Raw genomic sequence first — 56288 nt, 5'->3', positions numbered from 1 at the left:
GACGCAATTGAATTAGGAGACACCCTCCGAAGTACGAAACCGTTATGACCTCTAGAGGGCGTAACGGTTTTTTTAGTCATCATTAATCAAAAAGCCCCACGACAACTTGGCCGTGGGGCTTTTTGACTATTCTACTGATTAGTTCTTAATCTGTTGCAGTAAGTGTTGCATGGCTTGGGCTTGGTAAGCGGCCGTGGCCTGCTTAATCACCTTTTGCCGTTGAGCGGCACTCATCGTCGGGTCCTTGGTCATGGCTGCCATGACCTGCTTTTGGACGTACGCTTTAGCGGCCGTCTTTTGCTGAGCCTGGTAGCTCTTGGACTGCACTAGTTTCTGCAGCTTCTTAGCTTGTGATGCGCTCAGGACAGTCCAGTTCTTATTAATGTAAATTGTGTTGGTTTCCTTCACGTACTGGTGGCCGTTGTCAGCCAATCCGAACCAGAACTTAAAGGTGCCGTTCCGGTATTCACGGTAGGTCTTCTTGGTGACGATCCGGTTCTTACCGGACGTGCGCTTGACCACGTTTTTCGTGGTGACCTTGGCCGTGGTGTGCGCCGTCTTTTTGGCGTTGGCACTGGTCTTATAGACGTAGACCCGGTGCTTGTCGGCCGTGCCGACGGATTGATACAACATCAGTGGCATCTGTTTGGAAGGAGAAGCGGAGTAAATCTTGGTGCTCGTGGTTTCCGTCACGTTGTGCATCCCGTAGTGGTCGTGGTCGTTTTTCACGATGAACAGGGTGCTGACCATGACTCCAATGATCATCAGGAGGGGCAGCCCGTTTGCTAGCCAGCGGTTGGTGATGTAGACGTAACAAACGAAGGCGAGAATCGCCGATAAAACTAAGGTTACCAGAATCATTAGGCGGCACCTCCTTGTTGTGCGTCTTCATCCGCTAAGTGGGTTGAGTGATTGCGGTTGCCCTTTAAGAACATGGCCACAATCAAGGCGACCACACTGAAACCAATGGCAATCCAGAAGGCTGCGTGGTAACCGGATAAGGTGGCGTTAATGGCTTGGTTAGCGTAACTCAGGGGATTAGTGGTTAAGACGTGCTTAGCCGGCATCCCGTTTTTGGTAACGTTAGTCAACACGCTGACCATGATGGCGGTCCCTACAGAACTGGCCACTTGCCGTTGGGTGTTGTTCACGGCGGTCCCGTGACTAATCATATTCATTGGAAGAGCGTTCATCCCGGCAGTGGTTGCGGGCATCATGACCATGGCAATCCCGAACATCCGGACGGCGTAGAGGATCACGATGTAGATGGTGGCACTGTCCTTGGTAATCCAGGCAAACGGAATCGTCCCGACCGTTAACAGGAACATCCCCATTAAGGCCAGCCGCTTAGCGCCGAACCGGTCGAAGGCCCGCCCGGTGATCGGACTCATAACCCCCATCATCAAGGCCCCGGCTAACAGGGTTAACCCGGAATGAAAGGCGGACATGTCTTTGACCATTTGCAGATACAGTGGGATCACCATTTCGACCCCGACCATGGCCATCATGACCACGGAACTTAAGATGGCCGAAACCGTGAATTCCTTAGACTTGTAAACCCGGAAGTTCAAGAACGGATCGTCCATGACTAATTGCCGCCAGATGAACAGGGCGACGAAGATGACCCCGACAATCAGGGTGGTCAGCACGATGGTACTGCCCCAACCGTCGTCCCCCACGGAGGAGAAGCCGTATAACATGCTCCCAAACCCGATGGTCGAGAGAATCACCGACCACACGTCTAACGGTTCGCGCTTAGTTTCCAAGACACTGCGCATCACCCAGAAGCTGGCGATTAAGACCACGGCCACAATCGGAATGATCATGCCGAAGAGGTCCCGCCAAGTCCAGTTGTCGATGACCCACCCGGACAGGGTCGGGCCAATTGCGGGGGCTAGGCCGATTACGATGCCGGCTAACCCCATGGCCGTTCCCCGTTTGTTAGCGGGGAAGATGGTCAGCATCATGGTTTGCAGTAACGGCATCGACACCCCGACCCCGACGGCTTGGACCAGCCGTCCGATCAAAAGCATCGGAAAGTTAAGCGCCGTCCAGCACAGGATGGTCCCGGCTAAGAAGATGGACATCGCGCCAATGTAGAGCCACTTGGAACTGATGGTGTTAATCAGCCAAGCGCTGATGGGGATCATAATCCCGTTAACCAGCAAGAATCCCGTTGTCAACCATTGGACGGTTGACGTGGATACGTCGAATGCCTTCATTAAGGTCGGAAAGGCGGTCGATAAAATCGTTTGATTTAAGACCGTACAGAATGAACCGACCAATAGGAGAACGACAAGTAACGTCCGATTATAGGACTTGCCGTTGGTATCAAGTGCATTTCCCAAAATTAATTCCCTCTTTTATCTCTAAAATTATTTCTGGAACAAATATACTCAGATTGCGGTTAATTGTCAACTAGCTTGACACGTGTTTTATAAAATATATACTGTTGAGAGAAAAGCCGACATAGTTATTAAATCGACTAACAATATTCACAACCGCTTTCATTGGCGACTTAACGGTAAAACTAGATTAAAGGAGGTGGGGCAACAATGCTCACCAATAAAATGACCAATCTGATAAAAAAGATTCCGATTGATGGGGTAACTCTGGGGATTGGCGATGTTTCTCGGGCCACGGGCGTTGCCCAAAGTAAGCTAAGGTATTGGGAAAGTAAGGGGTACATTCAAAGTCGGACGGTGACGGATAATAGTAATCGCAAGTTTACGTACAAAACGATGCTACAGGTCCAATTGATTAAAAGTTATTTGGCCGATGGCTATACGTTAACCAGTGCGGTAAAACAGGCCCGCCAACGGGACGTTTACCTAGACGCACTCCGGTCGTTTTTTGAGGACCGGTTTATCAATCTAGAGGTGACGGATCACACGGCGATGGTGGACTTAGGTCAGTTTGATCCGGACCCCACGAAGCACCTGGTTGCCAAACGCGAAGCAACGGGCTGGCACTTTCAACTCGTCGACGCGGAAAATTAGGCTTTTTGATTGTACCGGGTACCTAAGAATGGTAGTCTAAAGATGCGGAGGACTCACAAACTAGGGCAGTCAAAACCTTCGATGCTAATCGATCTTCTGGCTGGGTTAGCAGACATTCATGTTGTTAACGTGTTGTGAAACCAGGCGAATAACCAAGAGTAATAGCGCGTTTATCTTTGCGCTGGACTACGCTAGCACAAGCTAACGTAAGCGATCGTAATTAATACGACGTGTTTTTGAAAATTAACGTGTTTTGATTTTCACTCGCCTCGCTTGCCTCTGCAGGCCCCCATCGGAGTTTAGAAGGTTCTTCGATGGGGGCTTTCTGCTGGTGGGAGTTCCTTTAAATGATAAAACGATGAGAAGGCGAAAGCTTGGTTTATCAAGCTTTCACCTTCTTATGACTTTTTTAGCCCAAAAAAGTGAGCTTAGATTGTTGTTTTTTGAAACGAACGTGTTACTATAACAAAATCAATTTTAAATTGAATTTATAAAGGATGGTGTGACACATGCTGTTACGACAAGCTACTATGGCTGATTTACCAGAAATCGAAGCAATTATTCGGGACGGACGCGACCTTTTGGCGGCGCAATCCATTGACCAATGGCAGGGAATTTACCCGAACACGGCGGTCTTAGTTGACGACATTCACCAGGGGTGGACGGTTGTCTTGGAGGAAAATCATGAAATTTTAGGGACGGCGGCCATTATTCCTGGCGTTGACCCAACGTATCGTGAAATTGACGGTCAGTGGCTGACGCATGATGCGTCCTACTTGGCAATTCACCGGGTAGCCGTTTCAGCCCACCATCACGGCCGCGGGTTAGCCGGGGAACTATTCCAACGGTTATTTACGCAGATCGATCAGGCGGCTAATATCGAAAGTATTCGGATCGATACGCACCCGCACAACCTGGCAATGCAACACATTATTAAGAAAAATGGCTTTAGTGAAACGGGGAAAATCGACTTGGATAGCGTGGGGTTAACGGGCGTGCAAGACTTTGCCTACGAACGCTTGACGGCCCACATCAAGCCGGAACACTTGGTCCAAACGACGCTGGCTTAAGGACCTGTGGCTGAACGTTGACTTTGATGAAAAGCATGTTGATCAAAATACATGCTATATAATAGTAAAGAAAGTGGTTTCACGTGGTGGTGGGGCCACTTTTTATTTGGATTAATCAGGTTCCCCTAAAACCGGCTTTTCTTTCCACCAAAACTCTGCCATAATAGAGACAGTTTGGTAACGGGGGCGGTTTTGATGGAGAAGAGTGGATTGACGGGTGGTCGGTTTTTACTCGTCACCGTCTTGAATGTGGTAATCACCGTATTTGAATTATTGGGAGGAATCCTTTCGGGGAGTCTGTCATTACTTTCGGATGCCTTTCATAATTTAGGGGATGCCCTATCCGTCATTTTGAGCTACGTGGCCCACCGAATTGGTGGTCGCCGGCAGACTCGGCAGAACACCTTCGGCTACCGACGCGTAGAGATTTTGACCGCCTTGCTAAACTCGGGGTTGCTGATCTTGGTGTCCGTTGGACTGGGTGTTGAAGCCGTCCGTCGATTGTTGCATCCGCAACCGGTCAAGGGCGATGTGATGCTCCTGGTGGCGGTGATTAGCTTCGCGGCCAACTTGTTGTCTACGTTGCTCTTGAATCAAGGGGCGAAACACAACCTCAATATTCGGGCGACCTACCTGCATTTGCTCAGCGATGCCTTGGCATCGATTGGCGTGATTGTGGGGGCCGTCTTGATCACCTTTTGGCAGATCAGCTGGGTGGATCCGCTGATTAGTTTACTGGTGGCGGTGTACATCATTTATGAGTCCTGGCCGATTGTCAAACAGACCTTCGATATCCTGATGGAAGGCGCCCCACGGCTCGATTATGAGGCGATTGCCCACGATATTTGCGCATTACCTCAGATTGAAGGGGTGCATCATCTGCATGCCTGGCAGATTGACGAAAATAACGTGGTATTCTCCGTGCACGTCAACATGGCGGACCTACCGCTAAGTCAGGTTGAGCCGGTTTACCGGCAGATCGAAGCGTTACTGTGTCACAAGTACAACGTGAATCACGTTACGATTCAGGCGGAGTGCCACCGTGGTAAGGATGAATCGTTGTTTTTACAAACAAAATGATTGGCGGCATGAGTGACCTTGCGAACGTGCCGCTAACGTCATGATGACTATTGAGTGTCGATTTAGATGAGGTGAACAAAGTATGACTCCGATGAAGGAGGACTATTTAAAGATTATTTTCGAACTGGGCGGGAAGCAAAAGAAGGTTTCTAACAAGCAAATCGCCATTAGTTTGAACATTGCAGCCGGTTCAGTGACCGAAATGGTCAATAAGATGGCCGCCGAAGGGTTAGCGGAACATACCCCGTATGCGGGAATTTCGTTAACCAGCAAGGGGATTCGGTTGGCCGAGGATTTAGTGCGGAAGCACCGAATCTGGGAAGACTTCTTAGTGGAAAAGCTGGGTTATGAACTGCCCGACGTTCACGATGAAGCCGAAGTCTTAGAACACGTGACGAGTCCGAAGTTGGTTAATGCCTTGGATGACATGTTGGGGCATCCAACCCATTGTCCGCACGGTGGGGTCATCCCCGACCGTTTCGGGCACTATCACGAGGATAGTCACACCGTCTTAAACGACGCGAAGGATGGAAGTGTGGTGACCGTGGATCGGTTTATTGACAACCATGACCTCCTAACGTATTTGGGTGACCTGAAGTTGGACATCGGGGATCAACTGAAGATTGAGAAACACGATCCGTTTGAGGGTCCCGTCACGGTGCGCAACCTGACCGACGATGCGGAATTAATCGTCAGTTACAAGGCGGCCCACTATATTTTTGTGAAGTAAATTAATGAAAATCGGGCACCGGTGCGGCTGAACGCACCGGTGTCCGGTTTTTATTTGGCCAGATTAAAGTGTCGTTTTAGAAATAGCTGACGTATAATAATTAAAAAAGTTATGAACGACATCGGCGACGGTTTCGTTTGAACAAGGGAGGCGGCACCGTGTCAACGACGAAAGAACACGACCAATTAATTTTACATACCGCGCTAACGGCGGGCCGGATCATGATTGAAAATGGCTCAGAAATCGAGCGGGTGGAGGATACCATGACCCGAATCGCCACCAACGCTGGGGCCCGAACCAGCCAATTGTTCGTGATGATTACCGGGATTTTGATGGCCATCAACGGCGAAGTAGGGGCGCAGATTCAACCCGTCAAGCGCCGGACCTTTGATCTGGAAAAAATTGCGGTCGTCAACCAGTTATCCCGGGAGTTTGCCGTGAAGGAGATTACCTTACAGCAGTTTGCGGATCGGTTAGATCATTTAGATAGCGTCAGTAAGTATTTTCCGTTTTGGCTGCAACTCTTGGCGGCTGCGATGGTCAGTGGGCCGTTGGAAGTGGTCTTTCGTCACAACCTGCACGATTTCTGGATAACCTGTTTGGTGGGGATGCTGGGCTGGGTCGTCTACTATCTGATTAGTAAGTACGTTGAAATTCGGTTCTTAGCGGAGTTTGCGGGGGCCGCGGTTATTGGCTTGCTCGCGGTCTGGAGCCATCATTTGGGACTGGGCAACAGTGTTGACGACATCATCATTGGGAGCGTCATGCCCCTAGTCCCGGGAGTCCCCATTACCAACTCGGTGCGCGATATTCTAGCGGGTAACCTGGTTAGTGGCCCGGTCCGGGGCGTCGAGGCGTTAGTGAGTGCGGCGGCCATTGGCTTTGGAATTGCCATGGTTCTACAATTTCTTTAGGAGGAAGCTGACATGACCATTATGGAAGTCGTTATTGCCATGGTAGGAAACTACGTCGCCACTATTGCGTTTGGGATCCTGCTGAACATTCCTCGGCGGGCGTTGAACCTGAGCGGCTGGATTGGCGTTTTGGGGTACTTGTTATATCAGGTCACCATTGTCTTTGGTGGCGGGTACGTGGTGGGAAACCTTTTGGGGGCCGTGGCAATTGGGGTGGCGTCACTTCAAGCCGCCCGGTGGAAAAAGATGCCGATGATCCTGTTTAACATTCCCGCGCTGGTCCCCCTGGTTCCTGGGGGGCAAGCCTACGAGATGATTAAGAACTTTGCGTTGGGGCAAAATGATACGGCCCTGACCTTCTTGCTGCAGGTCGTGATGATCTCCGGCGCGATTGCCTTTGGGTTCTTGTTATCCGAACTAGTTAATCGCTTGCGCCAGCGCGCTTGGCGGCATCATCGGTAAAGTCTTAGGAAATTGTTAAGCGCCGCGTCCCTAGAATTTTAGCGGTGGGGTGGTATACTCAAATGCGAGGAGTTTTTTCAATCAGGTATGACGAAAGGAATCTAATCTCATGATGCTATTTAACCGGGATCGGGACCGACCATGGAAGTTCGGCTTGACCACGATCCTCTTTTTAACGCTGGCGTTTTTCGTAAAGGCCCAAAACGCTTACGTGGCCTTCTTGGACTCGTCAATCGTGGACATCGTCCAGAAGACCCAACCAGGGTGGAAGACCCTGATGTACCGGGGAATCACCAGTCTAGTTGAGCCTAAGTTCTTGATTGTTTGGACCGTGGTGTTGGCGTTCTTGTTGTGGGGCTTTAAATTTAAGATCCCCGCACTCTGGTGCCTAGCCACGTTGATTGGGGGCGACGTGTTAGCCGCCGTCGTCAAGAATGTGGTCCAACGAGCCCGACCGGCCGGGCATCTGGCCATCGATAACGGCTATAGCTTCCCCAGTGGTCACGTCTTCGGAACGTTCCTATTATTGGCCATGATTTGGCTGATTTTGATTCCGATGATCGCCACACCTTGGCGGGCCTGGGTGGTCCGAATTATCGTCATTATTTGGCTGATCTTAGTCATGATTTCACGGGTCTACCTCAATGCACATTTTCCCACCGATACCTTCGGGGCGGCGTTACTCGCCTACTTGTGGCTGCAAGTGGCGGAAGGCTTATACATCCGGTTAGCGCCGATGATGAAACGTTGGCCGTTACTGAAAAAGTCTGAAATTTAAAGCAAAAAAAGGCCTGTCAACGGGGACGTTGGCAGGCCTTTTTTGACCGCTGATTGCGTTAAGCTAAGTCGGCCAGCCATTCCGTGGCGAGCGTGACCCAGTGAGCGACGTGGGGTAAGTTCGTTCCCGGCTTCCAGGCGGTCACTTGGTTGGCAAGAGCCAGGCCATGGGGACCATGGTGGAAGACGTGCAGCTCGGTGTCCACCCCATGGGCAATGGAGGCCTGCGCGTAAGCCAAGGCATTCTGGACGGGAACCAGGGGATCGCTAGCCGTGACCCAGATAAACGTGGGCACGTTCTGGTCGGTCACTAACTGATCGGCGGCAATTGAGGCGGGATCGTTGGTCCACTGCGCTAGCGTAGCGGGATCGGACGGGAACCCCGCCGTTGGGGTGATGACGGGGTAGCCGAGGATGATGGCTTGTGGTCGGATTTCCGCGGGGGTCGTGTGCGCCTGCTGGTTCAACTCGGCACTGGCCCAGTGATCGTTAAATAGCGCGACGATGTGACCTCCCACGGAGAACCCGGCAATCACTAGGCGTTCTGGTTGGAGTTGCCACTCGTGAGCGTGCCGCCGTAACGTGGCGACACTTTGCGCCAGTTCGATCACCGGTGCGGGGAGCAGTGGCTGTTTTTCGGCAACGAAGCTATACCGTAAAAAGAAGGCCTGGTAGCCCTTAGCCGACCAAGCCAAGGCCAGGTCCTCAGCCTGTTGTTCGGGGATGTGGGTGTAGGAGCCGCCGGGAACGATGATGATGGCCGGGTAGGTGGCCGTGGGATCATCCTGACGTAGGTAGCCTTGTAGGTAGGCCTGAGAATTTTCAGCGAGGGCTTGCTTCACAATTTGCATTTGAAAAAACCTCCAAGTTAAGTCATGATAGAAATCAAGGTGGCGTGATGTCACCACTAGCTAATCTACGTTTATTGTACCGCAAATTAAGGTTAGACCAAGAAAGAAGGTCAGGGGATGGTTCCTGAAATAACAACGGCGCGGCTCCACTTACGCCCCCTCAAAATGAGTGATTTGGAAGCCTATCAGGCCATTGTGACCGACCCCAGAGTGGCGTTACCGGCAGGGTTACAGTTGCCACTTTCCGATCAGCACGTAGCTAACGGGTTGCGAGCCGATCTGCAGCAGCCCTTAGCTTACGCCATCACGCGGTCGCTGCAAGGGCCGTTAGTCGGCATGGTCATTGGCTATGAGCACGCGGATGCGTTGGGGGACTTAGACGTGACGGCTGTCGATCTGGGCTACTTTTTGACGCCAACTCTCTGGGGGCACGGCTATATGCCAGAAGCGTTACGGGGACTGTTGGCCGTTTTGGTACAAGCGCACAGTCCCATTAAAACTTTGTGGGCCACCAGCTTGGCCACGAATCAACGCTCGCAGAACGTTTTAAGTCACTTATCATTCGAACTAATTGATGACCAGTTGGTCGTACCTAATCCCGCTACAATGGCGTTAGAGCGTCACCTCCTCTACCGCTATGATTTATGATCATCATGATGGTTAATTTTTAGTCTTGCAATGCAATCTTAAGATGTCTATACTACGAAGTGTCGAAAAGAAGAGGTGCGATCAACATGAGTCATCTTCCAGAGATGGGCGACATTGATGAAGGAAGGTAAAAGGGGCAATCGCCGAAATCTGAATCGTCGACCACGGTTTAGGTTGGGTCCTGATCTAATAGATCAGGGACTGTCGCAGTTGTAACCAGATTGCGGGGTGCTTTCAACGATACAGACTTGGGCGCTAATGACCATGATTCTTGGGAGTTTGAATTGAAGGGAATTTTGGGTTTCCTAGGTCGCTTCGAGAAGGTCCTTCTATGAACCAGAAGGAGGAATTATATGGAACAGAGTATGACAAACGCAACAACGAGTAAGTCTTCGGATTCGGTAAAGCGGGGACTCAAGACGCGACACGTGTCAATGATTGCGTTGGGTGGATGTATTGGAACAGGGCTCTTTGTTGCCAGCGGGTCTGCCATCTCGACAGCCGGTCCTGGTGGCGCATTAGTTGCCTACATTGCAATGGGATTAATGGTGTACTTTTTAATGACCAGTCTAGGAGAAATGGCCACGAACATGCCAATCTCCGGTTCGTTTGCTGCTTATTCTGCTAAGTATGTTGATCCAGCTCTGGGGTTCGCCATGGGGTGGAACTACTGGTTCAACTGGGCCATTACCGTAGCGGTAGATATTTCAACCGCGGCGTTAGTCATGAAGTTCTGGTTACCCAATATTCCCGGGTGGACCTGGAGCTTGGTGGCGTTAGTCATTATCTTTGTCATTAACGCGTTATCCGTGCAAGCCTTCGGGGAAACCGAATTTTGGATGTCGTTAATTAAGGTGGTTACCATCTTCGTCTTCTTAGCCGTTGGGTTACTAACCATCGTGGGCATCATGGGTGGTCACGGACCTGGTCTGAGCAACTTCACTTACAAGCAGGCACCGTTCGTTGGTGGTTTTCCCGCCATTCTAAGTGTCTTCGTGGTCGCCGGGTTCTCGTTCCAAGGAACGGAATTGGTTGGGATCACTGCCGGGGAATCGGAAGATCCTTCGCACAGTGTGCCTAAGGCGATTAATCAAGTGTTCTGGCGGATTATTTTATTCTACGTTTTAGCTATCTTTGTGATTGCCGCTGTCTTACCTTACACGAGTCATGATTTACTGGGCTCTTCTGCGAGTGACGTGGCCATCAGTCCCTTTACGTTAGTCTTTCGTCGGGCTGGTTTGGCTGCCGCTGCGAGTGTCATGAACGCTGTGATCTTGACGTCCGTTATTTCCGCTGCTAACTCCGGAATGTACGCGTCAACGCGAATGTTGTACTCCTTGTCCAAGGAAGGTTATGCACCACAATTCTTGGGACGGACCGGTAAGAATGGGATTCCTTATCCGGCCTTACTGATGACGACGTTGGTCGCTGCCTTGACCTTCATCAGTAGTATTGCGGGGCCAAAGATTTATATGTGGCTGGTCGCCGCTAGTGGGTTGACCGGGTTCATCGCTTGGTTCGGAATTGCGTTATCGCACTTCCGCTTCCGGCGCGCCTTTATCAAGCAGGGACATCAGCTGTCTGAATTGAAGTATCACGCTAAGTGGTTCCCAATTGGGCCGCTGCTGGCATTAATTCTCTGTGTCGCCGTCATCGTGGGTCAAGATCCACAATCCTTCTTCTCGGGTAACTGGGAACAAGTATTGGTCACCTACATTGGGGTGCCACTGGTCTTAATCCTCTACATTGGTTACAAGATTAAGAATCATACCAAGTTGATTCCGTTAGACGAAGTTGACGTGGCACCAGTCCACAAGGATGGGACGTTAAAGAATAACGCCGCTGCCGAAAAGGACTAATTCAATTAAATTAAAATCGGGTGACCGTATTAGCCGTAAGGCCGATACGGTCACCTTTTTATGGGGGCCTTTAGCCAAAGTGATGGAATTGGCCCTAAAAAATTACCACGATATATTGTCTTTTCAAAATCAGGTTGGTACAATATGTAGTGTTGTTTTTGCGCCCGGAAGATTCCGGGGGGAATGGTTACGGAAATAAAGGAGAGATATTGCATGCTTGTATTATCGGGAACTATTGGGGCTGGCAAAACGAGCCTAGCGAACTTATTGGCTAAACATTTAAACAAACCAGCGTTTTATGAATCGGTAGATGACAACAAAATTTTACCGCTATTCTATAAGGATCCCCAGAAGTATGCCTTCTTACTGCAGATTTACTTCTTGAACAAGCGGCTAGACAGCATTAAGGCCGCCAACGCGGACCAGGAAAGCGTGATGGATCGTTCAATCTTTGAGGATTCGCTGCTGTTTCATTTGAACGCCGACTTGGGTCGGGCGACGAACACGGAAGTTGACATCTACGATTCGCTGTTGCAGAACATGATGCAAGAGCTGCCGGAAGCCACTTACCAGAAGAACCCGGACCTGTTAATTCACATTAACATTTCCTTTGATACGATGCTGCAACGGATCAAGAAACGGGGACGGTCTTACGAACAAATTGATACCGACCCGAGCCTATACAATTACTACAAGGAACTTGACCAACGGTACACGGCTTGGTACGCCAATTACGATAAATCACCGAAGATGCAAATTAACGGGGATGACTTGGACTTCGTGGAAGATCCAGTGGCCCGGCAAAAGGTTTTAGCCCTCATTGATGAAAAGATCGCGTCCCTCTAGGACTTGTTTCTAGGCGTAAAGTAGGGTATGATAAGCATAATTTCAAACACGTCAGTGCCTAATAAGTAGACGGCCAGAGAAGCGGGGTTAGCTGTGAACCGCTACGTCGAATGATTCCAGCACGAAAGAAGTGGGCAGGTAATGCTGCACGGTGCAAACCGTTATCATGTTCAAGGGTATCGCTAGGCACACTAGCGATGAACTTGGGTGGTACCGCGAAGGTCTTCGTCCCATGTGACGGAGGCCTTTTTTGCGGTTAGGGACTAGTTGAAGGGAGTAATGACAATGTTAGATTTAAAGTTGATTCGGCAAGAAACTGATTTTGTAAAGGAAAAGTTGGCCACTCGGGGGGTGGATCCAGCCGATATTGATGCCCTTTCAGCCATGGATGCTAAGCGACGGGAACTCATTACCAAGACGGAAACCATGAAGGCCCAACGTAACACGGTGTCGGATGAAATCTCGAAGATGAAACGGCAAAAACAAAACGCCGATGATCAGATTACCGAAATGCGGCAAGTTAGCGCCGCAATCAAGGCGGCCGATGCGGAACTCGATACCTTAAAGGCCCAGGTCCAAGATGCAGCGGCACACCTGCCGAACATTCCTAACGATAACGTTCCGGTGGGCTTAGATGAAACCGGCAGTGTTGAGATCCGCAAATGGGGCGAGAAACCTAATATGGACTTTACCCCCAAGGCCCACTATGAAATCGGGGAAAATCTCGATATTTTGGACTTTGAACGTGGTGCGAAGGTCTCTGGTAGCCGGTACCTGTACTACCTGGGGGCGGGTGCCCACTTGGAACGGGCCGTCTACAACTTCTTTTTAGACGAAAATACGAAGGCGGGCTTCAAGGAAGTCTTGCCACCGTACATCGTCAACGATGCGTCCATGTACGGAACGGGCCAGTTCCCGAAGTTTAAAGAAGATGTCTACTCCTTAGAGGGTCAGCACATGACGTTAATCCCTACGGCCGAAGTGCCCTTAGTCAACTATTACCGTAATGAAGTCATCCCGGCTGAGAAATTACCGGTATGGTTTACGGCCTTAACGCCAGCCTTTCGCTCTGAAGCAGGGAGTGCGGGGCGCGATACTCGGGGCTTAATTCGGTTACACCAGTTTAATAAGGTGGAAATGGTTAAGTTCTGTGAGCCAGAAGATTCTTGGAACGAATTAGAGGCGCTGACGAAGCACGCTGAGATGCTGTTACAGAAGCTGGGCTTGGCCTACCACGTGATTACCCTGACGACGGGTGACATGAGCTTTACGGCGGCGATGACGCATGATTTGGAGGTCTGGTTCCCAGAACAAGGAACTTACCGTGAAATTTCAAGCTGCTCGAACACGACGGACTTCCAGGCGCGGCGGGCGCACATTCAGTACCGTGACGACAATGGTAAGTTGCAGTACGTCCATGCGTTGAACGGTTCCGGTTTGGCTGTTGGCCGAACGGTTGCCGCTATTTTGGAAAACTACCAAAATGAAGATGGTACGGTCACGATTCCGGACGTGCTGGTCCCTTACATGGGTGGCATGACCAAGATTACCAAATAAGTGAGTTAAAATAGGACTGAGGTGGCTTTGTCGACGGGAGATCCGTTGGCAAGGCCACTTTTTTGTTAGGCGAACATGGTTGGTAAAGTGGAATCTAGGTGGAAACCAGGGATAAAACGGATCTCAGTACAAAAAAATCGCGTTATTTTATAAAAAATACAGAAAAGGGGTAGCTTTTTGGCTCAGGTTACGCTATGATATTAAATGTTGCTGAGGGAGTAGTTATTCAGCTAACGAATATTTATTCAAAGTATCCGTTAAAAAACGGTTGACATCGTTTCGGTGAAATGGTAAATTGTAATAGTTGTCGTTGGTGAGTTTCTGCCTGACATTCTGACTAAGAAAACTAACGAATATTTATTCAAAAAGATTTCAAAAAAGATGTTGACAATCTTCAAACGACATGGTAAATTATAATAGTTGTTTCAAACGAGTTAGCTAATAACTTGATTGAACATATGGAGGATTAGCTCAGTTGGGAGAGCGTCTGCCTTACAAGCAGAGGGTCACAGGTTCGAGCCCTGTATCCTCCATTGGGACTCCGAGTCCTAGAACTTCATCGTCACCATGCAGGTGTGGCGGAACTGGCAGACGCGCTAGATTTAGGTTCTAGTGTCTTATGACGTGGGGGTTCGAGTCCCTTCACCTGCATTAGTTAAATATCGCAAAATATTTTCTAATATTTTGCCGACTTAGCTCAGTTGGCAGAGCATCTCACTAGTAATGAGGAGGTCGGAGGTTCGAATCCTCTAGTCGGCATGGTTCCATTAATTAAATTTGCCAATGCGGAAGTAGTTCAGTGGTAGAACATCACCTTGCCATGGTGGGGGTCGCGGGTTCGAATCCCGTCTTCCGCTTTTGCCCTTTTGCCGGGGTGGCGGAATTGGCAGACGCACAGGACTTAAAATCCTGCGGTCAGTGATGACCGTACCGGTTCGATCCCGGTCCTCGGCATTTAACTTAATATAATTATGCACCCATAGCGCAATTGGATAGAGTGTCTGACTACGAATCAGAAGGTTGTAGGTTCGACTCCTACTGGGTGCATTTTTGTGGCTTATAGGATTATTTTATAAGCAGACTCGGGAAGTAGCTCAGCTTGGTAGAGCACCTGGTTTGGGACCAGGGGGTCGCAGGTTCGAATCCTGTCTTCCCGATTAACCGGTTACCGGTTAGCGAATTAAATAGGTTGATTATCGGGAAGTAGCTCAGCTTGGTAGAGCACCACGTTCGGGACGTGGGGGTCGCAAGTTCGAATCTTGTCTTCCCGATTTTTTAATCCTAACTCTACATATTATATACTGATAAATCTATGACGGCGGTCTTCCAGCTAATTGTTTGGAAGCCGGCGTCTTTTTTGGTACTATAGACTACCAGGAGTTGTTCTGGCGAACGTTCTTCCAGTGCGGAATATCGTCGTAAAAAGACTAATCCATTGCATTTTGGAGGGAAGTTCGTATAATATTAGTCAATATTAGTCAAAAGAACTGCCGAAGGGGGGGACGTAAATAATGGAGAATCAAAATATTTCGGATATTATTGAAGCTTACCTCAAGCAGATTCTCGCGGAGTCTCAAGAAGTTGAGATTCGACGGTCGGAAATTGCTAATCAGTTCAATGTCGTCCCATCACAGATTAATTACGTGATTAAGACACGCTTTACGATTCAAGACGGCTACGTCGTTCGTAGTAAGCGGGGTGGCGGTGGTTATATTCGGATCGAAAAGGTTAAGTTATTGGATAACTTGGATTTTATCGACTCGTTAGTAACCGCCGTAGGTGACCAGATTACCCGGCATGATGGATTAGCGGTCGTTCGCAGCTTATTTGAAGCCGGAACCATTAACCGGCGAGAAGCCAACATTATGTTAGCAGCGATTGATAAGACCGCCCTAAACACGGGAGATCGGGAGTTAAACGAACGGGTACGAGCCCAAATCCTGGTTTCGATTTTGGATCATTTACGTTACGAGAGCTAAGAAAGTGAGGAGTTGCAATGGACAACCTATTTACGCCCAGTGCTAAGAGTGTCTTAGTTTTGGCACAGGAACAGGCAAAGTATTTTAAGCATCAAGCGGTGGGTACGGAACACTTACTGCTAGCCCTCACCATTGAAAAAAACGGGATTGCCAATAAAGTCCTCCAACAATTTTCTGTGACGGACGACGATGTCCGCGAAGAGATCGAACGGTTCACCGGTTACGGGACCCTAGAGAACACGGATAAAGATAGTTATTTACCGTATTCGCCTAAAGCCAAAGCCATGTTAGCCTTGGCCGGTGATGAAGCTAAGCGCTTAGGGGCCACCAAGATTGGCACGGAGCACTTGCTGTTAGCGTTACTCAGTGATGAAACGATTCTGTCGTCACGCATCTTGAAAAATCTCAACGTTGAATTAACCAGTGCTCGTAAGGTGGTTCTCCGTAAATTGGGGATCGCCGATACGCCTAAGCGGCGGAACGAAAACCGGGCACGTCGGGCTGCACAGGGGGGCACACCGACGCTAGACTCCTTAGCGCGGGACCTGACCCAAGCAGCTAAAGATGGCAAGATGGATCCAACGGTGGGCCGTGATAAGGAAGTTAAGCGGGTCATTCAGATCTTGAGTCGACGGACCAAAAACAATCCGGTACTGATTGGCGAACCCGGTGTGGGTAAAACGGCAATTGCGGAAGGCTTAGCCCAACGGATTGTGGCCGGTGATGTGCCCGAGGATATGCAAAATAAACGGCTAATGATGCTCGACATGGGCTCGTTGGTTGCGGGAACCAAGTATCGGGGTGAATTCGAAGACCGGCTGAAGAAAGTCATCGAGGAAATTTACAACGACGGGCACGTAATCCTATTTATCGATGAACTGCACACGTTGATTGGCGCTGGTGGGGCCGAAGGGGCCATCGACGCCTCGAACATCTTGAAACCGGCTCTGGCCAGAGGTGAACTTCAAACCATCGGGGCCACGACGTTGGATGAGTATCAAAAGTATATCGAATCTGACGCAGCGTTGGAACGACGGTTTGCAACCGTGCAGGTTGACGAACCGACTAGCGAGGAAGCCTTAGAGATCTTAAAGGGTTTGCGGCCGCGTTACGAGGACCATCATCACGTTAATATCACGGATGAGGCCCTGGAACAGGCTGTGAAGCTGTCCGTCCGGTACATTAGCGAACGTTTCTTACCAGATAAGGCGATTGATTTAATGGATGAAGCCTCTGCGAAGGTGCGGATTGATCAGATGGATAAACCGACGCCGACCAGTAAGTTGACCCAGGATCTGGATCAGCTGGCTAAGGATAAGGACGCTGCGATTGAACGGCAAGACTTTGAACAGGCCGCCCAATTACGGACCCAAGAGATTGCTTTACGTGAGAAGCTAGCTGCGCAAAAAGCGAAGGCGGCAGAACGTGCGGATCAGGCCAAACGGCATTATGTCCTGAACGTTACGGGTGAAGATGTTGCCCAAGTGGTGGCAGAATGGACTGGCGTTCCGTTGACGCAGTTGAAGCAAACGGATGCTGACCGGCTAGTTAATCTGGAAAAGATTCTGCACCAGCGGGTAATTGGTCAAGACGAAGCAGTTTCGGCGGTTGCCCGGGCGATTCGGCGGGCCCGTTCCGGTCTAAAGGATCCGAACCGGCCGATTGGGTCGTTTATGTTCTTAGGACCAACCGGGGTCGGGAAGACCGAGTTGGCTAAGGCCCTCGCGGCGGCCATGTTTGGGTCGGAAGATAACATGATTCGGGTCGATATGAGTGAATACATGGAGAAATATTCCACCAGTCGGCTGATTGGGTCGGCCCCCGGTTATGTGGGGTACGATGAAGGGGGCCAACTGACCGAAAAGGTTCGGCAGAAGCCTTACTCCGTGGTGCTCTTCGATGAAGTGGAAAAGGCGCACCCGGATGTCTTTAACCTGTTACTGCAGGTCTTAGGCGATGGGTACCTTACCGATTCCAAGGGTCGCCGAGTCGACTTCCGGAACACGATTTTAATTATGACTTCGAACTTAGGGGCCACTAAGCTGCGGGATGAAAAGACCGTCGGCTTCGGTGCCGAAGACGTGGCTAACGATTACCGAGCAATGGCGGATACCATTCGGCAAACGTTGAAGCAGTCCTTCCGTCCAGAATTCTTGAACCGCATTGATGAGACCGTGATTTTCCATTCCTTGAAGAAACCCGAGTTACATCAGATTGTTAAATTGATGGCTCAGCGGATTGTCAAGCGGGTGGCGGACCAAAACATCAAGTTGAAGTTCACACCGGCGGCCTTAGATGCAATTGCCCAGGCCGGTTACGATCCAGAGTATGGGGCGCGACCGCTACGCCGAGCGTTGCAGAACCAGGTTGAAGACCAGTTGAGTGAAGCCATGCTCTCGGGTGAGATCAAGGCTAACGAGCAGGTCACGATTGGTGCGACCAAGGGTAAAGTAACGATTAATTCGAAGCCGGTAACGCCACGTAAGGCCGTGACTAGTAAATAATTGCCGGAACACCGAAGGATTAAATTAATCAATTAAAATTGTTTTATCAACAGCAGTCCTACTGGGTAACCTTCTCAGTGGGGCTGCTCTTTTGGTTGGTCCGGAGGTGTGGTAAACTGACATTAATTTAGAATGAAGGGAACGGACAACGGGATGAAAAGAAAAGAGCAACTAACCCAAACGCACGCGGCGATTCTAGCGGCGGCCCGGGAGCAATTCTTGTCGCGCGGGTATCAAGCCACGTCGACACGGGAGATTGCTCGGCAGGTCGGCATCACTCAGCCGGCGCTCTATCACCACTTTAGCGATAAGGAGGCCATCTTCTTGGCGGTGGTGAAGGAAGTGGGACAAGAAACCAAAACCGGAATTACGCAGGTTAATACCCGGGTTCAGGCCGGCCACCTGACGGATCCCGTTGAGGCGTTGGCGGCGGTAACTGAGGTTCTACTGGCCGTTCATCCCCGGGACGTGTTTAGCGTTTTGCACGGGAGTTTCCGGTACCTAGCCCCGAGTAATAAGGGGCAATTGGGACAGTTGTTGATGGCGGACTACCTGACACCGCTAGCGGCGTTCTTTGATTTGGGTCTCGTGACGTTGCGACCACACCTGACATCGCGCGAGGCGGCTTCGTTTTACCTGACTAGTCTGAGTCCGTTATTTAACAACTTCCACCAGGTGGGGCCGGCGGATGCGTCGAAGCACGAGCAAATCGTCATTCTGCTCCGGTTAATCTTGTTTGGGATTGCCACGGAAAAGTAAGCATAATATCTTGACAATCCGGCATTAGTTTTGTACTATATCATCTGTATGCAACTGTGAACTGAAATTGGGGTAGCCGATCTATTGTCCGGTGCACCCACTATAAGAAGCCAAAAGCAAATTTTGATTTGTTTTTGGATTTTTTTTGCCAAAAAACCGAGAAAAAAAGCATTTGTAATCTAAATGTAATATTCGGTTTGGCCAGTCACAGAATAAATAGGAGAGGTGAACAACTTGGCAGGACACTTAGTGAAATACGGGAAACACCGTACGCGTCGTAGCTATTCACGGATCAAGGAAGTTCTGGACTTACCTAACTTGATCGAGATTCAAACCAATTCCTATAATTGGTTCCTCGATGAAGGGTTACGTGATATGTTCGATGACATCATGCCAATCGAGGATTTTCAAGGAAACCTTTCGTTAGAGTTTGTTGATTATCAATTATTAGAACCTAAATATTCGGTGGATGAAGCGCGGGAACATGACGCCAACTATTCAGCACCGTTACACGTCACCTTACGACTAACGAACCACGAAACGGGCGAAATCAAGTCTCAAGATGTCTTCTTCGGCGACTTCCCATTAATGACGCACCAAGGAACTTTCATTATTAATGGGGCAGAACGGGTAATTGTTTCCCAATTAGTTCGTTCGCCAGGCGTTTACTTTAATGAAGATACCGATAAGAACGGCCGGACCATCTTTGGCGCCACGGTTATTCCTAACCGGGGAGCTTGGTTGGAATTCGAAACCGACGCCAAGAACATTTCCTACGTCCGGATTGACCGGACCCGGAAGATCCCGATGACCGAATTAGTTCGGGCCTTAGGGTTTGGCTCCGATGACGAAATTTTGGACATCTTGGGCGATAACGAAAGCCTGATGGCCACTTTGGAAAAGGATATCCACAAGAATACCGACGACTCACGGGTCGAAGAATCCTTGAAGGATATCTACGAACGCTTGCGGCCAGGTGAACCGAAGACGGCGGACTCTTCACGGAGTCTGTTGACGGCCCGGTTCTTTGACCCGAAGCGTTACGACATGGCACCCGTTGGTCGTTACAAGACCAACAAGAAGCTGAGCTTAAAGACCCGGTTATTGGGTCTGACCTTAGCCGAAACGTTGGCTGATCCGGATACTGGTGAAGTCATCGTGCAAAAGGGCACGACGGTGGATAAGGACGTCATGAAGAACTTGGCGCCTTACCTGGATCGCGACGACTTTAAGATGGTGACTTTCCAACCATCTGACGAAGCCGTCGTCACCGAACCTTTGAAATTACAAATCATCAAGGTGCAATCCCCTGACGATCCGGAACAAGAAGTACCCGTTATTGGGAATGGGAACATTGACTTGAAGCTGAAGCACATTCGTCCAGCCGACATCATTGCATCCATGAACTACTTCTTCGATCTCCAAATCGGCATCGGCAACACCGACGATATTGACCACTTGGGGAACCGGCGGATTCGTTCCGTGGGTGAATTACTCCAAAACCAATTCCGGATCGGGTTATCCCGGATGGAACGGGTGGTCCGTGAACGGATGTCCATTCAAGACGCCGCTACGGTGACCCCCCAACAGCTGATCAACATTCGACCAGTTGTGGCGTCCATCAAGGAATTCTTTGGGTCTTCCCAACTGTCACAATTCATGGACCAAACCAACCCGTTGGGCGAATTGACGCATAAGCGTCGGTTGTCCGCCTTAGGACCTGGTGGGTTGACGCGTGACCGGGCCGGTTATGAAGTCCGGGACGTGCACTACACCCACTACGGTCGGATGTGCCCGATTGAAACGCCTGAAGGCCCGAACATCGGGCTGATTAACTCGTTGTCCAGTTACGCGCGAGTTAATAAGTATGGGTTCATTGAAACACCATACCGTCGGGTTTCCTGGGGAACGCACAAGGTAACCGACAAGATCGATTACCTGACGGCCGATGAAGAAGATAATTACGTCGTGGCTCAAGCGAACACGCCGTTGAAAGACGATGGGTCGTTTGACACGGACACGATCATGGCGCGGGCTAAGTCCGAAAACATTGAAACTACCGCCGACCGGATTGACTACATGGATGTGTCGCCTAAGCAAGTTGTTGCGGTGGCCACGGCATGTATTCCTTTCTTGGAAAACGATGACTCCAACCGGGCGCTGATGGGGGCCAACATGCAACGGCAAGCTGTGCCATTGCTGGACCCACACGCACCATTGATTGGGACGGGGATTGAATACAAGGCCGCCCATGACTCTGGGGTTGCCATGATCAGTCAACATGACGGAACCGTTGAATACGTCGACGCTCGTGAAATTCGCGTGCGGCGTGAAGACGGGGCGTTGGACACTTACAAGTTGATGAAGTTCCGCCGGTCTAACGGTGGGAAGAACTACAACCAACGGCCAATCGTTAAGGTCGGCGACCACGTCGATAACGACGAAGTGATTGCCGATGGGCCTTCCATGGAAAATGGGGAATTAGCCTTAGGGCAAAACCCACTGGTTGCCTTCATGACTTGGCAAGGGTACAACTTCGAAGATGCCATTGCGATTAACGAACGGTTAGTTCGGGATGACGTCTACACGTCAATTCACATTGAAGAATACGAATCCGAAGCTCGTGACACGAAGCTCGGACCGGAAGAAATGACGCGTGAAATCCCTAACGTGGGTGAAGACGCCTTGAAGAACTTGGACGAAGACGGAATTATCCGGATCGGTGCCGAAGTTCAAGACGGGGACATCTTAGTTGGGAAAGTGACGCCTAAAGGGGTCACGGAACTTTCCGCCGAAGAACGGCTGTTACACGCCATCTTTGGTGAAAAGGCTCGTGAAGTCCGGGATACGTCACTGAAGGTTCCTCACGGTGGTGGCGGGATCATCCAAGACGTGAAGATCTTTACCCGTGAAAACGGGGACGAATTATCGCCTGGCGTGAACATGATGGTCCGGGTCTACATCGCCCAAAAGCGTAAGCTGCAGGTTGGTGACAAGATGTCCGGTCGTCACGGGAACAAAGGGACGGTTTCCATCGTCATTCCACAAGAAGATATGCCGTACATGCCAGATGGGACACCAATTGATATCATGTTGAGTCCCATGGGTGTGCCTTCCCGGATGAACATCGGGCAAGTGCTCGAATTGCATTTAGGGATGGCCGCACGCAAGTTAGGCATTCACATGGCAACACCGGTCTTCGATGGGGCCCAAGATTCTGATATCTGGGACGCCGTTAAGGAAGCTGGTATGGCCTCCGATGCCAAGACGGTCTTGTACGATGGCCGGACGGGTGAACCGTTTGATAAGCGGGTTGCCGTTGGGGTCATGAACTACTTGAAGTTGGCCCACATGGTCGACGACAAGATGCACGCTCGTTCCATTGGACCTTACTCCCTGGTTACGCAACAACCCCTTGGTGGGAAAGCGCAATTTGGTGGTCAGCGTTTCGGTGAAATGGAAGTTTGGGCTTTGGAAGCCTACGGGGCAGCTTACACGTTGCAAGAAATCTTAACCTACAAGTCCGATGACGTTGTCGGCCGGGTGAAGACTTACGAAGCCATCGTGAAGGGCGATCCGATTCCAAAGCCAGGCGTGCCAGAATCCTTCCGTGTGCTGGTGAAGGAACTTCAATCCCTTGGTTTGGATATGAAGGTCTTGAACGGTAACAACGAAGAGATCGAATTACGCGACATGGACGATGAAGACGATGACGTCGTTAACGTTGATGCGTTGAGCAAGTATGCCCAACAGCAAGAAGAACAACGTAAGGCCCAAGCTAGTGATAGCAAGGATGCCAAGACGACAGCACCACAAAACGAGAGTCAACCGAATACGCAAGATTAATTCATAAGGGAGGTCGCTTCTTTGGTCGATGTCAATAAGTTCGAAAGCATGCAGATCGGACTCGCCTCACCCGATAAGATCCGTAGTTGGTCTTACGGTGAAGTCAAAAAGCCAGAAACCATTAACTACCGGACGTTGAAGCCGGAAAAAGACGGTCTGTTCGACGAACGCATCTTCGGTCCTACTAAGGACTGGGAATGTGCTTGTGGGAAATACAAACGTATCCGTTACAAGGGTGTCGTTTGTGACCGTTGTGGGGTTGAAGTTACCCGTTCTAAGGTTCGCCGGGAACGGATGGGCCACATTGAACTGGCTGCTCCAGTAACGCACATCTGGTACTTTAAAGGGATCCCAAGTCGAATGGGTTTGGTCCTGGACATGAGTCCGCGGGCGTTGGAAGAAATTATCTACTTTGCTTCCTACGTGGTCTTAGATCCTGGTGATACCGCTCTGGAACGTAAGCAATTACTGTCCGAACGGGACTACCGTGATAAGCTCGCCGAATACGGCTCCAAGGCCTTCAAGGCTGAAATGGGTGCCGAAGCCATCAAGAAGTTATTGATGGCCGTAGATTTGGATAAAGAAGTTAAGGAATTAAAGGAAGAATTGAAGGAAGCCACTGGCCAGAAGCGGACGCGGGCCGTTCGTCGTTTGGACATCTTGGAAGCCTTCGTCACGTCGGGTAACCGTCCGGAATGGATGGTCATGGACGCGATTCCGGTCATTCCGCCTGACTTGCGGCCGATGGTCCAGTTGGAAGGGGGACGTTTTGCGACGTCCGACTTAAACGACCTGTATCGCCGGGTCATCAACCGGAACAGCCGGCTCAAGCGCTTGCTTGATTTAAACGCACCAGGCATCATCGTGCAAAACGAAAAGCGGATGTTACAAGAAGCCGTCGATGCTTTGATCGATAATGGGCGGCGGGGTCGTCCAGTTGCTGGTCCTGGTAACCGGCCACTGAAGTCCCTGTCACACATGTTGAAAGGGAAGCAAGGACGGTTCCGGCAAAACCTACTGGGTAAGCGGGTCGACTACTCTGGTCGTTCCGTTATCGATGTCGGTCCTTCGTTGAAGTTCAACCAAATGGGTCTGCCAGTCCCAATGGCTTTGGAATTATTCCGGCCATTCATCATGAAGGAACTGGTTGCCCGGGGGTTGGCTTCCAACATCAAGAACGCTAAGCGCCAAATCGACCGTGAGGAAGACGACGTGTTTAACGTGTTGGAAGACGTCATCAAGGAACACCCTGTGCTGTTGAACCGGGCCCCTACGCTTCACCGGTTAGGGATTCAAGCGTTTGAACCCGTGCTGGTAAGTGGGAAGGCTATGCGGCTGCACCCACTGGCTTGTGAAGCCTACAACGCCGATTTCGATGGGGACCAAATGGCCATCCACGTACCGTTATCGGACGAAGCACAAGCCGAAGCGCGGTTACTGATGTTAGCGGCGCACCATATCCTGGCACCGGCTTCTGGGAAACCAGTTGTGGCGCCATCCCAAGATATGGTTATCGGGAACTATTACCTGACGATGGAAGAAAGTAACCGTGAAGGTGAAGGCATGATCTTCACTGACTTAAACGAAGCGGTGCTGGCTTACCGAAACGGGTTAGTTCATTGGCACACCCGCGTGGGGGTCCAAGTGGCCTCGATGCCGGACAAGCCATTTACCGACGAACAACGCCAAAAGATTATGGTCACGACCGTTGGAAAGTTGATCTTTAACAACATCCTGCCGAAGTCGTTCCCATACTTGAACGAACCAACTAGTACCAACTTGAACGGTTACGTGCCGGACAAGTACTTCCTGGCACCGGGTGAAGATATTCACGACTACCTCCAAAATGCCGAACTGATCGGGCCTTTCAAGAAGGGCTTCTTGTCCGACATTATCGCGGCAGTTTACCAGCAATATAAAGTGACGGCAACGTCTAAGTTGTTGGACCGGATCAAGGACTTAGGGTACGACGAATCCACCAAGTCAGGGTTAACGGTCGGAATTTCCGACATCACCGACTTGAAGGAAAAGCCAGTGATCATCGACGACGCCCACAAAAAGGTGAAGACGGTCACGAAGCAATTCCGGCGTGGGTTGATTACCGACCACGAACGTTACGAACGGGTCATTGGAATCTGGAACGATGCCAAGGACGACATTCAAAACGCCTTGATTCACAGTTTCGAACAACAGAACCCAATCTTTATGATGAGTGATTCTGGTGCCCGGGGGAACATTTCTAACTTTACGCAGTTAGCCGGAATGCGGGGCTTGATGGCCGCGCCTAACGGTGAAATCATGGAACTGCCAATCACGTCTAACTTCCGTGAAGGCCTTTCCGTGATGGAAATGTTCATTTCAACCCACGGGGCTCGTAAAGGGATGACCGATACGGCCTTGAAGACTGCCAACTCCGGTTATCTGACTCGGCGGTTGGTTGATGTGGCGCAAGACGTGATTATTCGGGAAAAGGACTGTGGGACTGACCGTGGTTTGAAGATTCGGGCCATCACTGATGGAAATGAAATGATCGAACCACTGTACGACCGGATCTTGGGTCGTTACACCCAGAAGTCCGTCATTGATCCGCAAACCGGTGACGTGATCGTACCGAAGAACCAAATGATCGTTGAAGACACCGCACAAAAGATTGTCGATGCCGGCGTTCAAGAAGTCACGATTCGTTCCGCCTTCACTTGTAACACGGAACACGGGGTCTGCGAACACTGTTATGGTCGGAACATGGCTACCGGTGACGAAGTTGAAGTCGGTGAAGCTGTCGGGACCGTTGCCGCACAGTCTATCGGTGAACCAGGGACGCAATTAACCATGCGGAACTTCCATACCGGTGGTGTGGCTGGTAACGAAGATATCACCCAAGGGCTTCCTCGTGTTCAAGAATTATTTGAATCCCGGAACCCTAAAGGAAAAGCGGAAATTACCGAAGTTACGGGGACGGTTGAATCCATTGAGGAAAATCCGGCCGAACGGACTAAGGAAATTACCATTAAGGGTGAAGCCGATACACGGAGTTACACGTTACCAATCACGGCGCGGATGCGGATTACAGAAGGTGACTTCATCCACCGTGGGGCAGCGTTAAACTACGGGTCTGTTGATCCGAAGGAATTACTGCGGGTTCGGGACGTGTTATCAACGGAAACCTACATTTTAGGTGAAGTTCAACGCGTTTACCGGATGCAAGGTGTGGCCATCAGTGATAAGCACGTGGAAATCATGGTTCGCCAGATGCTACGTAAGGTCCGGATCATGGATCCAGGTGACACTGATGTCTTACCAGGGACCCTGATGGATATTCAGGACTTCCGTCGTGCTAACTACCAGACGTTGATTTCTGGTGGGATTGCGGCGACGGCGCGTCCGGTGATCCTCGGGATTACCAAGGCGGCCTTGGAAACCAACAGTTTCTTATCCGCCGCTTCCTTCCAAGAAACGACGCGGGTTCTGACCGACGCGGCTATCCGCGGGAAGAACGACCCGTTAGTTGGGCTGAAGGAAAATGTGATCATTGGGAAGATTATTCCTGCCGGGACTGGGATGCCAGATTACCGTCAGATCAAACCCAAGGAAGTCGGCAGTGCTTCAACGGAGGGCGTTTACTCAATCAGCGACCTCGAAAAGCAAATGCAAGAAGACTCCCAAGCTTAATCTCTGCGTGAGAGCAAGCCACGAAAAGAGTCACTCTACCAATTGGCAGGGTGGCTCTTTTTTTGGTGTCAGGTATCAGGCAAGGAGCACCCACCATAGCCAGGCGCTCGCGACCAAAGCCGGAACGAAGGGAAATGGCTGATGCAAACGGGGTGGGTGCACTAGCCACGCGAGGAGACAAGCCGTACTCAGCCAGCGACTAGTGGCCAAAGAGCCCCAGGCAATCCAATAGCTACTAATGAATTCTAAGTCGCCATCGCCCAACCAGGGGTGAGGCCACCGTGGCCAGATTAAACGAATCGCCCCGTAAGCCAGCAATAGTAAGCTAATTGTGGTGAACGTCGGGGCGTGGGGAACGAAGATGAAGCTGGCGGCGCCCACCCAGGCGGGAAAAGTTTGGGTACGTAGGTCACACAAAGCAGCGTAGATCCAGAGTAGTAACCACCCAATCATGAAGGTGTCTAACGGGTGGTGCCAAGTTGCGAGGAGCAGGCCACAACCGAACTCGGTAACGATGGTTTCCGGGGGAATAGGAAATTGACAATAGGCACAACGGCCCCGTAACCACCAGTAGCTAATGCCTGGTACCATCTGCCAGTAAGCCAGTGGCGTTAAACACCAGTCGCAATGAGAAGCGGGAAAGAGTAAGGAATCGTGGGTCGCGTAACGGCTGGCTGCGGCACACAGAAATGACCCTAGACAACTACCATAGACAAAGAGTAAGAACTGCAACATTAACTATCACCTCACTCGTATTTCCGAAAAAGGCCACCAAAACTTTGCCGGTTTTTTCCCAACAGCAAGTTGACAGGCGGGGAGGGGGCATGTTATTCTATTCAAGGTGCTTTTCGCAGACAGGTCTCGGGTACAATTACCAGACATGCTGACTGGACGGCGAGGAGGACACTTCAATTGACACCTTTCTCGGTGGCTTTTTTCTTTAAGAAAAAATGAACCACCTGGATGTGTGGACTTAAATTCTAGAAGATATGGAAAGGAGGACTATTTAGATGCCTACTATCAACCAATTGGTGCGTAAAGGTCGTAAATCTAAAAGTTCGAAATCAGATGCCCCAGCTTTAAACTACGGGTATAACAGTTACAAGAAGGTTCAAGTTAAGAATCCAGCTCCTCAAAAGCGGGGCGTGGCGACTCGTGTGGGTACGATGACGCCAAAGAAGCCTAACTCAGCTTTACGGAAATACGCCCGTGTACGTTTGTCCAACTTAATTGAAGTGACTGCTTACATCCCAGGGATTGGCCACAACCTGCAAGAACACAGTGTTGTGTTGATTCGTGGGGGCCGGGTAAAGGATTTACCTGGGGTTCGTTACCACATTGTCCGTGGTGCGCTTGATACGGCCGGTGTGACTGACCGTCGTCAAGGTCGTTCCAAGTACGGGACTAAGAAGCCTAAGGGCTAAACAAGAATCGGTGCGATAGCTGCACGGTTGCCGTCAGCTATTAAGCATAGTTACTTCAAGGAGGATATTAAACAATGCCTAGAAAAGGAAACGTACAAAAACGTGAAGTCCTTCCTGATCCAATCTACAACTCAAAGTTGGTTACTCGTTTGATTAACCACACGATGATGGATGGGAAACGCGGGACTTCCACGAAGATTATCTATGGTGCCTTTGACATCATTAAGAACGAAACTGGTAATGATCCAGTGGAAACTTTCGAAGAAGCAATGAAGAACGTTATGCCAGTCTTGGAAGTTAAGGCACGCCGGGTTGGTGGGTCTAACTACCAAGTGCCAATCGAAGTTCGTCCTGACCGTCGGACCACGTTAGGCTTACGTTGGATTGTGCAATACTCACGGTTACGTGGGGAACACACTATGGTTGAACGGCTTGCTCGTGAAATCATGGATGCTGCTAACAACACTGGTGCGGCAGTTAAGAAGCGTGAAGATACGCACCGGATGGCAGATGCTAACCGGGCCTTCGCACACTACCGTTGGTAATCAGGCAGTTTTTGCCCTGCTTTACCGCCAATGTGCTAGAATACTAGAGCGGAATACGGCGATCGTATTCATGGCTCTAGTTTAAAGGAGTAATCCTTTAATTAGAGGTGGCTACTAAATCAATAGATGATGGTAGTCACCTTTTGTTAAATCGACGATCATTTTTGAGAGGAGTTACACATTAATCATGGCTAATACTCGTGAATTTCCGCTTGAGAAGACGCGTAACATCGGTATCATGGCCCACATCGATGCCGGGAAGACGACGACTACTGAGCGTATCCTGTATTACACTGGTAAGATCCACAAAATTGGTGAAACCCACGATGGGGCTTCCCAAATGGACTGGATGGAACAAGAACAAGAACGTGGGATCACGATCACTTCCGCAGCCACTACGGCCGAATGGAAGAAGTACCGGATCAACATCATCGATACGCCAGGGCACGTGGACTTCACTGTTGAAGTTGAACGTTCTCTGCGGGTCTTAGATGGGGCCGTTGCCGTTCTGGATGCCCAAGCCGGGGTAGAACCTCAAACCGAAACGGTTTGGCGTCAAGCTTCCGACTTCGACGTTCCCCGTATCGTGTTTGTTAACAAGATGGATAAGTTGGGGGCCAACTTCGACTTCTCCGTTAAGTCATTACACGAACGTTTGGACGCTAACGCGGTTGCTCTTCAGATGCCAATCGGTGCTGAAGATGACTTTGCCGGTGTCGTGGACTTAATCGAAATGAAGGCTTACATCTACGACATGGATGACCTGGGTTCCAAGTGGGACACGGTGGACATTCCTGACGATATGAAGGATGAAGCCCAAAAGCGTCATGAAGAAATCATCGAAACCGTTGCGGATGTTGATGATGAAATCATGGAAAAGTACCTTGAAGGGGAAGAAATCTCCAAGGCCGAATTAAAGGCCGCTATCCGGCGGGCAACTTTGAAGCTGGAATTGTTCCCAGTCTTCGCAGGTTCTGCCTTTAAGGATAAGGGTGTGCAGATGTTGATGGACGCCGTTGTGGACTACTTACCATCCCCATTGGATGTTAAGCCATACAACGCTACGGTGCCAGATACTGACGAAGCCGTTGAATTGCGTGCCGATGACGACGCACCGTTTGCTGCGTTGGCCTTCAAGGTAGCCACCGACCCATTCGTTGGTCGTTTGACTTACATCCGGGTTTACTCCGGGACTTTGGAAGCCGGTTCTTACGTCTTGAACTCAACTAAGGACAAGCGTGAACGGGTTGGTCGTTTGCTGCAAATGCACTCCAACCACCGTCAAGAAATCCCAGAAGTCTTCTCTGGTGATATTGCCGGGGCCATTGGGTTAAAGAACACCACAACTGGTGACTCCTTAACCGACCCTGATCACCCACTGCACTTGGAATCCATGGACTTCCCAGATCCAGTTATCCAGGTTGCCGTAGAACCTAAGACTAAGGCTGACCAAGACAAGATGAACACGGCCCTACAAAAGCTTTCTGAAGAAGACCCAACTTTCAAGGCTGAAACTAACCCTGAAACTGGTGAAACTCTGATTGCTGGGATGGGTGAACTTCACTTGGACATTATCATTGACCGGATGAAGCGTGAATTTAAGGTCGAAGCTAACATCGGTGCCCCTCAAGTGGCTTACCGTGAAGCCTTCACTAAGGCTACCAAGGCTCAAGGTAAATTCGTTCGCCAGTCTGGTGGTAAAGGTCAATATGGTGACGTTTGGATCGAATTCACCCCTAACGAACGTGGTAAGGGTTACGAATTCGAAGACGCCATTGTCGGTGGGGTGGTTCCTCGTGAATTTATCCCTTCAGTTGACCAAGGGCTGCAAGAAGCGATGGCTAACGGTGTTTTAGCAGGCTACCCATTAGTTGACGTTAAGGCTAAGCTCTATGATGGTAGTTACCACGAAGTCGATTCTAGTGAAGCAGCCTTCAAGGTTGCCGCTTCCTTGGCTTTACGGAACGCCGTTAAGACTGCCGGTCCAGTTATCTTGGAACCAATCATGAAGGTTGATATCCAAGTTCCTGAAGAATACATGGGTGACATCATGGGCCAAGTTACCGCACGTCGTGGTAAGGTCGATGGAATGGAAGCTCGTGGGAACGCACAAATGATTCATTCATACGTGCCACTTTCCGAAATGTTCGGTTACGCAACCACCTTACGGTCTGCTTCGCAGGGTCGTGGGACGTTTACCATGACGTTCGACCACTACGAACCAACGCCTAAGAGTGTGCAAGCTGACATTATCAAGAAGAACGGTGGGACTCCGGTCGAAGACTAGAGGACGCGGTTCTAAAACCAGTAATTAAATCATCAGATTGAAAGCTGTCGAGGACGACGCCAGATCAAAAATGATCCGGCGTCGTTTTTGTTTGCCTTGAAAGAGGAGAGGAACCCTGGTAATTCAACGTTTGTGGGTAATTAATGGTCGAAAACGGAGCTGAAAACTACTATTATAATGGAATGCTAGAGTCACCGACTCAGCCGAGCGTGGCTCACCAGAAGCGTGGCTGCGCTCAGTCTAAGGGGAAACGGGGTCTAGTGGCAGTGATGGCTTGATTACTTACTAAAATAAAGCATCAAAATAATTGACAGGCCACCCTAATTCGCGGTATTCTAATACGCGAGTTTTCAGAAGTTTTTTAGGTGGCTTTCCCAGCCTAAATGGGAGACCCACGCAAATAAAATTTAGGGAATTCAGCGAAAACCCTTGTCATACGGCGTTTTATTTAGTATGATAGTTAAGTGCTGATTTTCAGGGGTGTATTTTGCACTTCTGATCCCGGCTCAAAAGTTTAAGCGATGATGTGGGAGATTGCGACACGCCCGGCCGCTTTGCCATGAGGGCGTGGCGGGAATTCACACGGAGTTAGTCTTATTTTTAAAATAGACGAAGGAGGGAACACAATGGCAAAACAAAAAATTCGGATTCGGTTAAAGGCTTACGAACACCGTATCTTGGATCAATCAGCGGACAAGATCGTTGAAACGGCAAAGAGAACTGGTGCCACTATTTCAGGCCCAATTCCATTGCCAACTGAACGGACGGTCTACACCGTGTTACGTTCACCACACAAGTTCAAGGACTCGCGTGAACAATTCGAAATGCGGACGCACAAGCGTCTGATTGATATCGTTAACCCAACGCCAAAGACGGTCGACTCATTAATGAAGCTTGACCTGCCTAGTGGTGTGGACATCGAAATCAAGTTATAATTTCTAGATTCAAAAATTTAAAACATTAAATCGGAGGTGTACTCATGACCACAAAAGGAATCTTAGGGAAAAAGGTCGGGATGACGCAAGTCTTCACTGATGCTGGCGAATTAATCCCCGTTACTGTTGTCGAAGCAACGCCAAACGTTGTGTTACAAGTTAAGACGATGGAAAACGACGGTTACGAAGCCATCCAACTTGGTTACCAAGACAAGCGTGAAGTACTTAGCAACAAGCCCGAACAAGGTCATGTAGCAAAAGCAAACACGACTCCTAAGCGCTTCATTCGTGAATTCAAAGATGTTGAGCTGGGAGATTACAAGGTAGCTGACGAAGTTAAGGTTGACGTCTTCCAAGCAGGCGACATCGTTGACGTCACTGGTGTCACTAAAGGTCATGGATACCAAGGTAACGTCCACAAAGACGGTCAACGTCGTGGTCCTATGGCTCACGGTTCTCGTTATCACCGTCGTCCAGGTTCTCTGGGTGCCATCATCAACCGGGTTTTCCCTGGTAAGAAGCTCCCAGGTCGGATGGGTAACAAACAAGTTACGATCCAAAACCTGCAAATCGTCAAGGCAGACGTTGACAACAACGTTCTGTTGATTAAGGGTAACGTGCCAGGCGCTAACAAGTCACTCGTCGTTGTGAAGAGTGCTGTTCGTCCCCCACGTCCTAAGCAATCTGAAAAATAAATCGGAAGGGAGGATAATTAAATGACAAGCGTAGCATTATACAAACAAGATGGTAGCCAAAACGGCGACGTTACCTTGAATGCTGATATCTTCGGCATCGAACCTAACGAAAACGTCGTCTTCGACACGATTTTGATGCAACGGGCATCCTTACGCCAAGGAACGCACGCCGTTAAGAACCGGAGTGCTGTTAGTGGTGGCGGTAAGAAGCCATGGCGTCAAAAGGGTACTGGTCGGGCTCGTCAAGGTTCCATCCGTTCCCCACAATGGGTCGGTGGTGGTGTGGTCTTTGGCCCTACCCCTCGTTCCTACAGTTACCGCCTTCCTAAGAAGGTTGGTCGTTTAGCACTTAAGTCCGTTCTTTCCCAAAAGGTTCTGGACGAAAGCTTGGTCGTTATCGACACGTTAGCTTTCGACGCACCTAAGACGAAAGAATTTGCTGCCGTGCTGACTGGTTTGAATGTCACGACGAAGACGTTAGTGGTCTTAGAAGACGACAACACGACGGCTGCTTTAGCTGCTCGTAACTTGGCTAACGTTAAGGTTATCTCAGTGAAGAGCTTAAACGTGCTCGACGTTGCTGATGCTGACAAGTTAGTGATTACTCAACCAGCTCTTTCTCAAGTAGAGGAGGTGCTCGCATAATGGAAGCACGCGACATTATCTTACGCCCCGTTGTCACTGAAGCTTCAATGGCAACCATGGACGACAAGCGTTACACGTTCGACGTTGATGTTCGGACAACCAAGACGCAAGTCAAGCACGCAATCGAAGAAATCTTCGACGTGAAGGTTGTTAAGGTCAACATCATGAACTTAAAGGGTAAGAAGAAGCGGCAAGGACGTTACGAAGGCTACACTAAGAAGCGTCGTAAGGCCATTGTTAGCTTATCTGCCGACTCAAAAGAAATTAAATTATTCAACGAAGAATAATAATCTGATAAATATAGGAGGGAAATAACGTGGCGATTAAGAAATACAAACCAACAAGCAATGGTCGTCGTAACATGACGAGCTTGGTTTACAAAGACGTCATCACTAAGACGACTCCTGAAAAATCATTGCTGAGTTCACAAAGCCACACCGCAGGGCGGAACAACGCCGGTCATATGACTGTGCGTCACCGTGGCGGTGGTAACAAGCGCCAATACCGGATCATCGACTTTAAGCGAGTTAAGGATGATGTTCCTGCAACGGTTAAGGCTATCGAATACGATCCTAACCGGACGGCTAACATTGCTTTATTAGTTTACGCTGATGGGGTTAAGTCCTACATCATCGCACCTAAGGGCTTAAAGGTTGGCGCTCAAGTACAATCCGGTCCCGATGCTGATATCAAAGTTGGGAACGCATTGCCATTGAAGAACATTCCTTTCGGGACTGTAATTCACAACATTGAATTGAAGCCAGGTAAGGGTGGCCAATTGGTTCGCTCCGCTGGAACTTCCGCACAAATCTTAGGTAAGGCCAACGATGACAAGTATGTCTTAGTTCGGTTATCCTCTGGTGAAGTTCGGATGGTCTTAAGTGTTAACCGGGCAACGGTTGGTGCCGTTGGTAACGAAGAACACGAATTAGTTAACGTTGGTAAAGCCGGCCGGAACCGTTGGGCTGGTCAACGTCCTCACGTTCGTGGTTCTGTTATGAACCCTAACGATCACCCACATGGTGGTGGTGAAGGTAAAGCACCAGTTGGGTTACCATCTCCTCTGTCCCCATGGGGTAAGAAGACGGTTGGTAAGAAGACTCGTAAGAAGAACCGGACCGACAAGTTTATTGTTCGTCGTCGTAAGGGTTCTAAGATGTAATTATCCGTTTCTACGGATGATTCGATACCCGGTGATCATCGTATTAAACGATGCGCCACAAGTAGAGGAGGTTTCATAAATGGGTCGTAGTTTGAAAAAGGGACCTTTTGCCGATGCGCACTTGCTGAAGAAGATCGATGCGCAAAAGGATCAAGATAAAAAGGCCGTCATCAAGACCTGGTCCCGCCGGTCTACTATTTTCCCTAGCTTTATTGGTTACACCATCGCTGTTTATGACGGACGGAAGCATGTCCCAGTTTACATTCAAGAAGACATGGTTGGCCACAAGTTAGGCGAATTCGTTCCAACGCGGACATTCCGTGGCCACGGTGGCGACGACAAGAAAACAACAACAACTGCACGATAAGGAGGATTAACTAATGGCTGAACAAGTTACATCAGCACAAGCGACTGCTAAGACGGTTCGGATTGCTGCACGCAAGGTCCGTCTGGTTATCGACCTTATCCGCGGTAAGAGCGTCGCTGAAGCGCTGGCTATCCTTAAGTTCACACCCCGCGGTGCTTCACCGGTTGTGGCTAAGGTTTTAAACTCTGCAATTGCCAATGCAGAAAATAATTTTGACTTAGATCGTCAAGATTTAGTTGTTAGCGAAGCTTACGTCAACGAAGGACCAACCCTCAAGCGGTTCCGTCCTCGTGCCAAAGGCTCTGCTTCACCAATCAACAAGCGTACGAGTCACATTACGGTTGTTGTATCTGAAAAAGAGGAGGGATAACGCGTGGGTCAAAAAGTAAATCCAACCGGATTACGTGTCGGTATCATTCGTGACTGGGAAGCAAAGTGGTATGCTGAAAAATATTTTGCTGCTTACTTACGAGAAGACCTTCAAATCCGTAAATTCATCGAAAAGCGTCTGGAAGATGCTTCTGTTTCCACTGTTGAGATTGAACGGGCTGCAAACCGCGTCAACATCTCAATCCACACTGCCAAGCCAGGGATGGTTATTGGTAAGGGTGGTTCCGAAGTTGAAAACTTACGGAAAGAATTAAATGCTTTGACTGGCAAACGAGTACACATCAACATTGTGGAAATCAAGAAGCCAGACTTAGATGCTAAGTTAGTTGGCGAAAACATTGCTCGCCAATTGGAAGGCCGGGTTGCTTTCCGTCGGGCAATGCGTCAATCCATGCAACGGACAATGCGTTCCGGTGCTAAGGGTGTGAAGACGCAAGTCGCTGGCCGGTTAAACGGTGCTGATATGTCCCGTGTCGAAAGCTATGCTGACGGTACGGTGCCTCTGCACACGTTACGTGCTGACATCGACTATGCTTGGGTAGAAGCCCACACCACTTACGGTTCTTTAGGTGTTAAGACCTGGATCTACCGTGGTGAAATCCTACCTGAAAAGAAAAATAACGGACAAGGAGGGAAATAAGCATGCTGGTTCCTAAGCGAGTAAAGTTCCGTCGTGTCCACCGTGGTAAGCTCCGGGGCGAAGCCAAGGGTGGCAAGAGTGTCGCTTTCGGTGACTACGGTTTGCAGTCGTTAGATTCCCATTGGATTTCTAACCGGCAGATCGAAGCCGCACGTGTTGCGATTACGCGTTACATGAAGCGTGGTGGGAAAGTTTGGATTAAAATTTTCCCTCACAAATCCTACACTGAAAAAGGTGTTGGGGTCCGGATGGGTAATGGTAAAGGTACGCCTGCTGGCTGGGTAGCCCCAGTTAAGCGCGGTAAGGTATTATTCGAAGTCGGCGGTGTTGATGAAGAGACCGCTCGCGAAGCCTTACGTTTGGCTGCCATGAAGCTTCCCGTTCGCACCAAAGTTTTGACCCGAGAGGAAGTAGGTGGCGAATCTAATGAAGACTAAAGACATCAATGAATTAACCACTGCTGAAATGCTCGATAAAGAAAAGAGCTACAAGGACGAATTATTCAACTTGCGGTTCCAATTAGCTACCGGTCAATTGGAAAACACCGCTCGGTTGAAGCAAGTTCGCAAGAACATTGCGCGGATTAAAACCGCTCTTCGCCAACAAGACCTGAACAAGTAGAATACGATAAAAGGAGGCCATTAATACATGAGTGATGTACGTAATCACCGTAAGGTATATCGCGGTCGCGTAGTGTCCGACAAGATGGACAAGACGATCACGGTCGTCGTAAATACGACGAAGACTGACGCACGGTACGGCAAGCGGGTCAAGTACTCCAAGAAGTACAAGGCACATGATGAAAACAACGAAGCCCACACTGGCGACATCGTTGAAATCATGGAAACGCGGCCACTGTCTGCCACTAAGCGGTTCCGTTTAGTTGACATTGTTGAAAAAGCAGTCATTATTTAAGTGTCGTTTTATCGTATTCTGAACTAGAACTGAAGGGAGGACACTAGCTGTGATCCAACAAGAAAGTCGCTTAAAGGTTGCCGATAACTCTGGCGCCCGTGAAATTCTAACGATCAAGGTTCTGGGTGGCTCAAAACGTCGCTACGCCGGAATCGGTGATATCATCGTTGCTACTATCAAACAAGCAACACCAGGTGGCGTTGTCAAAAAGGGTGATGTAGTCAAGGCTGTCGTTGTTCGGACGAAGTCTCGGATCCGTCGGACTGACGGAACTTACATCAGCTTTGATGAAAATGCCGCAGTGCTGATTAAAGATGACAAGAGCCCACAGGGGACTCGGATCTTTGGCCCGGTTGCTCGTGAATTGCGGGATAATGATTTCATGAAGATTATCTCATTAGCACCCGAAGTACTGTAATTAAGAAACGTGTAAACAAGGAGGTGCCCACAGGAATGCTTATTAAAACTGGTGACAAGGTCCGCGTAATCGCTGGCAAGGATAAAGGCAAGGAAGGTACTGTGTCTAAAGTCTTAGCCGCTAAGAACCGCGTGGTTGTCAAAGGCGTCAACATGATTAAGAAACACCAAAAGGCTTCACAAACGAACCCTCAAGGTGGAATTCTTGATGTTGAAGCACCAATTCACGCATCCAACGTTATGCTTATCGATCCATCGAACAACGAACCAACCCGGCTTGGCGTTCGTATCGAAGATGGTCACAAGGTCCGGTTCGCTAAAAAGTCCGGCGAAACCATCGATAAATAATCCACGAAAGGAGGAATAACATTTCATGTCAGCTCGTTTAAAAGAAAAGTACGTTAATGAAATTACGCCATCATTGGTGGATAAGTTCAACTACAGTTCTGTTATGCAAACCCCTAAGATCGACAAGATCGTTTTGAACATGGGTGTTGGGGACGCTGTTTCCAACGCTAAGAACCTGGACGAAGCCGTTGAAGAACTCGGATTGATTTCTGGTCAAAAGCCATTGGTTACTAAGGCCAAGAAGTCTATCGCGACCTTCCGTCTTCGTGAAGGTATGTCCATTGGGGCAAAGGTTACCCTTCGTGGTGACCGGATGTACGAATTCCTGGATAAGTTGATCAACGTGTCATTGCCACGTGTTCGTGACTTCCACGGTGTTAGCACCCGTTCCTTTGATGGACGTGGGAACTACACGCTGGGGGTTAAGGAACAATTGATCTTCCCAGAAATCAACTTTGATAACGTTAACCGTGTCCGTGGTTTGGACATTGTGATCGTTACGACGGCAAACACCGATGAAGAGTCTCATGAATTATTGGCTCAATTCGGCATGCCATTTGCACACTAATAAAAGGAGGTTCACACAAATTGGCTAAGAAATCACAAATTGCTAAGAACAAGCGTCCCGCGAAGTTTTCTACTCAAGCATATACTCGTTGCGAACGTTGTGGACGTCCACACTCTGTTTATCAAAAGTTCCATCTTTGCCGGATCTGCCTACGCGAATTGGCTCACAAGGGTCAAATTCCTGGCATGAAGAAGGCTAGCTGGTAAACTGATTTTTAAACAAAGGGAGGGAAAACGTTAATGTCCATGACTGATCCAATTGCAGACTTCTTGACGCGGATTCGTAACGCCAACATGGTTCGTCACGAATCACTCGAAGTACCTGCATCAACTATTAAGCGTGACATCGCTGAAATCCTGAAGCGTGAAGGGTTCATCCGTAACGTTGAATACATCGACGACGACAAGCAAGGCATCATTCGTGTCTTCTTGAAGTACGGTAAGGATAACCAACGCGTCATCAGTGGTTTGAAGCGTATTTCAAAGCCCGGCTTACGTTCATACGTTAAGGCCGACGCTGTACCAAAGGTATTGAACGGTTTAGGTATCGCCATTATCTCCACCTCTGAAGGGGTTATTACTGATAAAGAAGCGCGGGCCAAGAAAATCGGTGGCGAAGTTCTCGCCTACGTTTGGTAAAAATCTGATAAAGACAGGAGGTGCCTTACAGTGAGTCGTATTGGTTATAAAACGGTTGTTGTTCCTGCCGGCGTTGAAGTTAAGCGTGACGGGAACGAAGTCACGGTCAAGGGTCCTAAGGGTTCCTTAACGCGGACTTTTGCTGCCGACATTACTATGAAGATCAGCGATGGTGCGGTTGATTTCGACCGTCCAAGCAATGACAATAAAATGCGGGCTTTACACGGTACGCAACGTGCCAACCTTAACAACATGGTTGAAGGGGTTGTCAGTGGTTTTGCGAAGACCTTGAAGCTTGTCGGTGTTGGTTACCGGGTTCAATTGAAGGGTAAAGACCTGATCTTGAGCGTTGGTTACTCCAACCCTGTGCACATGGATGTTCCTGAGGACCTTGAAGTTAAGGTTCCCGACAACACCACGATCAACATTGCTGGGATCAGCAAGCAAGAAGTCGGTGACTTTGCTGCCGAAGTTCGTGCCGTTCGTTCCCCAGAACCTTACAAAGGTAAGGGTATCCGTTACGAAAACGAATTTGTTCGGATTCGTGAAGGTAAGACCGGTAAGTAAACTTAAAGCAGCTTAATTGCTGAAATTTTTCAAAGAGGTGACTATTTTGATTACGAAACCAGATAAAAACAAGACGCGTCAAAAGCGTCATGGACGTGTCCGGAACAAAATTTCTGGTAATGCAGAACGCCCACGCTTAAACGTATTCCGCTCTAACAAAAACATCTACGCTCAAGTAATTGATGACGTAGCGGGTGTAACGCTTGTTAGTGCCTCGACGTTAGACGATGGCGTTAATGGTGACAACAAGACCGAACAAGCTAAGGCTGTCGGTGCTTTAGTTGCCAAGCGTGCCGTTGAAAAGAAGATTGAAAATGTTGTGTTTGACCGTGGCGGGTACTTGTACCATGGCCGCGTTCAAGCGCTTGCGGAAGCTGCTCGTGAAAACGGGCTTAAATTTTAATAGTAAGGAGGAATAACCACACATGGCAAAGTTTATTGATCCCGACAAGTTGGAACTAGAAGATAACGTCGTTGCTATCAACCGGATTACCAAGGTTGTTAAAGGTGGTCGTCGTCTGCGGTTCGCTGCTCTTGTCATTGTCGGCGACAAGAACGGTCACGTTGGCTTCGGTACTGGTAAAGCACAAGAAGTTCCCGAAGCGATCCGGAAGGCTGTTGAAGCTGCTCGGAAGAACCTGATCGAAGTTCCAATCGTGGGAACGACCATTCCTCACGAAATTATTGGAAACTACGGTGGTGGGAAGATCTTGTTGAAGCCCGCTGCTGAAGGTTCTGGGGTTGCTGCTGGTGGTGCCGTTCGTTCCGTCATGGAATTAGCCGGTGTTGCCGATGTTACCTCGAAGCGTTTAGGTTCCAACACGCCAGTTAACGCTGTTCGCGCAACGTTTGAAGGCTTAACTCGATTAAAGCGTGCTGAAGAAGTTGCCGCTCTGCGCGGTGTCTCCCTTCAACACTTAGCTGAATAAGGAGGAGTTCTAAGATGGCTCAATTGAAAGTTACTTTAATTCATAGTGCTGCTCACCGCCTCCCTAAACAGCGTAAAATCGTTGAAGCACTTGGTTTAAAGCGGGTTAATAGCTCCGTTTTACAACCAGACAACGAAGCTACTCGCGGTGCGCTTTTCCAAATCGCACATTTAATTAAGGTTGAAGAAGTTAAGTAATATTCATATCATTAAATAAGGAGGTGCGCAATAGCATGAAGTTGAATGAACTAAAACCTGCTGAAGGCTCACGGAAGGTTCGTAACCGGGTTGGCCGTGGTGATTCCTCTGGTAACGGTAAGACCTCTGGTCGTGGCCAAAAGGGTCAAAAGGCGCGTAGCAAGACCCGTTTGGGCTTTGAAGGTGGCCAAATGCCATTGTACCGTCGGATTCCAAAGCGTGGGTTTACCAACATTAACCGTAAGGAATTTGCTGTCGTAAACTTGGCCGCTTTGAACGTCTTTGATGACGGTGCCGAAGTAACGCCAGCTGCCTTGGTAGAAGCTGGTATCGTGAAAAACGAAAAGGCTGGCATCAAGATCTTGGGTAATGGTGACTTAACGAAGAAGTTAACGGTCAAGGCCGCTAAGTTCTCCAAGTCTGCCGCTCAAGCCATTGAAGCTGCTGGTGGTAAGACTGAGGTGATTTAATGCTATCAAGCTTGAAAAACGCCTTTAAGATTAAAGACATTCGTAATAAGATTCTCTTTACTCTATTGGTTTTGATCGTCTTTCGTCTTGGGACCTACATTACGGTTCCAGGCATCAACGCGAAGGCCCTTCAAAGCGTTGCGTCTTCTGGATTGGTTAGTATTTTAGATACCCTTAGTGGTGGTGGGTTGACCAACTATTCCATCTTTGCGATGGGGGTCTCCCCGTACATCACGGCACAAATCGTTATTCAATTGCTACAAATGGACATCGTTCCACGTTTCGTGGAATGGAGTAAGCAAGGTGACGTTGGTCGTCGGAAGTTAAACCAAGCAACGCGGTATCTCGCAATTGTTTTGGCGTTCTTCCAATCTATCGGAATCACGGCCGGTTTCAGTGCGTTAAGCTCACTGAAGCTGGTGGAAAGTCCGAGTGTGGCAACGTACGTTTCGATCGGGTTAATTTTAACCGGTGGGACGATGTTGACCACTTGGATGGGTGATATGATTACCGACCGCGGATTAGGTAACGGGATTTCGATGATTATCTTCGCCGGGATTATTGCCCGGACGCCGAAGTCAGTCTATCAACTTTACCAAACTTACTTCGTCGATGCCGATAAAGGAACGTTATGGAAGAGTGTATTGTTTATTATCGCGCTGATCGTTGTTGTACTCTTAATCGTGACGTTTGTCACCTGGGTCCAACAAGCCGAACGGCGAGTGCCGATTCAATACACGCGGCGGGTATCTGGTTCACCAGATAGCAGTTATCTTCCATTAAAGGTCAACGTGGCCGGAGTTATCCCCGTCATCTTTGCGAGTTCGTTTATTGCCACGCCACAAACTATTTTGATGGCGTTCCAAAATGCGCATTCGCAAGACACGTGGTACCAAGTTCTTTCTGACATCTTTAACATGCAAACGCTGGACGGTGCGATTTTGTATACCGTTCTGATCATTGTGTTCACGTTCTTCTATGCGTTCGTGCAGGTTAACCCCGAAAAGTTATCTGAAAACTTGCAAAAGCAGGGCAGTTATATTCCGGGTGTTTGGCCAGGTCACGAAACACAATCATACGTTTCCAGTCTGTTGATGCGTCTCAGTACCGTTGGGGCCCTCTTCTTAGGATTCGTATCCTTAATTCCGTTGTTAGCCCAAAACCTGTGGAACTTAGATGAATCTATCGGGTTAGGGGGAACTAGCCTCTTGATCGTGGTTGGTGTGGCCATCGAAACGATGCGTCAAGTTGACGGATTGATGATGAAGCGCGAATACGTTGGCTTTATCCAAGGTCCAGAACCAGCTTAATGAGTTTCCAGCGGGTGTGTTGAATTCTTTTAGCACACCTGCTTGTGTTTTTCAGGCGAAGTTTACGAATAAGGAGATTGAACATGACAGCAATGAACTTGATTCTCATGGGACTGCCAGGTGCCGGTAAGGGTACGCAGGCCCAAAAGATTATCGATGAGTTCCACCTACCGCACATTTCTACGGGAGATATCTTCCGTGACGCAATGAAGAACGAAACCGAAATGGGCGTTGCCGCTAAAAAGTTCATTGACCAAGGTGAATTGGTTCCTGATGAAGTAACCAACGGAATCGTGCGGGATCGCTTAGCTCAAGATGATACCGCTAATGGGTTCATGTTGGACGGCTTCCCCCGTTCTTTGGCGCAAGCGGAGGCTCTGGATAGTTTTGGTCCTGAGTTGAACCGGACGATCAATGCGGTGATCAACATTCACGTTGAACCGGATGTGTTGATCGAACGGTTATCCGGCCGGTACATTTGTCGGACTTGTGGGGCAACTTACCACAAGCTCTACCATAATCCTAAAGTTGCAGGCACTTGTGATGTCTGTGGCGGTCATGACTTCTATCAACGTGAAGATGACAAACCGGAAACGGTGAAAAATCGCCTGGCCGTGAACGTGAAAGCGAACACGCCGTTGGTTGATTACTACACCAAGAAGGGTCTGTTATACACGGTTGATGGTAACCGCGACATCGATGACGTTTACGTCGACATTGAAAAGATCCTCAAGAACTTGAAGTAAACCTCAATCTTGCTTTGTTAAAGTAGATGTGGTAAGCTTATTCAGGTTTAGCCTGTAAATGGCGCGCTGTCGCAATTCGCAGGTGCTCGGTGGGGGCAAACACTGTTCCTACCGCTTTTCCGCGTGATTTATACGCAATTAATAAGGGAGGTACTTTCGTGGCGAAAAGCGATGTCATCGAGGTCGAAGGTAAAGTTACCGAAACATTGCCCAACGCAATGTTCCGAGTTGAATTAGAAAACGGTCATGAGATTCTCGCTCACGTTTCTGGGAAGATTCGGATGCATTATATCCGCATCCTGCCTGGTGATCGAGTAACTGTTGAAATGTCACCGTATGACTTGTCTAAAGGCCGGATTACTTATCGTTTTAAGTAATCGGTGAGACAAAAGTAGGAGGGTTATTCATGAAAGTAAGACCATCAGTTAAGCCAATGTGCGAACACTGCAAGGTTATCAAGCGTAAGGGCCGAGTAATGATTATTTGCTCTGCCAACCCTAAGCACAAACAACGCCAGGGTAAGTAATTTAATTTAAATAGGAGGTGCACAAGTAATGCCACGTATTGCTGGAGTGGATTTACCACGTGATAAGCGTATCGCTTATGGTTTGACCTACATTTTCGGGATCGGAATCAACACGGCACACAAGATTGTCGCTGCTGCCGGTGTTTCTGAAGACGTTCGGGTTCGCGATTTAACGCCAGACCAAGAAGATAAGATTCGTGCCGAAGTCGACAAGTACAAGGTTGAAGGTGACTTACGTCGTGAAGTCAGCTTAAACATCAAGGGCCTGCAAGAAATGGGTTCATACCGGGGCATGCGTCACCGTCGCGGTTTACCAGTTCGCGGTCAACACACCAAGAACAACGCCCGCACTCGTAAGGGTAAAGCCGTATCGATTGCCGGGAAAAAGAAGTAATTAAGTAAGGGAGGTCACACACTTTTATGGCAACTAGAAAAACTAGTCGCAAGCGTCGGGTCAAGAAGAATATTGAATCCGGGGTTGCGCACATTCATGCGACGTTTAACAACACTTTAGTGATGATCACTGACGTTCAAGGGAACGCGATCGCTTGGTCATCTGCTGGTGCTTTAGGCTTTAAGGGTAGTCGGAAGTCGACGCCATTTGCTGCACAAATGGCTGCCGAAGCTGCTGCCAAGGCTTCAATGGAACACGGAGTTAAGTCCGTTGAAGTTGCTGTCAAGGGTCCTGGTTCAGGACGTGAAGCTGCTATTCGGGCGATCCAAGCTGCTGGTATCGAAGTTACGGCTATTCGTGACGTGACGCCAGTGCCACATAACGGTACTCGTCCTCCAAAGCGTCGTCGGGTTTAACGTGAGCGTTTCTTTTATGAAGATTACCTTCATGATGGGATTGACTTATAGGAGCTCAACGCGGTTTGAAAGGGGTAAACGATAAGAATGATTGAATTTGAAAAGCCTAACATTCATAAAATTGACGAGAGCAGCAACTACGGCAAGTTTATTGTCGAACCGATGGAACGAGGCTATGGGACAACCCTTGGTAATTCGTTACGTCGGATCTTGCTTTCATCATTACCTGGTGCAGCCATTACCAGCATTCAAATCGACGGGGTTCTGCATGAATTTTCGACTATCGAAGGTGTCGTTGAAGACGTTACGCAGATCATCTTAAACGTCAAGAAGATCGCGCTGAAGCTTAACGGGGCCGATGATCAAGAAGAAACCATGGAGATCAACGTTAAAGGACCCGCACAAGTTACCGCTGGTGACATTGTTGCGGGAGCGGATGTCGATGTGTTGAACCCAGACCTGTACATTGCGACGGTCGCTGACGGGGCAACCTTCCACATGCGTATGACGGCGGATAAGGGTCGCGGCTACGTGTCTGCGGATGAAAACAAAGCGCGGAACACGGAAATGCCAATTGGTGTTTTGGCCGTTGATTCTATTTATACCCCAATCGAACGGGTTAACTACCAAGTAGAGAATACACGGGTTGGCCAACGTGCCGACTATGACAAATTGACCCTGGATGTTTGGACGAACGGTTCAATCAATCCAAGCGAAGCCATTTCATTGGCTGCTAAGATCTTGACCGAACACTTAGCGATGTTCGTCGACCTGACGGATGAAGCGAAGAATGCGGAAATCATGGTTGAAAAGGAAGAAACTCATAAGGAAAAGATGCTTGAGATGACCATCGAAGAGCTCGACTTATCGGTTCGTTCTTACAACTGTTTGAAGCGTGCTGGGATCAACACGGTTCAAGAATTGACTAACAAGACGGAAGCGGACATGATGAAGGTTCGTAACCTGGGTCGTAAGTCCCTGGAAGAAGTTAAGGCTAAGTTAGCTGATTTAGGCTTATCACTTCGGAAAGAAGACTAATTTTAGATACTCAAAGGAGGGTTTCTGGTTATGAGTTACCGTAAATTACAACGGACTAGTTCTCAACGGAAGGCTTTGTTACGCGACTTGACCACTAGTTTGATCTTAAACGGTCGGATCGAAACGACTGAAGCACGTGCCAAGGAAGTCCGCAAGACGGCGGATCAAATGATCACCTTGGGTAAGCAAGGCGACTTGCATGCACGGCGCCAAGCTGCAGCGTTCGTTCGGAACGTGGTTGCTGACGTGAAGGAAGACGGCGATGACATCAAGGTTACTTCTGCATTGCAAAAGCTGTTCAGCGAATTAGCACCGAAGTACGCGGATCGTAACGGTGGTTACACGCGGATCTTAAAGACGATGCCTCGTCGCGGTGATGGTGCTGCAATGGCTATCTTGGAACTGGTTGACTAATTTTAATTAATCATTAGTTTCGGTCTGGTTACGCCGCCTTAGTGTGTAATAATAGGTAACACATAAATCACTAGAACCATGTGGTATAGAGCGCTATGATGATGGAATTCCCGAGTCTAGCTTGAATGGGGGCGAAAGCCTCAGCGCCGCTGGTTTGTTAGTGATTTTTTTGTGTCCATTTTTTTATTGCGAGGGGAGATTTAGGTCGCCCCTACGCGAGATGGTGATTCTCTGGTATAATTAGCGGTGACTTTTCATAGAGAGCGAGGACTTAACGGATGGAAAATATTATTGAAGTACACGACTTAGTTTATCAATATCCTGACGCTAAGCAGCATCCGGCCCTCGACCGGGTGAGCTTTGACGTGCACCCGGGGGAATGGCTCGCGATTGTTGGGCATAACGGGAGTGGCAAATCGACATTAGCTAAGGCCATCGATGGCTTATTACCGTTTACCCAGGGATCCGTTAAGGTGGGGGGCGTGACCCTCACGCCCGAAACGGTGTGGCAAGTACGAGATCAAATTGGAATGATCTTCCAGAACCCCGATAATCAGTTTGTGGGGGCAACGGTGGAAGACGACGTGGCCTTTGGGCTAGAGAACCGGCAGTTACCGCGGACCGAGATGCTAACACGGGTGGCGACAGCTTTGGAACGGGTCGGGATGCGTGAATTCGCTAATCGGGCGCCTAGTTCACTGTCTGGTGGTCAAAAGCAACGGGTGGCTTTGGCCGGAATCGTGGCCATGGCGCCACAAATTTTAATTTTAGATGAGGCCACGAGTATGTTGGACCCTCAAGGTCGCCAGGACATGCTAGCGTTGGTCCAGGACTTACATCGTCAGCAAAACCTGACCGTGATTTCTATCACTCATGATATCGACGAAGCCGCTAGTGCCAATCGCATTTTGGTGATTGATGATGGCCAGTTAATCGCGGAAAACACCCCGGCGGCCATCTTTGCTCAGGGGGACCGGTTGATGACGCTGGGGCTGGACGTCCCCTTTACCGCTAAGCTGGCGGCGGCACTCCGGCAGCGGGGCATTACCCCCCCAGCGGGGTATCAAACGACTCAGGAAATGGAGGAATGGTTGTGGCAATCACTTTCGAACACGTCAGCTACACCTATCAAGCCGGAACGCCCTTAGCGACGCCAGCGTTGACCGATATTTCGTTGACGGTTCCCGACCACGGTTACCTGGCCGTAATTGGGCATACGGGGAGCGGTAAATCGACATTGATTCAGCAGTTAAATGCCTTGTTGAAGCCCACGACGGGGAAATTGATCATCGACGACTTCACGATTACCCCTACAACGACGAATGCTGACTTAAAGCCGTTGCGACAACACGTGGGAATGGTCTTCCAATTTCCTGAAAGCCAATTGTTCGAGGAAACCGTGCAAAAAGATATTGCTTTTGGTCCCCAGAATTTCGGGATGACCGAGGCGGACGCTTTGACCTTGGCCGATCAGATGCTGGCCCAGGTGGGACTGGATGCCAGTTACGCTCAGCGGTCCCCGTTTGAACTTTCCGGTGGGCAGATGCGGCGGGTTGCCATCGCGGGAGTATTGGCGATGCACCCCCAAATCTTAGTCTTGGATGAGCCAACTGCGGGTTTAGATCCGCAGGGACGACAGGAAATGATGGGCTTGTTTGACCGGTTACACAGCGAGCAGGGGTTAACCATTGTTTTAGTCACCCATCAAATGGAAGACGTTGCGCAGTACGCCGAACAGGTTGCCGTAATGCGCCAAGGCCGGTTAGTTGAGGTGGGCTCACCCCAAGAAATCTTTGGCAATCCCGCTAAGTTACGGGCTAATCAGTTAGACGTTCCCCGAGCAGCCCAATTTGCCCAGGCGTTAGCCGCCAAGGGCGTAGTTTGGCCACAAGGGCTGCCCTTAACCGCCGACGCCTTAGCGGATCAGCTGGCCGCTCAATGGCCGAAGGGGGGGACCACACGTGTCTAAGTTTCTTTTTGGGCGCTACCTCCCCCTGAATTCCGTGGTGCACCGTTTAGACCCACGGAATAAACTGATGTTGAGTTTTTGCTATATTATCCTGGTCTTTCTGGCCAATAATTGGTTGAGTTATGCGATCCTGATTGCCTTTACGCTAGGCGCGATCCGGGCTTCCACGATTCGGCTAGGCTTTTTCCTGCGGGGAATTCGGCCATTAATCTGGCTGATTCTCTTCACCGTGGCCCTACAACTATTGTTCAGTCCCGCGGGGGGACACGTGTATTGGCACTGGGCCTTCATCAATATTACCCAGTTTGGGGTGATCAATGCGGGATTCATCTTTATTCGTTTTTTGCTAATTATTATGATGTCCACGTTGTTGACCCTATCTACTCAACCGTTGGATATCGCCACCGGTTTAGCATCGCTAATGACACCGTTGCGCTGGGTTAAAGTCCCCGTCGACACGTTAGCCATGATGCTGTCGATTGCGTTACGGTTCGTGCCCACCCTGATGGATGAGGCCCAAAAGATCATGAACGCCCAGCGCGCCCGCGGCGTCGACTTCGGCGAGGGGGGACTGTTTAAGCAAGCCAAATCGCTACTGCCCCTGATGGTTCCCCTTTTTATGAGTGCGTTTAATCGAGCCGAGGATTTGTCGGTTGCCATGGAAGCGCGTGGTTATCGGGACAGTGAACACCGTAGTCAGTACCGTATTTTAACTTGGCAACGACGGGATACGGTCACTTGGGTGATTTTTTTGATTGGTTTAGCCCTAATTTTGATTTGCCGTCGTTGGTAGGAGAACAAACATGCAACGTTATAAAGTAACTTTAATGTACGACGGTACCGCCTTTGCGGGGTTTCAACGTCAGCCGGATAAGCGGACCGTCGAAGGCGTCTTGACCAAGGTGGTCAATAAAATGGCCAAACAACCCGATCCGGCGATTGTGGTCTACGGCTCCGGCCGAACGGATGCAGGGGTTCACGCTCTTGCCCAGGTGGTGCATTTCGACTTCCCGTTCAACATTCCCGCCGAAAACATGCACAAAGGTCTTAACAGCATGTTACCGTTGGACATGGAAATTTCCCGGGTCGAATTAGCCGCACCGGATTTTCACGCACGTTATGACGTGTCCGGGAAGCGTTACCTTTACCGAATGGACCTAGGGGAGTTTCGTAATCCCTTTAAACGCAACTATACCGGGCATTGGAAATTTCCAGTGGATCTGGGCAAGATTAACAGTGCCTTACAAGATCTGGTCGGCGAACACGATTACACTAGCTTTGTGGCCTCGGGCGCCCAGACGCGGACCTTCGTCCGGACCATCTACGAGGCAACTTGCCGCATTGACGAGCATAACAACGAGCTAATCTTTGAGTTTTACGGCAACGGATTTATGTACAACCAGGTTCGGATTATGGTCGGGGTGTTGGTGGAGATTGGCTCCGGCACCCGGCCCGTCCACGATATCTTGCGACTGTATCAAGTCAAAGATCGTAAGCAGGCCCGGCGCACGGCACCGGCCGCTGGCCTATATCTGAAACACGTGTATTACCTAGGGGAAGATCCGGCACACCCCACGAAGCTACCACCACACCAGCGTTAATTTTAACGTTGGGGGCAAACAATCATTGACTTTAAGCGGAAAACTTTGTATCATGGTTGTTGGTATTGTTTGCCCCACGATAAGCCCCGGAAAGTTTACTTGGTGTCAGACAAACACAGATTTATGGAGGAATTTAACGTGCGTACAACTTATATGGCAAAACCAGGCGACATTGACCGTAAATGGTACATCGTCGACGCAACCGATGTTAGTTTAGGTCGTCTTGCTTCCGTCGTAGCATCTATCTTACGTGGTAAGAACAAGCCAACGTTCACCCCTAACGTGGACACTGGTGATAACGTGATCGTTATCAACGCCAGCAAGATTGCTTTGACTGGTCGTAAGGCAACTCACAAGATCTACTACCACCACACTCACTTTGCTGGTGGCTTGAAGTCACGGACTGCCGGTAACTTCCGGGATGAAAACCCAGAAAAATTGATCGAAACTTCTGTTCAAGGGATGCTTCCTAAGGGTTCATTAGGTCACCAAATGGCATTAAAGCTTCACGTGTATGCTGGTGAAGACCACAAGCACGAAGCCCAAAAGCCAGAAGTATTAGACATTACGAACCTAATTTAAGGAGGAAACCCAATTGGCACAAGTTCAATATCGCGGCACTGGCCGTCGTAAAAACTCTACTGCCCGCGTACGTTTAGTACCCGGTTCAGGTAAGGTTGTCATGAACAACAAGGCAATCGAAGATTACATTCCATTTGCAAGTATCCGTGAAGTGGTTTTACAACCATTTAACGTGACTGAAACCCTCGGTAACTACGATGCATTAGTTACTGTTCGGGGTGGCGGTTTCTCCGGTCAAGCCGGTGCAACTCGTCACGGGATCGCTCGGGCATTGCTCGACGTTGATCCAGACTTCCGTGGTCCGTTGAAGCGTGCGGGTCTGTTGACTCGTGACGCCCGGATGAAGGAACGGAAGAAGCCAGGTCTCAAGAAGGCCCGGAAGGCTTCCCAATTCTCCAAGCGTTAATCTTTGGATTACCTTGGTACAAGCAAAACACTCACAGCGATGTGGGTGTTTTTTTGTGGCCAATTTTACGGGAAACAAGGTGGGACCTTGATTGCAGATCGGGCCCGGCTAAGATTCGGCGGCCCTTAACGTTGGTTATGGTATGATGATTGGATAAACATTTAGGAAAGAAGGTTCATCGTGAGTAAGCCGAAAGTTACCCAGCAACCGCTTTTTTCCCGGGATACGCTGCTGCTTCTAATTTGTACATTTTGCTATATGTGTTCCTCGATGTTAATTACGCCGTTGATTGTGGGGTTTACCCACAGCCTAGGTGCCAGCACGCTAGTGGCCGGGATCGTTGCCGCGGCTATGAATCTGTGTTCGCTGGTCTTTCGACCGTTTGCGGGTCAATTAGTCGATGCGGTGGCCAAGTATCGGATTGCCCTGATTGGTGGCAGTCTGCTGTTATTAGCAACCGGGGGGTACGCCGTCGCTCAGGCGCCCTGGCTGGTGGTTATTTTTCGGGTGGTCAATGGGTTCGGTTTTGCCCTGAGCTCGATTTGTCTGGCCACCTGGTTCTCAAGTTTGTTGCCCCGTGATCGAATCGGTGCGGGAATGAGCTATTATGGGATGATGAACGCGTTGGGGATGGCGATTGCGCCCGCCTTAGGAATTTGGTTGTATCACCGGGTGAGCTACCGGGCGGCCTTCTTGTGCGGAATGCTTTTTAGTGCGGTCATTGTGCTGTTGATTCAATTTGTGAGCGATAAGGGCCGACCATACCGACCGCTGGCGCGCTCCGCGTCACAGCGACGGCGGATTGTCCAGCCACGGGTGGTTCCACTAGCCATTATCTTAATGTTACTCTCGATTCCGTACTTTGCCACGCAATCGTATATTGTGGAGTACGTTGCGAAACGGCACCTCAACGTGTCGGCTGGGAACTTCTTTATCATTTACGCCATCATCTTGCTAGTCGTGCGGCTAGTTTTTAAAGACTATTTCGATCGGGTACCGTTTAAATGGTTCCTGTTGATTGGCGTCACCTGCAATTTGATCGGGTTACTGGGACTAACTTATTTGGTGAATAATTGGATGATGGTCTTAGCGGCTGCTGGTTTGGCGGGGGGCTACGGCGTGATGTACTCGGTCTGTCAGGCAACGGCGCTCCTACTGGCGCCCTTAGACGAACAGGGGCTGGCAAATAGTACCTTTTACATTGGGATGGATACGGGAATGGTCCTAGGACCCATCATTGGTGGAGCCTTGTTTGATGCGGTTCCACTAAGCCTGTTTTACCCGACGTTACTGGTAACCTTGCCGTTAACGGTTGGCGTGTACCTGATGTTCCGACGACAGCTGATGACCAAGACCCCCAACCGTTAGGGCCAACTGAATGAATCATGGTCATGGGTGATGGGCCGGACCTTTTTCCGTCACAACCGTCATGCAGCAAAATAACCGGTAGACCAACCAAGTAAACGCTTTTGTTGTCAACGGCGACCGGTGCGTTATACAATTAAAATTGTAGTTAAGTTGAGGAGGAATAGACTTATGACGACAAGTTCAGTTTTGACACAACGGATCACGTTAAACAACGGCTACACAATGCCGCGGTTGGGATTAGGCGTGTGGAAGACGTCTAATACGGATGCCGCTAATTCGGTCAGCCAAGCCATTCAACACGGGTATCGGATGATCGATACCGCGAAGCAGTACGGGAATGAACCCGGTGTGGGTGCTGGGATTCAAGATGGGCTGTTAAAGGCCGGTCTGAATCGGCAGGACCTCTTTGTTACCACCAAGGTCTTAAACGGTGATCAGGGATATGATTCCACGTTACGTGCGTTTGAAGCCAGTCTGAAGCAGCTACGCTTGCATTACGTGGACTTGTACTTGATTCACTGGCCGGTGGATGGCAAGTTCATTGATACTTGGCGGGCCCTGGAAGAACTGTACCGTAACGGCCAAGTACGGGCCATTGGGATTTCTAACTTTGATCAGGAACGGTTAACTGAGTTACTAGACAAGACGGCCATTACCCCGATGGTTAACCAAATGGAATTTAACCCACTTAACCAAGAAAAGGACCTGCGGCGGTTAATGCAGCTGGCTGGGATTCAACTGGAAGCCTGGTCGCCATTAGGTGGGGGTGCGGCGTTAAGCCAGCCGACGATCACCAAGCTGGCCGCCAAGTATCAGCGGTCGGCCGCACAAATTATTTTACGGTGGGACTACCAACACAATATCATTACGATTCCGAAGTCGACACACGTCGAACGGATCGTGGCCAATAGCCAAATTGCTGACTTTACGTTGAGTGATGAAGACGTTGCCGCCATTGACGCCTTAGATCAAGGGAAGCGCGGACTGTGGTACGATGACTTTACTTGGCACAACCCAACCAACCCGAAGGCCTTTACGGGCGACGTTCAGGCCTGGGACGATACGGCTAAGTTTTTACAAAAATAAGGGGACCCCGTAATCTGATGTGAGTGAACCCAAGGGCACGGTTATCAACCACCGTTGGGGACAATTTCAGCACCATGAACGGGTGTTACCAAGAAGAGAGTGGGACAGAAGGCGATTAGCTGGTGAGCATGAACGACGGTTCGTAAGACGGACAATCCTGAACTTGGATTGTTTGGATTACGGGGTTAAGCGGAACCAGCTGCCTTTTGGCGCACGTTTCAACACTAAATATTCGGAGACACTAACGAGCCTGGGGCTTCTGTCCCGGGCTTTTTTGATAAAGAATTACCCTAAACTTGTCGAAATGGCGAGTGGCCGACATGAATTCTACGGGTAGGCGAAAATGTGCTTGCTTTTGGCGGTCAACCAGGCTTAAGCTGGGGGGAGTAGATTAGAATATAGGATTGGACTAAACAATGAGTATTTGGCGTTTAAAATTTTTAGATACACTGTCCAAAAAGATGGTTTTCGGGTTTATCCTGATTATTGCGCTGGGGACCGTCCTGCTTAGCCTACCGGCGGCAACGCGGCAGGGGCAGGGGACGTCGTTGATCGATCTTTTATTTACGGCGGCCTCGGCGACCTGCATCACCGGGTTAACCGTGGTGAACACGGCGGCCCACTGGTCGGTTTTTGGTCAGCTCGTCATTTTAGGGATGGCCGAAGTGGGAGCATTAGGGTACATGACGTTTGCCGTGCTCCTCTTTAACCTGATTCGCCGGCATCGTCACATGGGACTATCGACACAACTGATGGTCAAGGAAGCCTTGAATTTAGAAAATCTGAGTGATACCAAGAGTGTCATGAAATATGTGGTTCAGCTTTCGGCGATTTTTCAGCTCGGTGGGGTTGCCTTACTGGCCGTTGACTTCATCCCACGGTTTGGGTGGCGGCACGGCTTGTACGTGTCGGTTTACCATTCGGTGATGTCGTTTTGTAATGCCGGCTTTGACGTTTTTGGGGATAGCTTGATGGGGTTTCGGGATGATACCTACGTCCTGCTGGTCACCATCGTTTTGATTGTCGGCGGTGGACTGGGCTTCTTGGTCTGGCGTGATTTATTGCTCTATCACGAGCGACATCGTTTGAGTCTTAGCTCGAAACTAACGCTGGTCACGACCGGGACGCTTTTTGTGCTGGGCTTCTTGGCATTACTGGTCACGGAAGACAACCTCGCTTGTATTCCTGGCAATCCAACCTGGATTAACCGGGTGGTGAACACCCTCTTTCTCAGTGTGACGCCCCGAACGGCGGGAATTGTGACTTTACCGACACATTCATTACGTGCCGGGAGTATTTTCTTATTAATGATCCTAATGTTCGTTGGGGGAACCCCAGGTTCAACGGCTGGGGGAATTAAGACCACGACGTTTGGGGTTTTGATGCTGCAGAGTATCGCTCAACTTCGTGGCAAGGATGACGTGGAGTTTAGCCACCGACGGTTTAGTCAGGCCAATATTAGTCGAGCGTTACTGTTAGTCTTTTTGGCTAGTATTGTGATTACCGTGGCGACCCTGGTCCTCACGCAAACCGAAAAGATCCCCCAGGGCTATGGTCTAGAATACATTGTCTTTGAGGTGTTATCGGCGTTTGGCACCGTGGGGTTGAGTCTGGGGCTGACCCCGCATCTGAGTGTGATTGGTAAGTTGATTATTATCTTATTAATGTTTATTGGTCGGGTCGGGATCTTCACGTCCCTGTACTCGTTATCGAAGCGGCAAACTAAAGTCAGTCGCATTCGGTACCCGGAAGAAAATGTCTTAATTGGTTAAGGAGTGGCGAACTTGAAGAAGAATTTTGCCGTGTTGGGTCTCGGTCGTTTTGGCGAAGCCGTGGTGCGAACGTTGGCGGAGATGCACCAGGACGTGTTGGCCGTGGATATTCATGAGGAGCGGGTCAACGATCTGATTGATGTGGCGACGCAAACTTTGATTGCGGACACGCGTGATGAGGAAGTCCTGCGCCGCCTGAATATCGACACCTTCGATTACGTTATTATTGGGATTGGGAACAATATGGAGGCCAGTATTCTGACCACGCTACTAGCGAAGGAACAGGGCGCTAAAAAGGTGATTGCCAAGGCCGAAACCAGGGACCATGGCCGAGTGCTTCAGCGCGTGGGGGCTGATCAGGTGGTTTTCCCCGAACGGGATATGGGGCGGGGAATTGCCCGTAAACTCTTGTCGAATCACATTCTAAACTTTATCGACCTTAGCGAGGACTACACGTTGGCCGAGGTGGTGATCACCGATCCGACCTTTGTGGATCAGAATTTGATTCAACTGAACCTGCGGCAACGGTTTGATCTCACCGTGATTGCGATTCAACGGGGTCCCAAGATTGATATTTCACCGGACCCGTCAGCGGTCATTCGGTTGCACGACGTCTTGACCGTCGTTGGGCCGGTCGAGCAGGTAGAGGCTTTGGATGAGACGCTAAAAAAATAAGTGACGGTAACGGCTCAGTGGTCACGGGATACTGGGCCGTTTTTGGCGTTCGTTGGTCGAATGAAGCTTGTAAGTTTACTTGACTTTCTGCCATTTAAAAATTAGAATATTATAATTAATTTAACCAAATTCTTATTTAGTACTGATCAAAGAAGACGTCGGCAACCTGGCGTGATTTCTGATGGGCCCGGCGGTTAAACGTTGTGTTTTGGTTAAGGTTACGGGGGGCTTAGGAAACGTTAAGAAATGCCATTTATAATGGACGGGTTCAATCAGTTTTAGATTAAATGTTCCGCGGTGAAGGTAACCGGGGCTGAAAGGGTGGCAACATGCAACGTAAACGACTAAAAAAACGGCATCCCATTTTAAAAACATTATTGGGGGTAATCCTGGTGCTACTCATCGGGGGAACGGCGTACGGCATGCATAAGTATCAGAGCCTGCAAAATTCGGTCAAGGGATCGTATCAGGCTTCCGGGGTGAGCAAGCTCCGAAACGTCGATCAACAATTAGCTAATAAAAAACCGATTTCCATTCTATTAATGGGAACCGATACGGGAGCGCTAGGGCGGACCTTTCAGGGGCGAACCGATAGTATGATGGTGGTCACTATCAATCCTAAGACTAACAAAACCACCATTACCAGTATTCCGCGGGATACGGCCGTCAACATTCCGGGCTACGAAAGTCAATCACCGGCCAAAATCAACGCGGCCTACGCGTGGGGAAAATCCAAAACGGCCATTACCACGGTACAAAAGATGTTGAACATCCCCATCGACTTTTATGCCATCATTAACATGGGGGGGATGGAAAAGATTATTAACGAGGTTGGAGGCGTGACGTTGAAACCGACCCTGAGTTTTAGTTACGGCGGGTACACCTTCAAGAAGGGCGTGACGACCCACATGAACGGGAAGAAAGCTTTAGCTTATTCGCGAATGCGTGACGATGACCCGCAAGGTGATTATGGTCGGCAGACGCGTCAGCGTAAAGTGATCATGGCGTTGTTGAAGAAATCCAATTCGATTACGACGCTATTGAACGAAGACTTTATCCAGTCGTTATCCAAGCAGACCCAAACGGATCTCACCTTTAACGACCTGACCGCACTGGCCCAAAATTACCGCCAGGCCATTCAACACATCAAGACCACCCACATTCAAGGCTCCGGGGAGACCATTGAAGGCCAAAGTATGGAGGTCGCCACGCAAACCGAACTACAGCGGGTTACCAACTTCATCCGCAAGGGCTTGGGGCTAAGCCACGCCACGACTGGTAAGATTGCCATCATGA

64 protein-coding genes, 8 tRNA genes and 1 riboswitch (2 of these 73 cut by a window edge) are annotated in these 56288 nt (G+C 49.5%); of the genes, 68 read left to right on the top strand and 4 right to left on the bottom strand.

Annotated features, from left to right (window positions below; all coding sequences use genetic code 11):
• On the top strand, window positions 1–16 hold the end of the coding sequence (locus RI501_RS09900; protein WP_313822173.1) for a MerR family transcriptional regulator. The gene continues 224 nt to the left of window position 1, outside the view; the window shows 16 of its 240 coding nt (coding positions 225–240); its start codon lies beyond the left edge, outside the window; its stop codon occupies window positions 14–16.
• A 122-nt stretch (window positions 17–138) separates the two neighbouring features.
• Here RI501_RS09900 and RI501_RS09895 read toward each other — a convergent pair whose 3' ends face one another.
• Window positions 139–861: a DUF4811 domain-containing protein gene (locus RI501_RS09895; RefSeq protein WP_313822171.1), complete on the bottom strand. Its 723-nt coding sequence runs from the start codon at window positions 859–861 to the stop codon at window positions 139–141.
• Entirely contained in the window at window positions 861–2348 is a 1488-nt protein-coding gene (locus RI501_RS09890) for an MDR family MFS transporter (RefSeq protein WP_313822169.1), read from the bottom strand. The genes RI501_RS09895 and RI501_RS09890 overlap by 1 nt, the downstream gene beginning before the upstream one ends.
• Window positions 2349–2555: 207 nt before the next feature.
• Between RI501_RS09890 and RI501_RS09885 the strand changes: the two genes are divergently transcribed.
• The 7 genes from RI501_RS09885 to RI501_RS09855 all read left to right on the top strand — a co-directional run bounded on the left by RI501_RS09885 (window position 2556) and on the right by RI501_RS09855 (window position 8033).
• Window positions 2556–2999, top strand: a complete 444-nt coding sequence (locus RI501_RS09885) for a MerR family transcriptional regulator (protein ID WP_313822167.1) — start codon at window positions 2556–2558, stop codon at window positions 2997–2999.
• Between the two features lie 509 nt (window positions 3000–3508).
• Window positions 3509–4069: a GNAT family N-acetyltransferase gene (locus tag RI501_RS09880; RefSeq protein WP_313822166.1), complete on the top strand. Its 561-nt coding sequence runs from the start codon at window positions 3509–3511 to the stop codon at window positions 4067–4069.
• Between the two features lie 195 nt (window positions 4070–4264).
• Window positions 4265–5149 carry a cation diffusion facilitator family transporter gene (locus RI501_RS09875; RefSeq protein ID WP_313822164.1) on the top strand — a complete coding sequence of 295 codons (885 nt, stop codon included), beginning with the start codon at window positions 4265–4267 and terminating at the stop codon, window positions 5147–5149.
• A gap of 82 nt (window positions 5150–5231) precedes the next feature.
• Window positions 5232–5879, top strand: coding sequence for a metal-dependent transcriptional regulator (locus RI501_RS09870; protein WP_057733064.1), 648 nt, complete (start codon window positions 5232–5234; stop codon window positions 5877–5879).
• A gap of 221 nt (window positions 5880–6100) precedes the next feature.
• Window positions 6101–6793 (top strand): threonine/serine exporter family protein, encoded by a 693-nt coding sequence (locus tag RI501_RS09865; protein ID WP_396442538.1) that lies wholly within the window; start codon window positions 6101–6103, stop codon window positions 6791–6793.
• A gap of 12 nt (window positions 6794–6805) precedes the next feature.
• Window positions 6806–7255, top strand: a complete 450-nt coding sequence (locus RI501_RS09860; protein WP_313822159.1) for a threonine/serine exporter family protein — start codon at window positions 6806–6808, stop codon at window positions 7253–7255.
• A gap of 109 nt (window positions 7256–7364) precedes the next feature.
• Window positions 7365–8033, top strand: a complete 669-nt coding sequence (locus RI501_RS09855) for a phosphatase PAP2 family protein (protein WP_313822157.1) — start codon at window positions 7365–7367, stop codon at window positions 8031–8033.
• 58 nt (window positions 8034–8091) lie between these two features.
• On the opposite strand, the gene RI501_RS09850 is transcribed toward RI501_RS09855, so the two are convergent.
• Complete coding sequence (locus tag RI501_RS09850; protein WP_313822156.1) at window positions 8092–8883, bottom strand: lp_1002 family arylesterase; 792 nt, start codon at window positions 8881–8883, stop codon at window positions 8092–8094.
• 117 nt (window positions 8884–9000) lie between these two features.
• Here RI501_RS09850 and RI501_RS09845 point away from each other — a divergent pair, with 117 nt between their 5' ends.
• The 17 genes from RI501_RS09845 to rpoC all read left to right on the top strand — a co-directional run bounded on the left by RI501_RS09845 (window position 9001) and on the right by rpoC (window position 26550).
• Complete coding sequence (locus tag RI501_RS09845) at window positions 9001–9531, top strand: GNAT family N-acetyltransferase (RefSeq protein WP_313822154.1); 531 nt, start codon at window positions 9001–9003, stop codon at window positions 9529–9531.
• Between the two features lie 62 nt (window positions 9532–9593).
• Window positions 9594–9773: riboswitch (Lysine riboswitch) on the top strand.
• 111 nt (window positions 9774–9884) lie between these two features.
• Window positions 9885–11390 carry an amino acid permease gene (locus RI501_RS09840; protein ID WP_396442521.1) on the top strand — a complete coding sequence of 502 codons (1506 nt, stop codon included), beginning with the start codon at window positions 9885–9887 and terminating at the stop codon, window positions 11388–11390.
• A gap of 213 nt (window positions 11391–11603) precedes the next feature.
• Entirely contained in the window at window positions 11604–12236 is a 633-nt protein-coding gene (locus RI501_RS09835) for a deoxynucleoside kinase (RefSeq protein WP_313822152.1), read from the top strand.
• 285 nt (window positions 12237–12521) lie between these two features.
• Window positions 12522–13793, top strand: coding sequence for a serine--tRNA ligase (gene serS, locus RI501_RS09830; RefSeq protein WP_313822150.1), 1272 nt, complete (start codon window positions 12522–12524; stop codon window positions 13791–13793).
• Window positions 13794–14253: 460 nt separating this feature from the next.
• Window positions 14254–14326, top strand: a tRNA-Val gene (locus tag RI501_RS09825).
• 36 nt (window positions 14327–14362) lie between these two features.
• Window positions 14363–14444: transfer RNA gene (locus RI501_RS09820), tRNA-Leu, on the top strand.
• A 35-nt stretch (window positions 14445–14479) separates the two neighbouring features.
• Window positions 14480–14552: transfer RNA gene (locus RI501_RS09815), tRNA-Thr, on the top strand.
• Between the two features lie 26 nt (window positions 14553–14578).
• Window positions 14579–14650 (top strand) — tRNA-Gly (locus RI501_RS09810).
• Between the two features lie 11 nt (window positions 14651–14661).
• Window positions 14662–14747: transfer RNA gene (locus RI501_RS09805), tRNA-Leu, on the top strand.
• Between the two features lie 19 nt (window positions 14748–14766).
• Window positions 14767–14840: transfer RNA gene (locus RI501_RS09800), tRNA-Arg, on the top strand.
• A gap of 36 nt (window positions 14841–14876) precedes the next feature.
• Window positions 14877–14950, top strand: a tRNA-Pro gene (locus RI501_RS09795).
• Between the two features lie 40 nt (window positions 14951–14990).
• Window positions 14991–15064 (top strand) — tRNA-Pro (locus RI501_RS09790).
• 240 nt (window positions 15065–15304) lie between these two features.
• Window positions 15305–15772 carry a CtsR family transcriptional regulator gene (locus RI501_RS09785; RefSeq protein WP_313822148.1) on the top strand — a complete coding sequence of 156 codons (468 nt, stop codon included), beginning with the start codon at window positions 15305–15307 and terminating at the stop codon, window positions 15770–15772.
• A gap of 17 nt (window positions 15773–15789) precedes the next feature.
• Window positions 15790–18276, top strand: coding sequence for an ATP-dependent Clp protease ATP-binding subunit (locus RI501_RS09780; RefSeq protein ID WP_313822146.1), 2487 nt, complete (start codon window positions 15790–15792; stop codon window positions 18274–18276).
• A gap of 153 nt (window positions 18277–18429) precedes the next feature.
• On the top strand, window positions 18430–19035 hold the full coding sequence (locus RI501_RS09775) for a TetR/AcrR family transcriptional regulator (RefSeq protein ID WP_313822144.1): 606 nt from the start codon (window positions 18430–18432) through the stop codon (window positions 19033–19035).
• Window positions 19036–19269: 234 nt separating this feature from the next.
• The gene (rpoB, locus tag RI501_RS09770) at window positions 19270–22881 is read left to right on the top strand and encodes a DNA-directed RNA polymerase subunit beta (protein ID WP_313822142.1); all 3612 of its coding nucleotides are present in this window, start codon (window positions 19270–19272) and stop codon (window positions 22879–22881) included.
• 21 nt (window positions 22882–22902) lie between these two features.
• Window positions 22903–26550, top strand: a complete 3648-nt coding sequence (gene rpoC / locus RI501_RS09765) for a DNA-directed RNA polymerase subunit beta' (protein WP_313822140.1) — start codon at window positions 22903–22905, stop codon at window positions 26548–26550.
• A gap of 75 nt (window positions 26551–26625) precedes the next feature.
• Here rpoC and RI501_RS09760 read toward each other — a convergent pair whose 3' ends face one another.
• Window positions 26626–27285, bottom strand: a complete 660-nt coding sequence (locus RI501_RS09760) for a prepilin peptidase (protein ID WP_313822138.1) — start codon at window positions 27283–27285, stop codon at window positions 26626–26628.
• Window positions 27286–27560: 275 nt separating this feature from the next.
• On the opposite strand from RI501_RS09760, the gene rpsL reads away from it, so the two are divergent.
• The 43 genes from rpsL to RI501_RS09545 form a co-directional block, all read left to right on the top strand.
• Window positions 27561–27974, top strand: a complete 414-nt coding sequence (gene rpsL, locus RI501_RS09755) for a 30S ribosomal protein S12 (protein WP_313822136.1) — start codon at window positions 27561–27563, stop codon at window positions 27972–27974.
• Between the two features lie 74 nt (window positions 27975–28048).
• A complete protein-coding gene (gene rpsG / locus RI501_RS09750; protein WP_024746865.1) occupies window positions 28049–28519 on the top strand; it encodes a 30S ribosomal protein S7 in 471 nt (156 codons plus the stop codon).
• 187 nt (window positions 28520–28706) lie between these two features.
• Entirely contained in the window at window positions 28707–30806 is a 2100-nt protein-coding gene (gene fusA, locus RI501_RS09745) for an elongation factor G (RefSeq protein WP_313822133.1), read from the top strand.
• Window positions 30807–31432: 626 nt separating this feature from the next.
• Complete coding sequence (gene rpsJ / locus RI501_RS09740) at window positions 31433–31741, top strand: 30S ribosomal protein S10 (protein WP_057733097.1); 309 nt, start codon at window positions 31433–31435, stop codon at window positions 31739–31741.
• Window positions 31742–31785: 44 nt separating this feature from the next.
• Window positions 31786–32436, top strand: coding sequence for a 50S ribosomal protein L3 (rplC, locus tag RI501_RS09735; RefSeq protein WP_313822130.1), 651 nt, complete (start codon window positions 31786–31788; stop codon window positions 32434–32436).
• Between the two features lie 21 nt (window positions 32437–32457).
• Complete coding sequence (gene rplD / locus RI501_RS09730) at window positions 32458–33081, top strand: 50S ribosomal protein L4 (protein WP_313822128.1); 624 nt, start codon at window positions 32458–32460, stop codon at window positions 33079–33081.
• Window positions 33081–33368, top strand: a complete 288-nt coding sequence (rplW, locus tag RI501_RS09725) for a 50S ribosomal protein L23 (protein WP_313822127.1) — start codon at window positions 33081–33083, stop codon at window positions 33366–33368. The genes rplD and rplW overlap by 1 nt, the downstream gene beginning before the upstream one ends.
• 29 nt (window positions 33369–33397) lie before the next feature.
• The gene (rplB, locus tag RI501_RS09720; protein ID WP_313822125.1) at window positions 33398–34243 is read left to right on the top strand and encodes a 50S ribosomal protein L2; all 846 of its coding nucleotides are present in this window, start codon (window positions 33398–33400) and stop codon (window positions 34241–34243) included.
• Between the two features lie 79 nt (window positions 34244–34322).
• The gene (rpsS, locus tag RI501_RS09715; RefSeq protein WP_313822123.1) at window positions 34323–34610 is read left to right on the top strand and encodes a 30S ribosomal protein S19; all 288 of its coding nucleotides are present in this window, start codon (window positions 34323–34325) and stop codon (window positions 34608–34610) included.
• A 13-nt stretch (window positions 34611–34623) separates the two neighbouring features.
• Entirely contained in the window at window positions 34624–34980 is a 357-nt protein-coding gene (gene rplV, locus RI501_RS09710) for a 50S ribosomal protein L22 (RefSeq protein WP_024746872.1), read from the top strand.
• A gap of 3 nt (window positions 34981–34983) precedes the next feature.
• Window positions 34984–35640: a 30S ribosomal protein S3 gene (gene rpsC, locus RI501_RS09705; RefSeq protein WP_313822121.1), complete on the top strand. Its 657-nt coding sequence runs from the start codon at window positions 34984–34986 to the stop codon at window positions 35638–35640.
• 2 nt (window positions 35641–35642) lie between these two features.
• Window positions 35643–36077: a 50S ribosomal protein L16 gene (rplP, locus tag RI501_RS09700; protein WP_313822119.1), complete on the top strand. Its 435-nt coding sequence runs from the start codon at window positions 35643–35645 to the stop codon at window positions 36075–36077.
• Complete coding sequence (gene rpmC, locus RI501_RS09695) at window positions 36067–36261, top strand: 50S ribosomal protein L29 (RefSeq protein WP_057733112.1); 195 nt, start codon at window positions 36067–36069, stop codon at window positions 36259–36261. Before rplP ends, rpmC begins: the two co-directional genes overlap by 11 nt.
• A gap of 27 nt (window positions 36262–36288) precedes the next feature.
• On the top strand, window positions 36289–36555 hold the full coding sequence (gene rpsQ / locus RI501_RS09690; protein WP_313822116.1) for a 30S ribosomal protein S17: 267 nt from the start codon (window positions 36289–36291) through the stop codon (window positions 36553–36555).
• A 49-nt stretch (window positions 36556–36604) separates the two neighbouring features.
• Window positions 36605–36973, top strand: coding sequence for a 50S ribosomal protein L14 (rplN, locus tag RI501_RS09685; protein ID WP_057733116.1), 369 nt, complete (start codon window positions 36605–36607; stop codon window positions 36971–36973).
• A 35-nt stretch (window positions 36974–37008) separates the two neighbouring features.
• Window positions 37009–37320: a 50S ribosomal protein L24 gene (rplX, locus tag RI501_RS09680; RefSeq protein ID WP_057733118.1), complete on the top strand. Its 312-nt coding sequence runs from the start codon at window positions 37009–37011 to the stop codon at window positions 37318–37320.
• 25 nt (window positions 37321–37345) lie between these two features.
• Entirely contained in the window at window positions 37346–37888 is a 543-nt protein-coding gene (gene rplE / locus RI501_RS09675; RefSeq protein ID WP_057733120.1) for a 50S ribosomal protein L5, read from the top strand.
• 20 nt (window positions 37889–37908) lie between these two features.
• On the top strand, window positions 37909–38094 hold the full coding sequence (locus RI501_RS09670) for a type Z 30S ribosomal protein S14 (protein ID WP_011668486.1): 186 nt from the start codon (window positions 37909–37911) through the stop codon (window positions 38092–38094).
• Window positions 38095–38127: 33 nt separating this feature from the next.
• The gene (gene rpsH, locus RI501_RS09665) at window positions 38128–38526 is read left to right on the top strand and encodes a 30S ribosomal protein S8 (protein WP_048735521.1); all 399 of its coding nucleotides are present in this window, start codon (window positions 38128–38130) and stop codon (window positions 38524–38526) included.
• A gap of 30 nt (window positions 38527–38556) precedes the next feature.
• Entirely contained in the window at window positions 38557–39093 is a 537-nt protein-coding gene (gene rplF, locus RI501_RS09660) for a 50S ribosomal protein L6 (protein ID WP_313822110.1), read from the top strand.
• A gap of 37 nt (window positions 39094–39130) precedes the next feature.
• Window positions 39131–39496, top strand: coding sequence for a 50S ribosomal protein L18 (gene rplR / locus RI501_RS09655; RefSeq protein ID WP_045808219.1), 366 nt, complete (start codon window positions 39131–39133; stop codon window positions 39494–39496).
• Window positions 39497–39518: 22 nt separating this feature from the next.
• On the top strand, window positions 39519–40022 hold the full coding sequence (gene rpsE / locus RI501_RS09650) for a 30S ribosomal protein S5 (RefSeq protein WP_313822108.1): 504 nt from the start codon (window positions 39519–39521) through the stop codon (window positions 40020–40022).
• 14 nt (window positions 40023–40036) lie between these two features.
• Window positions 40037–40219 carry a 50S ribosomal protein L30 gene (gene rpmD / locus RI501_RS09645; protein ID WP_011668481.1) on the top strand — a complete coding sequence of 61 codons (183 nt, stop codon included), beginning with the start codon at window positions 40037–40039 and terminating at the stop codon, window positions 40217–40219.
• 35 nt (window positions 40220–40254) lie between these two features.
• A complete protein-coding gene (gene rplO, locus RI501_RS09640) occupies window positions 40255–40689 on the top strand; it encodes a 50S ribosomal protein L15 (protein WP_057733125.1) in 435 nt (144 codons plus the stop codon).
• The gene (gene secY / locus RI501_RS09635; RefSeq protein ID WP_313822101.1) at window positions 40689–41999 is read left to right on the top strand and encodes a preprotein translocase subunit SecY; all 1311 of its coding nucleotides are present in this window, start codon (window positions 40689–40691) and stop codon (window positions 41997–41999) included. Before rplO ends, secY begins: the two co-directional genes overlap by 1 nt.
• Before the next feature lie 92 nt (window positions 42000–42091).
• Window positions 42092–42745 carry an adenylate kinase gene (locus tag RI501_RS09630; RefSeq protein WP_313823200.1) on the top strand — a complete coding sequence of 218 codons (654 nt, stop codon included), beginning with the start codon at window positions 42092–42094 and terminating at the stop codon, window positions 42743–42745.
• 158 nt (window positions 42746–42903) lie between these two features.
• Window positions 42904–43122: a translation initiation factor IF-1 gene (gene infA, locus RI501_RS09625; RefSeq protein WP_011668477.1), complete on the top strand. Its 219-nt coding sequence runs from the start codon at window positions 42904–42906 to the stop codon at window positions 43120–43122.
• A gap of 29 nt (window positions 43123–43151) precedes the next feature.
• The gene (rpmJ, locus tag RI501_RS09620; RefSeq protein ID WP_008855781.1) at window positions 43152–43271 is read left to right on the top strand and encodes a 50S ribosomal protein L36; all 120 of its coding nucleotides are present in this window, start codon (window positions 43152–43154) and stop codon (window positions 43269–43271) included.
• A 28-nt stretch (window positions 43272–43299) separates the two neighbouring features.
• Window positions 43300–43665 carry a 30S ribosomal protein S13 gene (gene rpsM / locus RI501_RS09615; protein ID WP_313822098.1) on the top strand — a complete coding sequence of 122 codons (366 nt, stop codon included), beginning with the start codon at window positions 43300–43302 and terminating at the stop codon, window positions 43663–43665.
• 26 nt (window positions 43666–43691) lie between these two features.
• Window positions 43692–44081 carry a 30S ribosomal protein S11 gene (gene rpsK / locus RI501_RS09610; protein WP_057804575.1) on the top strand — a complete coding sequence of 130 codons (390 nt, stop codon included), beginning with the start codon at window positions 43692–43694 and terminating at the stop codon, window positions 44079–44081.
• Window positions 44082–44168: 87 nt separating this feature from the next.
• Entirely contained in the window at window positions 44169–45119 is a 951-nt protein-coding gene (locus tag RI501_RS09605; RefSeq protein WP_313822094.1) for a DNA-directed RNA polymerase subunit alpha, read from the top strand.
• Window positions 45120–45149: 30 nt separating this feature from the next.
• Window positions 45150–45533, top strand: coding sequence for a 50S ribosomal protein L17 (gene rplQ / locus RI501_RS09600; RefSeq protein WP_313822093.1), 384 nt, complete (start codon window positions 45150–45152; stop codon window positions 45531–45533).
• A gap of 278 nt (window positions 45534–45811) precedes the next feature.
• Window positions 45812–46681, top strand: a complete 870-nt coding sequence (locus tag RI501_RS09595; protein WP_313822091.1) for an energy-coupling factor ABC transporter ATP-binding protein — start codon at window positions 45812–45814, stop codon at window positions 46679–46681.
• Complete coding sequence (locus RI501_RS09590; protein WP_313822089.1) at window positions 46627–47502, top strand: energy-coupling factor ABC transporter ATP-binding protein; 876 nt, start codon at window positions 46627–46629, stop codon at window positions 47500–47502. The genes RI501_RS09595 and RI501_RS09590 overlap by 55 nt, the downstream gene beginning before the upstream one ends.
• Complete coding sequence (locus RI501_RS09585) at window positions 47495–48295, top strand: energy-coupling factor transporter transmembrane component T family protein (RefSeq protein WP_313822087.1); 801 nt, start codon at window positions 47495–47497, stop codon at window positions 48293–48295. The genes RI501_RS09590 and RI501_RS09585 overlap by 8 nt, the downstream gene beginning before the upstream one ends.
• Window positions 48296–48305: 10 nt before the next feature.
• The gene (truA, locus tag RI501_RS09580) at window positions 48306–49103 is read left to right on the top strand and encodes a tRNA pseudouridine(38-40) synthase TruA (RefSeq protein ID WP_313822085.1); all 798 of its coding nucleotides are present in this window, start codon (window positions 48306–48308) and stop codon (window positions 49101–49103) included.
• Between the two features lie 138 nt (window positions 49104–49241).
• Window positions 49242–49685, top strand: coding sequence for a 50S ribosomal protein L13 (rplM, locus tag RI501_RS09575; protein WP_313822082.1), 444 nt, complete (start codon window positions 49242–49244; stop codon window positions 49683–49685).
• A 13-nt stretch (window positions 49686–49698) separates the two neighbouring features.
• Window positions 49699–50091: a 30S ribosomal protein S9 gene (gene rpsI / locus RI501_RS09570; RefSeq protein WP_313822080.1), complete on the top strand. Its 393-nt coding sequence runs from the start codon at window positions 49699–49701 to the stop codon at window positions 50089–50091.
• Between the two features lie 180 nt (window positions 50092–50271).
• The gene (locus RI501_RS09565; RefSeq protein WP_313822078.1) at window positions 50272–51459 is read left to right on the top strand and encodes an MFS transporter; all 1188 of its coding nucleotides are present in this window, start codon (window positions 50272–50274) and stop codon (window positions 51457–51459) included.
• A 168-nt stretch (window positions 51460–51627) separates the two neighbouring features.
• Window positions 51628–52545, top strand: a complete 918-nt coding sequence (locus RI501_RS09560) for an aldo/keto reductase (RefSeq protein WP_313822076.1) — start codon at window positions 51628–51630, stop codon at window positions 52543–52545.
• A 416-nt stretch (window positions 52546–52961) separates the two neighbouring features.
• Entirely contained in the window at window positions 52962–54317 is a 1356-nt protein-coding gene (locus RI501_RS09555) for a TrkH family potassium uptake protein (protein ID WP_313822074.1), read from the top strand.
• 12 nt (window positions 54318–54329) lie between these two features.
• On the top strand, window positions 54330–54992 hold the full coding sequence (locus RI501_RS09550) for a potassium channel family protein (protein WP_313822072.1): 663 nt from the start codon (window positions 54330–54332) through the stop codon (window positions 54990–54992).
• A 329-nt stretch (window positions 54993–55321) separates the two neighbouring features.
• Window positions 55322–56288, top strand: the 5' portion of a protein-coding gene (locus RI501_RS09545; RefSeq protein ID WP_313822070.1) for an LCP family protein. Its footprint extends 80 nt past the window's final position; 967 of the gene's 1047 nt are visible here — the first part of the coding sequence; it begins with the start codon at window positions 55322–55324; its stop codon lies beyond the right edge, outside the window.

The sequence above is a fragment of the Levilactobacillus zymae genome, assembly GCF_032190635.1.
Classification (GTDB): Bacteria; Bacillota; Bacilli; order Lactobacillales; family Lactobacillaceae; genus Levilactobacillus; species Levilactobacillus zymae_A.
The sequence above is the reverse complement of the archived record's forward strand: the minus strand, read 5'-3'. Positions and strand labels throughout refer to the sequence as shown.

What these genes read in the sequence shown, in the direction of transcription:
- rpsK (WP_057804575.1), top strand. Translation starts at nt 43,692, where the DNA reads ATGGCAACTAGAAAAACTAGTCGCAAGCGTCGGGTCAAGAAGAATATT.
- RI501_RS09560 (WP_313822076.1), top strand. Translation starts at nt 51,628, where the DNA reads ATGACGACAAGTTCAGTTTTGACACAACGGATCACGTTAAACAACGGC.
- rpsH (WP_048735521.1), top strand. Translation starts at nt 38,128, where the DNA reads ATGTCCATGACTGATCCAATTGCAGACTTCTTGACGCGGATTCGTAAC.
- RI501_RS09895 (WP_313822171.1), bottom strand. Translation starts at nt 861, where the DNA reads ATGATTCTGGTAACCTTAGTTTTATCGGCGATTCTCGCCTTCGTTTGT.
- RI501_RS09865 (WP_396442538.1), top strand. Translation starts at nt 6,101, where the DNA reads ATGATTGAAAATGGCTCAGAAATCGAGCGGGTGGAGGATACCATGACC.
- RI501_RS09780 (WP_313822146.1), top strand. Translation starts at nt 15,790, where the DNA reads ATGGACAACCTATTTACGCCCAGTGCTAAGAGTGTCTTAGTTTTGGCA.
- rplD (WP_313822128.1), top strand. Translation starts at nt 32,458, where the DNA reads ATGACAAGCGTAGCATTATACAAACAAGATGGTAGCCAAAACGGCGAC.
- rpsQ (WP_313822116.1), top strand. Translation starts at nt 36,289, where the DNA reads ATGAGTGATGTACGTAATCACCGTAAGGTATATCGCGGTCGCGTAGTG.
- rplQ (WP_313822093.1), top strand. Translation starts at nt 45,150, where the DNA reads ATGAGTTACCGTAAATTACAACGGACTAGTTCTCAACGGAAGGCTTTG.
- RI501_RS09885 (WP_313822167.1), top strand. Translation starts at nt 2,556, where the DNA reads ATGCTCACCAATAAAATGACCAATCTGATAAAAAAGATTCCGATTGAT.
- RI501_RS09855 (WP_313822157.1), top strand. Translation starts at nt 7,365, where the DNA reads ATGATGCTATTTAACCGGGATCGGGACCGACCATGGAAGTTCGGCTTG.
- RI501_RS09850 (WP_313822156.1), bottom strand. Translation starts at nt 8,883, where the DNA reads ATGCAAATTGTGAAGCAAGCCCTCGCTGAAAATTCTCAGGCCTACCTA.
- RI501_RS09555 (WP_313822074.1), top strand. Translation starts at nt 52,962, where the DNA reads ATGAGTATTTGGCGTTTAAAATTTTTAGATACACTGTCCAAAAAGATG.
- RI501_RS09845 (WP_313822154.1), top strand. Translation starts at nt 9,001, where the DNA reads ATGGTTCCTGAAATAACAACGGCGCGGCTCCACTTACGCCCCCTCAAA.
- RI501_RS09595 (WP_313822091.1), top strand. Translation starts at nt 45,812, where the DNA reads ATGGAAAATATTATTGAAGTACACGACTTAGTTTATCAATATCCTGAC.
- rplE (WP_057733120.1), top strand. Translation starts at nt 37,346, where the DNA reads ATGTCAGCTCGTTTAAAAGAAAAGTACGTTAATGAAATTACGCCATCA.
- RI501_RS09775 (WP_313822144.1), top strand. Translation starts at nt 18,430, where the DNA reads ATGAAAAGAAAAGAGCAACTAACCCAAACGCACGCGGCGATTCTAGCG.
- rpsS (WP_313822123.1), top strand. Translation starts at nt 34,323, where the DNA reads ATGGGTCGTAGTTTGAAAAAGGGACCTTTTGCCGATGCGCACTTGCTG.
- rplC (WP_313822130.1), top strand. Translation starts at nt 31,786, where the DNA reads ATGACCACAAAAGGAATCTTAGGGAAAAAGGTCGGGATGACGCAAGTC.
- rpsL (WP_313822136.1), top strand. Translation starts at nt 27,561, where the DNA reads ATGCCTACTATCAACCAATTGGTGCGTAAAGGTCGTAAATCTAAAAGT.
- rpmC (WP_057733112.1), top strand. Translation starts at nt 36,067, where the DNA reads ATGAAGACTAAAGACATCAATGAATTAACCACTGCTGAAATGCTCGAT.
- RI501_RS09860 (WP_313822159.1), top strand. Translation starts at nt 6,806, where the DNA reads ATGACCATTATGGAAGTCGTTATTGCCATGGTAGGAAACTACGTCGCC.
- RI501_RS09785 (WP_313822148.1), top strand. Translation starts at nt 15,305, where the DNA reads ATGGAGAATCAAAATATTTCGGATATTATTGAAGCTTACCTCAAGCAG.
- truA (WP_313822085.1), top strand. Translation starts at nt 48,306, where the DNA reads ATGCAACGTTATAAAGTAACTTTAATGTACGACGGTACCGCCTTTGCG.
- RI501_RS09835 (WP_313822152.1), top strand. Translation starts at nt 11,604, where the DNA reads ATGCTTGTATTATCGGGAACTATTGGGGCTGGCAAAACGAGCCTAGCG.
- rpsG (WP_024746865.1), top strand. Translation starts at nt 28,049, where the DNA reads ATGCCTAGAAAAGGAAACGTACAAAAACGTGAAGTCCTTCCTGATCCA.
- rplW (WP_313822127.1), top strand. Translation starts at nt 33,081, where the DNA reads ATGGAAGCACGCGACATTATCTTACGCCCCGTTGTCACTGAAGCTTCA.
- RI501_RS09760 (WP_313822138.1), bottom strand. Translation starts at nt 27,285, where the DNA reads ATGTTGCAGTTCTTACTCTTTGTCTATGGTAGTTGTCTAGGGTCATTT.
- RI501_RS09630 (WP_313823200.1), top strand. Translation starts at nt 42,092, where the DNA reads ATGAACTTGATTCTCATGGGACTGCCAGGTGCCGGTAAGGGTACGCAG.
- rpmD (WP_011668481.1), top strand. Translation starts at nt 40,037, where the DNA reads ATGGCTCAATTGAAAGTTACTTTAATTCATAGTGCTGCTCACCGCCTC.
- fusA (WP_313822133.1), top strand. Translation starts at nt 28,707, where the DNA reads ATGGCTAATACTCGTGAATTTCCGCTTGAGAAGACGCGTAACATCGGT.
- rplX (WP_057733118.1), top strand. Translation starts at nt 37,009, where the DNA reads ATGCTTATTAAAACTGGTGACAAGGTCCGCGTAATCGCTGGCAAGGAT.
- RI501_RS09840 (WP_396442521.1), top strand. Translation starts at nt 9,885, where the DNA reads ATGGAACAGAGTATGACAAACGCAACAACGAGTAAGTCTTCGGATTCG.
- rplO (WP_057733125.1), top strand. Translation starts at nt 40,255, where the DNA reads ATGAAGTTGAATGAACTAAAACCTGCTGAAGGCTCACGGAAGGTTCGT.
- serS (WP_313822150.1), top strand. Translation starts at nt 12,522, where the DNA reads ATGTTAGATTTAAAGTTGATTCGGCAAGAAACTGATTTTGTAAAGGAA.
- rplV (WP_024746872.1), top strand. Translation starts at nt 34,624, where the DNA reads ATGGCTGAACAAGTTACATCAGCACAAGCGACTGCTAAGACGGTTCGG.
- RI501_RS09875 (WP_313822164.1), top strand. Translation starts at nt 4,265, where the DNA reads ATGGAGAAGAGTGGATTGACGGGTGGTCGGTTTTTACTCGTCACCGTC.
- rplP (WP_313822119.1), top strand. Translation starts at nt 35,643, where the DNA reads ATGCTGGTTCCTAAGCGAGTAAAGTTCCGTCGTGTCCACCGTGGTAAG.
- rpmJ (WP_008855781.1), top strand. Translation starts at nt 43,152, where the DNA reads ATGAAAGTAAGACCATCAGTTAAGCCAATGTGCGAACACTGCAAGGTT.
- RI501_RS09870 (WP_057733064.1), top strand. Translation starts at nt 5,232, where the DNA reads ATGACTCCGATGAAGGAGGACTATTTAAAGATTATTTTCGAACTGGGC.
- secY (WP_313822101.1), top strand. Translation starts at nt 40,689, where the DNA reads ATGCTATCAAGCTTGAAAAACGCCTTTAAGATTAAAGACATTCGTAAT.
- RI501_RS09605 (WP_313822094.1), top strand. Translation starts at nt 44,169, where the DNA reads ATGATTGAATTTGAAAAGCCTAACATTCATAAAATTGACGAGAGCAGC.
- rpsM (WP_313822098.1), top strand. Translation starts at nt 43,300, where the DNA reads ATGCCACGTATTGCTGGAGTGGATTTACCACGTGATAAGCGTATCGCT.
- rpsE (WP_313822108.1), top strand. Translation starts at nt 39,519, where the DNA reads ATGGCAAAGTTTATTGATCCCGACAAGTTGGAACTAGAAGATAACGTC.
- rpsJ (WP_057733097.1), top strand. Translation starts at nt 31,433, where the DNA reads ATGGCAAAACAAAAAATTCGGATTCGGTTAAAGGCTTACGAACACCGT.
- RI501_RS09880 (WP_313822166.1), top strand. Translation starts at nt 3,509, where the DNA reads ATGCTGTTACGACAAGCTACTATGGCTGATTTACCAGAAATCGAAGCA.